Annotated in this window: 49 protein-coding genes and 3 pseudogenes; 23 read left to right on the top strand and 29 right to left on the bottom strand. The window is 65.8% G+C overall.

The window, feature by feature from the left end:
* Together DIE04_RS28215 and DIE04_RS28210 are read left to right on the top strand one after the other, a co-directional pair.
* Positions 1-816: pseudogene (locus DIE04_RS28215) on the top strand (hypothetical protein); the annotation flags it as partial.
* Positions 813-2,294 carry a virulence factor gene (locus tag DIE04_RS28210; protein WP_260426318.1) on the top strand — a complete coding sequence of 494 codons (1,482 nt, stop codon included), beginning with the start codon at positions 813-815 and terminating at the stop codon, positions 2,292-2,294. The pseudogene DIE04_RS28215 and the gene DIE04_RS28210, both read left to right, overlap by 4 nt.
* Before the next feature lie 148 nt (positions 2,295-2,442).
* On the opposite strand, the gene DIE04_RS28205 is transcribed toward DIE04_RS28210, so the two are convergent.
* From DIE04_RS28205 to DIE04_RS28170, 7 genes are all read right to left on the bottom strand, one after another.
* On the bottom strand, positions 2,443-2,982 hold the full coding sequence (locus tag DIE04_RS28205) for a cytochrome P460 family protein (protein WP_124523376.1): 540 nt from the start codon (positions 2,980-2,982) through the stop codon (positions 2,443-2,445).
* Positions 2,982-4,025, bottom strand: coding sequence for an alpha/beta fold hydrolase (locus DIE04_RS28200; protein WP_124523374.1), 1,044 nt, complete (start codon positions 4,023-4,025; stop codon positions 2,982-2,984). Before DIE04_RS28200 ends, DIE04_RS28205 begins: the two co-directional genes overlap by 1 nt.
* A 287-nt stretch (positions 4,026-4,312) precedes the next feature.
* Positions 4,313-5,593, bottom strand: coding sequence for an epoxide hydrolase family protein (locus DIE04_RS28190; RefSeq protein ID WP_124523370.1), 1,281 nt, complete (start codon positions 5,591-5,593; stop codon positions 4,313-4,315).
* A 174-nt stretch (positions 5,594-5,767) separates the two neighbouring features.
* Positions 5,768-6,376, bottom strand: a complete 609-nt coding sequence (locus DIE04_RS28185; protein WP_124523368.1) for a pyridoxamine 5'-phosphate oxidase family protein — start codon at positions 6,374-6,376, stop codon at positions 5,768-5,770.
* A gap of 87 nt (positions 6,377-6,463) precedes the next feature.
* Positions 6,464-6,652, bottom strand: coding sequence for a hypothetical protein (locus DIE04_RS28180; RefSeq protein WP_124523366.1), 189 nt, complete (start codon positions 6,650-6,652; stop codon positions 6,464-6,466).
* Between the two features lie 10 nt (positions 6,653-6,662).
* Entirely contained in the window at positions 6,663-7,862 is a 1,200-nt protein-coding gene (locus DIE04_RS28175; RefSeq protein WP_124523365.1) for a PLP-dependent aminotransferase family protein, read from the bottom strand.
* Between the two features lie 697 nt (positions 7,863-8,559).
* The gene (locus DIE04_RS28170; protein ID WP_059819600.1) at positions 8,560-8,748 is read right to left on the bottom strand and encodes a hypothetical protein; all 189 of its coding nucleotides are present in this window, start codon (positions 8,746-8,748) and stop codon (positions 8,560-8,562) included.
* Positions 8,749-8,946: 198 nt separating this feature from the next.
* Between DIE04_RS28170 and DIE04_RS28165 the strand changes: the two genes are divergently transcribed.
* From DIE04_RS28165 to DIE04_RS28150, 4 genes and pseudogenes are all read left to right on the top strand, one after another.
* Positions 8,947-10,293 (top strand): MFS transporter, encoded by a 1,347-nt coding sequence (locus tag DIE04_RS28165; RefSeq protein WP_124524183.1) that lies wholly within the window; start codon positions 8,947-8,949, stop codon positions 10,291-10,293.
* 56 nt (positions 10,294-10,349) lie between these two features.
* A complete protein-coding gene (locus DIE04_RS28160) occupies positions 10,350-11,321 on the top strand; it encodes a dipeptidase (RefSeq protein WP_124524184.1) in 972 nt (323 codons plus the stop codon).
* Between the two features lie 39 nt (positions 11,322-11,360).
* A pseudogene (locus DIE04_RS30430) lies at positions 11,361-11,585 on the top strand (DUF5943 domain-containing protein); the annotation flags it as partial.
* 388 nt (positions 11,586-11,973) lie between these two features.
* A complete protein-coding gene (locus tag DIE04_RS28150) occupies positions 11,974-12,546 on the top strand; it encodes a PAS and helix-turn-helix domain-containing protein (RefSeq protein WP_124489280.1) in 573 nt (190 codons plus the stop codon).
* Between the two features lie 125 nt (positions 12,547-12,671).
* On the opposite strand, the gene DIE04_RS28145 is transcribed toward DIE04_RS28150, so the two are convergent.
* The 4 genes from DIE04_RS28145 to DIE04_RS28125 form a co-directional block, all read right to left on the bottom strand.
* Positions 12,672-13,844 carry an FAD-binding oxidoreductase gene (locus DIE04_RS28145; protein ID WP_124524185.1) on the bottom strand — a complete coding sequence of 391 codons (1,173 nt, stop codon included), beginning with the start codon at positions 13,842-13,844 and terminating at the stop codon, positions 12,672-12,674.
* Positions 13,845-14,052: 208 nt separating this feature from the next.
* On the bottom strand, positions 14,053-15,204 hold the full coding sequence (locus DIE04_RS28140; protein ID WP_124524186.1) for a branched-chain amino acid ABC transporter substrate-binding protein: 1,152 nt from the start codon (positions 15,202-15,204) through the stop codon (positions 14,053-14,055).
* Positions 15,205-15,632: 428 nt separating this feature from the next.
* Positions 15,633-15,824: a CsbD family protein gene (locus DIE04_RS28130; RefSeq protein WP_124524188.1), complete on the bottom strand. Its 192-nt coding sequence runs from the start codon at positions 15,822-15,824 to the stop codon at positions 15,633-15,635.
* Positions 15,825-15,979: 155 nt separating this feature from the next.
* On the bottom strand, positions 15,980-17,515 hold the full coding sequence (locus DIE04_RS28125; RefSeq protein ID WP_124524189.1) for a helix-turn-helix transcriptional regulator: 1,536 nt from the start codon (positions 17,513-17,515) through the stop codon (positions 15,980-15,982).
* Between the two features lie 394 nt (positions 17,516-17,909).
* Between DIE04_RS28125 and DIE04_RS29915 the strand changes: the two genes are divergently transcribed.
* The 3 genes from DIE04_RS29915 to DIE04_RS28115 are packed head-to-tail and all read left to right on the top strand — an operon-like array spanning position 17,910 to position 18,731.
* Positions 17,910-18,074 carry a hypothetical protein gene (locus tag DIE04_RS29915; protein ID WP_167357956.1) on the top strand — a complete coding sequence of 55 codons (165 nt, stop codon included), beginning with the start codon at positions 17,910-17,912 and terminating at the stop codon, positions 18,072-18,074.
* A gap of 59 nt (positions 18,075-18,133) precedes the next feature.
* Entirely contained in the window at positions 18,134-18,478 is a 345-nt protein-coding gene (locus DIE04_RS28120; protein WP_044849024.1) for a BON domain-containing protein, read from the top strand.
* A 55-nt stretch (positions 18,479-18,533) separates the two neighbouring features.
* Positions 18,534-18,731 carry a CsbD family protein gene (locus DIE04_RS28115; protein ID WP_044849025.1) on the top strand — a complete coding sequence of 66 codons (198 nt, stop codon included), beginning with the start codon at positions 18,534-18,536 and terminating at the stop codon, positions 18,729-18,731.
* A 227-nt stretch (positions 18,732-18,958) separates the two neighbouring features.
* On the opposite strand, the gene DIE04_RS28110 is transcribed toward DIE04_RS28115, so the two are convergent.
* Positions 18,959-19,987 (bottom strand): DUF1338 domain-containing protein, encoded by a 1,029-nt coding sequence (locus DIE04_RS28110; protein WP_124489273.1) that lies wholly within the window; start codon positions 19,985-19,987, stop codon positions 18,959-18,961.
* A 227-nt stretch (positions 19,988-20,214) separates the two neighbouring features.
* Between DIE04_RS28110 and DIE04_RS28105 the strand changes: the two genes are divergently transcribed.
* From DIE04_RS28105 to DIE04_RS28095, 3 genes are all read left to right on the top strand, one after another.
* On the top strand, positions 20,215-21,168 hold the full coding sequence (locus DIE04_RS28105; protein WP_124524190.1) for a LysR family transcriptional regulator: 954 nt from the start codon (positions 20,215-20,217) through the stop codon (positions 21,166-21,168).
* A 463-nt stretch (positions 21,169-21,631) separates the two neighbouring features.
* Entirely contained in the window at positions 21,632-23,260 is a 1,629-nt protein-coding gene (locus DIE04_RS28100) for an NADP-dependent glyceraldehyde-3-phosphate dehydrogenase (protein ID WP_124489272.1), read from the top strand.
* Positions 23,261-23,784: 524 nt separating this feature from the next.
* Positions 23,785-24,108, top strand: a complete 324-nt coding sequence (locus DIE04_RS28095) for a DNA-binding protein (protein WP_124489271.1) — start codon at positions 23,785-23,787, stop codon at positions 24,106-24,108.
* Between the two features lie 36 nt (positions 24,109-24,144).
* Here the strand turns inward: DIE04_RS28095 and DIE04_RS28090 are convergent, their stop codons facing one another.
* On the bottom strand, positions 24,145-25,380 hold the full coding sequence (locus tag DIE04_RS28090) for an NADH:flavin oxidoreductase/NADH oxidase family protein (RefSeq protein WP_124524191.1): 1,236 nt from the start codon (positions 25,378-25,380) through the stop codon (positions 24,145-24,147).
* 78 nt (positions 25,381-25,458) lie between these two features.
* On the opposite strand from DIE04_RS28090, the gene DIE04_RS28085 reads away from it, so the two are divergent.
* Entirely contained in the window at positions 25,459-25,926 is a 468-nt protein-coding gene (locus DIE04_RS28085; protein ID WP_124489269.1) for a MerR family transcriptional regulator, read from the top strand.
* Positions 25,927-26,116: 190 nt separating this feature from the next.
* Positions 26,117-26,437, top strand: a complete 321-nt coding sequence (locus DIE04_RS28080) for a DUF1330 domain-containing protein (protein WP_124489268.1) — start codon at positions 26,117-26,119, stop codon at positions 26,435-26,437.
* Positions 26,438-26,461: 24 nt separating this feature from the next.
* Here DIE04_RS28080 and DIE04_RS28075 read toward each other — a convergent pair whose 3' ends face one another.
* The gene (locus DIE04_RS28075) at positions 26,462-27,298 is read right to left on the bottom strand and encodes an NAD(P)-dependent oxidoreductase (RefSeq protein ID WP_124524192.1); all 837 of its coding nucleotides are present in this window, start codon (positions 27,296-27,298) and stop codon (positions 26,462-26,464) included.
* Between the two features lie 113 nt (positions 27,299-27,411).
* On the opposite strand from DIE04_RS28075, the gene DIE04_RS28070 reads away from it, so the two are divergent.
* A complete protein-coding gene (locus DIE04_RS28070) occupies positions 27,412-28,515 on the top strand; it encodes a LacI family DNA-binding transcriptional regulator (protein ID WP_124489267.1) in 1,104 nt (367 codons plus the stop codon).
* Positions 28,516-28,686: 171 nt separating this feature from the next.
* Here the strand turns inward: DIE04_RS28070 and DIE04_RS28065 are convergent, their stop codons facing one another.
* Positions 28,687-29,979, bottom strand: coding sequence for an MFS transporter (locus DIE04_RS28065; protein WP_044848352.1), 1,293 nt, complete (start codon positions 29,977-29,979; stop codon positions 28,687-28,689).
* Positions 29,980-30,320: 341 nt separating this feature from the next.
* Here DIE04_RS28065 and DIE04_RS28060 point away from each other — a divergent pair, with 341 nt between their 5' ends.
* On the top strand, positions 30,321-31,793 hold the full coding sequence (locus tag DIE04_RS28060) for a DNA-3-methyladenine glycosylase 2 family protein (RefSeq protein ID WP_124524193.1): 1,473 nt from the start codon (positions 30,321-30,323) through the stop codon (positions 31,791-31,793).
* On the top strand, positions 31,790-32,323 hold the full coding sequence (locus DIE04_RS28055) for a methylated-DNA--[protein]-cysteine S-methyltransferase (RefSeq protein ID WP_124524194.1): 534 nt from the start codon (positions 31,790-31,792) through the stop codon (positions 32,321-32,323). The genes DIE04_RS28060 and DIE04_RS28055 overlap by 4 nt, the downstream gene beginning before the upstream one ends.
* Before the next feature lie 28 nt (positions 32,324-32,351).
* Here the strand turns inward: DIE04_RS28055 and DIE04_RS28050 are convergent, their stop codons facing one another.
* Entirely contained in the window at positions 32,352-33,170 is an 819-nt protein-coding gene (locus tag DIE04_RS28050) for a helix-turn-helix domain-containing protein (RefSeq protein WP_124524195.1), read from the bottom strand.
* 77 nt (positions 33,171-33,247) lie between these two features.
* Between DIE04_RS28050 and panB the strand changes: the two genes are divergently transcribed.
* The gene (gene panB / locus DIE04_RS28045; protein ID WP_044848348.1) at positions 33,248-34,099 is read left to right on the top strand and encodes a 3-methyl-2-oxobutanoate hydroxymethyltransferase; all 852 of its coding nucleotides are present in this window, start codon (positions 33,248-33,250) and stop codon (positions 34,097-34,099) included.
* 19 nt (positions 34,100-34,118) lie between these two features.
* Here the strand turns inward: panB and DIE04_RS28040 are convergent, their stop codons facing one another.
* Entirely contained in the window at positions 34,119-34,610 is a 492-nt protein-coding gene (locus DIE04_RS28040; protein ID WP_124524196.1) for an Lrp/AsnC family transcriptional regulator, read from the bottom strand.
* A 156-nt stretch (positions 34,611-34,766) separates the two neighbouring features.
* Here DIE04_RS28040 and glmS point away from each other — a divergent pair, with 156 nt between their 5' ends.
* Positions 34,767-36,596, top strand: coding sequence for a glutamine--fructose-6-phosphate transaminase (isomerizing) (gene glmS / locus DIE04_RS28035; protein ID WP_124524197.1), 1,830 nt, complete (start codon positions 34,767-34,769; stop codon positions 36,594-36,596).
* 147 nt (positions 36,597-36,743) lie between these two features.
* Here the strand turns inward: glmS and DIE04_RS28030 are convergent, their stop codons facing one another.
* Together DIE04_RS28030 and DIE04_RS28025 are read right to left on the bottom strand one after the other, a co-directional pair.
* Positions 36,744-37,556 (bottom strand): hypothetical protein, encoded by an 813-nt coding sequence (locus DIE04_RS28030; RefSeq protein WP_124524198.1) that lies wholly within the window; start codon positions 37,554-37,556, stop codon positions 36,744-36,746.
* A 158-nt stretch (positions 37,557-37,714) separates the two neighbouring features.
* Positions 37,715-38,530: a helix-turn-helix domain-containing protein gene (locus DIE04_RS28025; RefSeq protein WP_044848345.1), complete on the bottom strand. Its 816-nt coding sequence runs from the start codon at positions 38,528-38,530 to the stop codon at positions 37,715-37,717.
* A 120-nt stretch (positions 38,531-38,650) separates the two neighbouring features.
* Here DIE04_RS28025 and DIE04_RS28020 point away from each other — a divergent pair, with 120 nt between their 5' ends.
* On the top strand, positions 38,651-39,310 hold the full coding sequence (locus DIE04_RS28020) for a glutathione S-transferase family protein (RefSeq protein ID WP_124524199.1): 660 nt from the start codon (positions 38,651-38,653) through the stop codon (positions 39,308-39,310).
* A 45-nt stretch (positions 39,311-39,355) separates the two neighbouring features.
* Here the strand turns inward: DIE04_RS28020 and DIE04_RS28015 are convergent, their stop codons facing one another.
* From DIE04_RS28015 to DIE04_RS27970, 10 genes are all read right to left on the bottom strand, one after another.
* Entirely contained in the window at positions 39,356-40,444 is a 1,089-nt protein-coding gene (locus DIE04_RS28015; RefSeq protein ID WP_124524200.1) for a porin, read from the bottom strand.
* A 213-nt stretch (positions 40,445-40,657) separates the two neighbouring features.
* Positions 40,658-40,993 carry a Rieske 2Fe-2S domain-containing protein gene (locus DIE04_RS28010; protein WP_124489255.1) on the bottom strand — a complete coding sequence of 112 codons (336 nt, stop codon included), beginning with the start codon at positions 40,991-40,993 and terminating at the stop codon, positions 40,658-40,660.
* A gap of 3 nt (positions 40,994-40,996) precedes the next feature.
* Positions 40,997-41,308, bottom strand: coding sequence for a YciI family protein (locus DIE04_RS28005; protein WP_044848341.1), 312 nt, complete (start codon positions 41,306-41,308; stop codon positions 40,997-40,999).
* A gap of 5 nt (positions 41,309-41,313) precedes the next feature.
* Entirely contained in the window at positions 41,314-42,189 is an 876-nt protein-coding gene (locus DIE04_RS28000; protein WP_124524201.1) for an intradiol ring-cleavage dioxygenase, read from the bottom strand.
* A 29-nt stretch (positions 42,190-42,218) separates the two neighbouring features.
* Positions 42,219-43,286 (bottom strand): maleylacetate reductase, encoded by a 1,068-nt coding sequence (locus DIE04_RS27995; protein WP_124524202.1) that lies wholly within the window; start codon positions 43,284-43,286, stop codon positions 42,219-42,221.
* Between the two features lie 7 nt (positions 43,287-43,293).
* Positions 43,294-44,760 carry an aldehyde dehydrogenase family protein gene (locus DIE04_RS27990; protein ID WP_124523323.1) on the bottom strand — a complete coding sequence of 489 codons (1,467 nt, stop codon included), beginning with the start codon at positions 44,758-44,760 and terminating at the stop codon, positions 43,294-43,296.
* A 40-nt stretch (positions 44,761-44,800) separates the two neighbouring features.
* The gene (locus tag DIE04_RS27985) at positions 44,801-45,820 is read right to left on the bottom strand and encodes a hydroxyquinol 1,2-dioxygenase (protein WP_124524203.1); all 1,020 of its coding nucleotides are present in this window, start codon (positions 45,818-45,820) and stop codon (positions 44,801-44,803) included.
* A 42-nt stretch (positions 45,821-45,862) separates the two neighbouring features.
* Positions 45,863-46,357 (bottom strand): hydroxyquinol 1,2-dioxygenase, encoded by a 495-nt coding sequence (locus tag DIE04_RS27980; protein WP_124523322.1) that lies wholly within the window; start codon positions 46,355-46,357, stop codon positions 45,863-45,865.
* Positions 46,358-46,471: 114 nt separating this feature from the next.
* Positions 46,472-47,401: a LysR family transcriptional regulator gene (locus tag DIE04_RS27975; protein ID WP_044848336.1), complete on the bottom strand. Its 930-nt coding sequence runs from the start codon at positions 47,399-47,401 to the stop codon at positions 46,472-46,474.
* Between the two features lie 131 nt (positions 47,402-47,532).
* Positions 47,533-48,783, bottom strand: a complete 1,251-nt coding sequence (locus DIE04_RS27970; RefSeq protein WP_124489249.1) for an MFS transporter — start codon at positions 48,781-48,783, stop codon at positions 47,533-47,535.
* A gap of 273 nt (positions 48,784-49,056) precedes the next feature.
* Between DIE04_RS27970 and DIE04_RS27965 the strand changes: the two genes are divergently transcribed.
* The 3 genes and pseudogenes from DIE04_RS27965 to DIE04_RS27955 all read left to right on the top strand — a co-directional run.
* Positions 49,057-49,611, top strand: coding sequence for a hypothetical protein (locus DIE04_RS27965; protein ID WP_124524204.1), 555 nt, complete (start codon positions 49,057-49,059; stop codon positions 49,609-49,611).
* Positions 49,612-49,632: 21 nt separating this feature from the next.
* Entirely contained in the window at positions 49,633-52,401 is a 2,769-nt protein-coding gene (locus DIE04_RS27960) for a type VI secretion system Vgr family protein (protein WP_124524205.1), read from the top strand.
* Positions 52,402-52,419: 18 nt separating this feature from the next.
* Positions 52,420-53,153 (top strand): annotated as a pseudogene (locus DIE04_RS27955) (hypothetical protein); the annotation flags it as partial.

The raw sequence follows: 53,153 nt of genomic DNA, 5'->3' as shown, positions 1-53,153 counted from the left end.
ATGTTCGTCGTGACCGGCATCAGTTCGGCATTGAACATGCTCCGCGTGAACGCCGATCCGCCGAAGGGCTGGACGGTCGTTGCGGATGCCCCGGCGCTTGACGAACCTTTCCCGCCGAAGGCATTGCGATTCGGCAAGTCAGTCGCGACCAGGGACGGTGACGCGATCAGCGACTTCAACGAAGGCAACGATCCGCCGGCTGCTTGGCGCGACGCGAGCAAGACCGATGCCGAAAAGCGAGCCGACGACCCCTACGACCAGTACAAGGCGAAGAACCAGGACAGTGTCGCCCGAGGTACCGCCGCAACCGAAGCCGGGCAGCGTTACGAGGACCGCGCATTGATGCGAATAGAGGCACGTAGGACATTGAACACGGAGTGGCTAGACCGAGACGGCCACGTGATCGGCGAGGATGGCAAGAGCGCGATGCCCGAAGGCTACAAGGATTGGCGCGACAAGCAGATCGTCGATTGGCTCGATCGCGGCGCGACCAACAGCCCGACGAATCACTCAACGACGATGACCAACCCCGAGCATGCTGAAAAGGCGCTTGCGTATGACGTCGCGGTGGGCTTGTGCTACGTAACGGAGAAGCAACTCAAAGCGTTGCGTATAGAGGCGGATTGGAGGATAGGGGATGGAATCCCCTTGGAAAATCCGAACAAGAAGTACGCCGACTATTTTGCGTCTGGAACTCTCGATAGAACACCTCTCCCCGAATGGGTACACACCGAGAAAAGCGAAGGCAAGATGCCGCTCGCGATCGTGGATGAGCGGGAAGGTCAGCTTTATTTGAAGGTCGGAGGTGCCGTATGAGGGCACTGATTACTACGCGACCACGACGTATCGCCGTTGCCATTTCGGTTTGGTTAATCACCACTGTTCTCATGGCCTCGCTGATGGCTCATGTAGAACAACCCGACCCGGCACATTTGGAAGTAGGGGATTGGATGAAACGATACTTTGTCGTACCTGGACTGGCTGCGCTCACGGTGTTTCTCTTCACTACGGCCACGATGCGCTCCGCACACGCCGCCCCTGTTAGAGAGCCTGCGGCGAATTCAACACCAGCAGCCGAAGATCCGGCGATGCCATTCACCGCTCAGGTTGTCGGGCTGATGTGGTTGAATCCGTTGCAACGGATGGACTACCCCACCGAATGGCAATTGTTGTGGGCGCAAGGGCTTACCAAACCGAACAAGAATGACGACATGGTGCGCACGAAGCCCGAAAAATTTTCGTCACTTCGCTCCATCGGAGCATTGGTTTACGGCAACGAGGGCGAGGAAACGTTCAAGGGCTTCTACGCGAAGTACATTGATAAGTTCATTCTCCTCCTGCGCTCGCGCTACTTTAGCAACTCAGGTTACTTCTACACGGTAAAGCCAGAAAACCAAGGCCATTGGCGCGAACTCGCCGGCATACGCGTCGAAGCCGCCGTTCCGCCCCGACTCGATCCGGCCTTTGCCAAGTCGCGCATGGTCGACCGGATGATGAACTTCTTCGAAATTGGCCCGCCGTCACCCAAGACGCTTTGGAGCCGCGACACGCCTCCCGACTTGCAAATCACCCAAGGCGGCGCAAACGCCGGCTTCACGTCGCTGAACAACGCGCTGGGCTACTTGCAGAAAAACCCCGACAAGACCGTATGGGTGATGAACTGGGACGCCCCGAACTTCCCGCCCACGGATGCGCAGATCAACGAGAACCTCGTCGTGCTGTTCCTCGCGGGCCCGAACTTCAACACCGAGCGCGAACCGCTCGCCTGGATCGGCAAGGCCGCAACCGGCAACACGCACGATTTTTCGCCGAAGGTCGGCACGACGCGAACGGTGCAGGCATGGAAAGCCACGATCGACGAAGCAGCACGCAATGCCGGTGTCGCGGTCACGGACCTGAATTACATCGTCCACGACGCAGGTGTACCCAGCGACGCAGCGTCGTTACGCGTTGTCTCGCTCGCGCGGACGTTGACGGAAACCCTTCCGGAATACGACCACACGAATCAGACGTTCAACACGGCAGCCCTGCTCGGCGACATGGGAACCGGCAGCGCATTGACCGACGTCGCACTCGCGATCGGCCGGATCAACCACTTCGGCGGTAACGCCTTGGTCGCAGGCACGACCGATCCTGAGCACCCCGTCGCCGTCGTCGTCAGACCACCGTCAAAGCTCACGCCGATCGATCCGGACCAAGACTGGTTCCGCGCACGCGGCGGCAATAACGCGTACCTCCCCTGGTGGGGTCGTCGACACGACACCGACTACGGCATGCAAGGCTATTCGTGGTGACGCAATCTACGCGGCGGCGCAATCGTTGGCGACCGGGTTCGCACCGCCGCTCCACCCGCAATTCAGCACCGGCGATCAGAACGATGGTGAACGGCGAACGGCGTACCCCACACGACACGCATTCGCCGGTTCCGCCACGCTCGCCCCCTCAAGGCGCAAACCGCGTGAACACATAGTCGTGATTCTTCACGCGCGCCTGATGACACGCGAAGCAGGTCTGGTGCTGACCGATATCGGCCGGCACGCCGTTGATGAAGCGCCCGAAGCCCCAGCCGCCCGTCGATGCATAGCGACGCGAATCCTTCACCATCACCTGCACGGTCGTCGCCTGGCCGGGCACCGTCGCCGGCGCGAACTCGTCGGACTGCTTGCGCTTGTACGCGAGCTTCACGAGGATCGCGCCGTCCGGAAACGGCAGCGTCGCCTGTTCGAGCGCGCGGATCGCGACCGGGTTGCCGAGCACCACGCGCAATTCGTCGAGCGGTGCCGCTTCCTCGGCCGGCGCGACCATTTCCCACTTCCGATAGCCGGGCGGAATCGTCACGCCGTAGATCGGCGACGCGGCCGGCTTCGGCTGCTCCCCGAAAGCGGCCGGGCCGCTCGCGGACAACGCACCGGCCAGCAGCGCACCCGCGACGAGCGCACGGCGCGCGCCGCGATGCACGACACCAGAGGTACCTGCCTGCATCACAGATGCTCCACTTGCAGGATCGCATCCGCGAACGCCTGCGGCGCTTCCTGCGGCAGGTTGTGGCCGATGCCACCGGTGATCGTCCGGTGCTGGTACTTGCCGGTGAACTTCTTCGCATACGCGGCCGGCTGCGGATGCGGCGCGCCGTTCGCATCACCTTCCATCGTGATCGTCGGCACGGTGATCGCCGGGCCGGCCGCGAGCCTCCGCTCGATGTCGTCGTATTGCGCTTCGCCCTGCGCGAGCCCGAGGCGCCAGCGATAGTTGTGGATCACGACGGCCACGTGGTCGGGGTTCTGGAACGACGCGGCGCTGCGCGCGAAGGTCTCGTCGGAGAACTGCCACTTCGGCGACGCGAGCTGCCAGATCAGCTTGTTGAACGCATCACGATTCTCCGCGTAGCCGAGCGCGCCGCGCTCGGTCGTGAAGTAGAACTGATACCACCACTGGAGTTCCGCTTGCGGCGGCAGCGGCTTGCGGTTCGCCTCCTGGCTGCCGATCAGGTAGCCGCTCACCGACACCAGCGCCTTCACGCGCTGCGGCCACAGTGCCGCGATGATGTCGGCCGTGCGCGCACCCCAGTCGTAGCCGCCGAACACCGCGCGGTCGATCTTGAGCGCATCCATCAGCGCGACGATGTCGACGGCCGTCACCGCCTGCTGGCCGTTGCGCACCGTGTCGGCCGAGCGGAACGTCGTCGATCCGTAGCCGCGCAGGTACGGCACGATCACGCGAAAGCCGGCCGCCGTGAGCAGCGGTGCAACGTCCGCGTAGCTGTAGATATCGTACGGCCAGCCGTGCAGCAGAAACACGACCGGGCCGTTCTTCGGCCCGAGATCCGCATACCCGACGTTCAGCACGCCCGCGTCGATCTGATGGATCTTGCCGAGCGACGCCGCGCCGGCCGCGCGCTTCGGCGTCGACGCATCGGGCGCCGACTGCGCGCGCGCCAGCGAGCCGAACCCGAGGTCGGCCAGGCTCAGGCTGGCGAGTGTCGTGCCCAGAATCAGGCGGCGGCGGGTGTTGACGGTATCAGGCATGACGCGTTCTCCATTGTCGATCGGTAAGAAAGGGGCCCGCGGCACGTGCGGGCGATGCGGTATCGCCATTCACGGCGGCGGCGCATCGCACCGCACCGCCGTGTGAATCGCTTCACCGGTTTTATATCCGAACCGCCCGGACGCTTTGTATCCCAACGTATCTGTGTTCGGGTACGACATACAGCGATTCAAAATCGTGGCGGAAACGGGCGTTCGCGGTCGGCCGCGCGCGACGCGCGACACGAGCCGGCATCGCTACCGGCCCGCGTTTTCCCGTCAAGCCACGCTTACGCGCGACGCAACGGCCGGAACCCGGCACGCACTTCGCGGGCGAACAGTTCCGGCTCCTCCCAAGCCGCGAAATGCCCGCCCTTGTCGACTTCGTTGAAGTAGATCAGGTTGTGATAGCTGCGCTCGGCCCAGCTGCGCGGCGCCTGGTAGATCTCGCCGGGGAACACCGTGATCGCCGCCGGCAGCGAGATGTCCACCGCGTTGAAGTTGTTCGAGTGATCCTCCCAGTAGATCTGCGCGGCCGACGTCGCCGTGTTGGTCAGCCAGTACAACGAAATGTCGTCGAGAATCTCGTCGCGCGGGATCGACCGTTCGGGCACGCCGCCGCTGTAGGTCCACTGCGAGATCTTGTCGTACATCCACGCGGCCTGCCCCGACGGCGAATCGGCCAGCGCGTAGCCGACCGTCTGCGGACGCGTGACCATCATCGCCGAGTAGCCGCAGTTGTCGCGATAGAACGTCGCGAGCTTCTCGTACGCGGCCTTCTCCTTCGGCGCCAGCGACGCCGGTGCCGGCGCGTCGGTCTGGAGCAGCGTCGCGATGTCCGGCGGCACCGTCGCCGGCATGTTCACGTGAATCCCGGCCAGGCCCTGCACGCGCTGCATCGCCATCCGGTGCGAGATCACCGAGCCGCAGTCGCCGCCCTGCGACACGAAGCGCGTATAGCCAAGCCGCGCCATCAGCTCGCCCCAGGCACGCGCAATGTGGTCGGAGCCCCAGCCCGTCTTCGCCGGACGCCCCGAGAAACCGAAGCCCGGCAGCGACGGCACGACGACGTGGAACGCATCGTCGGCACTCGCACCGTGCGCGGTCGGGTCGGTCAGCGGGCCGATCGCCTTCAGCAGCTCGAAGATCGAACCGGGCCAGCCGTGCGTCATGATCATCGGCATCGCGTTCGCGTGCCGCGAGCGCACGTGGATGAAGTGAATGTCGAGCCCGTCGATCTCGGTGATGAACATCGGAAAGCCGTTCAGGCGCGCCTCGCCCTTGCGCCAGTCGTATTCGGTACCCCAGTAACGCAGCAGCGCCTGCATGCGCGCGAGCCGCACGCCCTGCGATTCGTCGGCGACGGTCTCGCGGCCCGGCCAGCGCGTCGCGGCAAGGCGGCGGCGCAGGTCGGCCAGTGCGTCGTCGGGGATATGGGCGGTGAACGGGCGTATGCCGTCGCCGCCGGTGGCCGCACGCAGCGCGGCGGTGGGCAGCATCGCGGAGACCCCAGCGGCCACGGAAGTGGCCAGCAGGTGGCGACGCGTCGGGGAAAACGGTGTGGAAGACATCGTTCGGCATCTCCTTTCGTGAAGTGGAAAGTGAACATGCCGCGCGTCCGAGCGCGCCTTCGCTTTCATTCGGGCACACGCCGGTCACGCGGCGTTGCCCATTCGAAAGGTCTGATGTATCGGGGATTTGTCTGACTTGTACGCGTTTGTAGCAAAAAAACGCGGACGTCGCCGTCAGGGCGCGACCCAACGGCCTTCGTAGCCGTCGTCGTTCACGTCGAACACCGCGCGGCGATGGCCGCTGCGCGCGAGTTCGAGCCAGTCGATGCGCGTCACCGTGACGTGGAGCAGGCAGAAGTTCCGGTAGCCGTCGTCGGTGGCCGATGTGCCTGTGGTTGCGCCTGCCGCGACGTGCGCCTCTTCGGGCGACCCGATCGGCGTGCCCGGGCGCAGCGGTGCGCGATACAGCAGCAGCGTATGCGGACGGCTCGATTGCCAGACCGCGCGACGTTGCGCTTCGTCGTCGCAGATCGATGCCACGCCTTCCGCGCGAATCTGCACGAGTGAATCGAGATCGTTCGCGACGATGGCGATACGCGCGTCACGGCGCAATTCCGCGACCTTCTCCGAACGCACATCGGTATGGAACGACAGCAGGCGATCGGCGCGGCTCACTTGCCGCAACACGATGGTGCGCACCTTCGGCGCACCATCGAGGCCGAGCGTCGCGGCCTGCAGCATCGTGAACGGCGAGCGCTGCGTGCCGACGCCGGACTCGAGGCAGGACCAAAGGCGGTCGTACGTCTCCGTCAGCGATTCGGAAGGGGAGTCGGTGTCCGACATGATGGCGTGGCGATCCTGCGCGATTCGATCGCGACAGCTTAACCGTTTCGGCGACGAGCTTTCCTTGCGAGCCCGCCGCCGCGGGGTTCAGTTGTAGCCGAGGACGGCCGGTGCGGCGTCACGCGTGTCGGTCGACTCCGCGCCGAAGCGGCCGAGTACGTCGGCCACGTACTGCGGCCCCGCGCTGATCTGCGACGACTTGTGCTCGACGGGACGGATATCGGCCATGCCCGGCGCTTCGTCCATCCATGCGGTGTGGTTGATGATCATGTTCATGTGTGTCTCCTCACGCGGCCAGCGCCGCACCATACGCGCGCACGAGGCGCGCCACGCCTTCCCGGATCGCGTCGACATCGGGCGCGGCGAACGACAGCCGCAGCGATGCCGCGTCGACGTTGTCCGCGAAGAACGCCTTGCCCGGCACGAAGACGACCTTGTTCGCGATCGCCTGTTGCAGCAGCACGTCCGACGACACCGCGCCGATGCGCGCCCACACGAACATCCCGCCTTCGGGACGATGGAACGTGATCGCGTCGCCGAGACCGTCGCGCAGCGCGTCGCACATCGCGTCGCACTTGCGCTGGTAGGCCGCCGTGATGCGCGGCAGATGGCGTTCGAGTGCGCAGTCGGCGAGATACTCGGCGGCGGTGGCTTGCGTCCACGGCGTGCTGCACAGGTCGACCGTCTGCTTCGCGATCACGCAGCGCCGCGCGATTTCGGCCGGCGCGATCGTCCAGCCCACGCGCAGCCCCGGCGCGACGATTTTCGACAGGCTCGCGAAATGCACGATCCAGTCGCGCGCGCCTTCGACGTCGTTCGCGAGTGCAAGCATCGACGGCACCGGTTCGCCCGCGAAACGCAGGTCGCCGTAGGGATCGTCCTCGACGATCAGGAAACGGTATTGCACCGCGAGGCGCAGCAACTTCAGCCGGCGTTCGCGCGTGAGCGTCGCGCCGGTCGGGTTCGCGAAGGTCGGGACCGTGTAGAGCAGCTTCGGCTGCGCGATCGCGCCGGATGCGAGTTGCGACGCGAGGCGGTCGACGTCGAGCCCTTCGCCGTCGACGGGGATCGTGACGATGCGCGCCTGTTGCAGACGCATCGCCGACAGCGTCGCCGGGTACGCCGGCTGTTCGGTCAGCACGACGTCGCCGGGGCCGACCATCACGCGCAATAGCAGATCGAGGCCCTGCTGCGAGCCGGTCGTGACGAGCAGTTCGGCGGGCGTGCACGTCACGTTGCGGCGCGCCATCAACGCGATCAGTTGCTGCTTCAGTTCGGCGAGGCCGTCGGTCGGGCCGTATTGCAGGCAGCGGACCGGCTGCGCGTATGCGCGTTCGGCGGCGGCGTTCAGGCCGTCGACGTCGAACAGGTCGCTGGCCGGGTAACCGCCGGCGAACGAAATCATCCCCGGCTCGGAGAGGTATTTGAACAGCTCGCGGATCGGCGAACCGGCAGGATTCTGGAATGAGGGCGTGAACGCGTACATGTCGTCGTGAGCTGGATGGCAGCGACGGCCGGGATAGCCGACAGGTGCCGCCCGCCAAGGCACTTCTGGCGCCAACGGCGGGAATTCGAGCCACGATTGTCGATAGTCATTAACGCTGCGGCAAACGATATCTATGCACTAGGTCTTGCGGTTTGGTCATCAAATGGGCGGCGCTCGCCGTGTTGCTCGGTGGCCCGCATCAACTCCCTTTCCCGCGCTCTCCAGGCAATTCCGAGCGCCCGATCACTTCTCTTCCATTGTCGGCCGTGCCCGTATCCGAGAAGCCGGCGGCTTCAATCACCGATCCCCGAGGCACAAATTGCCATCCGCGATTTTGTATCCCCTGGGATACAAAAATTGATGAAACAGGCACCGATGTAGCCCAATGGCTACAAGATTGCTCAAAGCGATCGATATCGACAAACGATACCCATATGCATCATGTCTTGCGGTTTGATCATCGATTGTGGGACGTGATGCGGCCGTGCCGCGCGGATAAATAGAGTACGTTCGACGGTTTTCGACGGGTACGTGTTGGCGCTTCACGGCGGCTCGCGGCCGTGGCAGTTGTCACAGGTGACTACAGGTGTGCCGCTACATGCGTTGATGGCCGCACGGAAGCGACGCCGCACCTAGCCCAAGATGCGCGCAACCCGAGGCATCTTCCGTCATCGAGCCCTCGCCGCGAAACTCCCCATCAGCGGCACACAATATCGACCGCCAGAATCTCGTACCCCGGATCGGCGTTCTCGCTCGCCACCTTTTTCGCTTCTTCATACGAAAGAAAGGACATCGCTTCCTCGATCTCCGGTGCCATGCCGATGTCGCCGTCCTCGCCGGTACAGAGGAACTGAAGTCCGGTCTTCACGACATAGATGGTCGTCATGTCTCCCTCCATGGTGTGCATGGGGAACTTCCAGTCTAGCCTCCACGCTCCCTTATTCAACTCCGGCAACGTCGCCCGGCAGCCGCCCCCCGCCCCGCCCCGATTACCTAGGTAATTGACACGTATGGACCTAGGTAATTGGCGTCCCTACGATGTTTTCGACGCGAACCGAACCACACCTACGAAGAGGATACGACCATGACCACCCAGGACGTCGATACCAGCACGCTACGACGCGTGATCGCCGCAGCCTCGATCGGCAATTTCGTCGAGTGGTTCGATTTCGCCGCGTACGGCTTTCTCGCCACCATCCTGACGCGCGAATTCTTTCCGAGCGGCGATCCCACGGTCGGTCTCCTGAAGACCTTCGCCGTCTTCGCGGTGGCCTTCGCATTCCGCCCGCTGGGCGGCCTGGTCTTCGGCGTCATCGGCGACCGGATCGGCCGCAAGCGCACGCTTGCGCTGACGATCCTGATGATGGCCGGCTCGACCACATTGATCGGCCTGCTCCCGACCTACGCGAGCATCGGTTATTGGGCGCCGTTGCTGCTCACGATCATCCGCTGCGTCCAGGGGTTTTCGGCAGGCGGCGAATACGCCGGCGCATGCGCGTACGTGATGGAACACGCACCGCGCCGCCGCCGCGCGTTCTTCGGCAGCTTCGTGCCGGTGTCGACCTTCTCGTCGTTCGCCTGCGCGGCCGTGGTCGCCTATCTGCTCGAATCGTCGCTGTCGTCGCAGGCAATGGTCGAATGGGGCTGGCGCGTGCCGTTCCTGATCGCGGCACCGGTCGGCCTCATCGGCGTGTACCTGCGCGTCAACCTGAATGAAACGCCCGCGTTCCAGGCACTCGAAGGCAAGCACGACATCGCGCATGCGCCGCTGATGGAAACGCTGCGTTCGCAGTCGCTGAATATCCTGAAGCTCGGCGCGTTCGTGTCCGTGACGGCGCTGTCGTTCTACACGTTCACCACGTATTTCGCGACCTACCTCCAAGTGGCCGGGCACCTGTCTCGCGGCACGTCGCTCCTGGTGACGGTGCTCGCCCTCTTCTTCGCCGCGGCCCTGTGCCCGGTCGCCGGCTTCTTCTCCGACCTCGTCGGCCGCCGCGCGACGATCGCCACGACCGGCCTCTTCATCATCGTGTCGGTGTATCCGGCGTTCTCGCTGGGCGGCTCGGGCGTGCTGTCGCAATCGCTGGCCGGCGTCGCGCTGCTTGCGATCGGCGCGGTGTTCTCGGGCGTCGTGACGGCACCGCTGATGTCGGAAGTGTTCGCGACGAAAACGCGCTATACCGCATCGGCGATCACGTACAACCTCGCGTACACGATCTTCGGCGGCACGGCGCCGCTCGTCGCCACGTGGCTGATCTCGGCGACGGGGACCAACCTGTCGCCCGCTTATTACCTGATCGCCGTGTCGATCCTGGCGATGATCGGCGGCCTGTCCCTGCCGGAAACGTCGAAGACGGCGCTCGAAGACGCAGGTCCGGCAACCGCGAGAACCGGCCGGCCCGCCAAGCGCGGCGTCGAAGGCGCGGTTTGAGTACACGCCCCGCTCGTGCAAACGGGGCCGACTGAACCAACGCATGGAGAAACACCATGACGAGCCTTCACGACGCCAGCATCATCATTGACGGCCTGAACATCTCCCGCTTCGAGCGATCGGTGTTCGAAGACATGCGCAAGGGCGGCGTCACGGCCGTCAACTGCACGGTCTCCGTGTGGGAAGACTTCCAGAAGACGATCGACAACATCGCGGAGATGAAGCGGCAGATCCGCGAATACAGTGAAATCCTCACGCTGGTGCGCACGACGGACGACATCCTGCGCGCGAAGAAGGAGAACAAGACCGGCATCATCCTCGGCTTCCAGAACTCATATGCGTTCGAGGACAACCTCGGCTATATCGAAGTGTTCAAGGAACTCGGCGTGAATGTGGTGCAGCTCTGCTACAACACGCAGAACCTCGTCGGCACGGGTTCCTACGAACCGGACGGCGGGTTGTCCGGCTACGGCCGCGAAGTGATCCAGGAGATGAACCGCGTCGGCATCATGGTGGATCTCTCGCACGTCGGCGCGAAAACCTCGTCCGACGCGATCGCCTGTTCGAAGAAACCGGTCACCTACTCGCACTGCTGCCCGTCCGCGCTGAAGGAACATCCGCGCAACAAGACGGACGAGCAACTGCGCGAGATCGCGGAGGCGAACGGCTTCGTGGGCGTCACGATGTTCATGCCGTTCCTGCGACGCGGCGCCGACGCGACCATCGACGATTATCTCGAAGCGATCGAATACGTGATCGACGTGATCGGCGAGGACAAGGTCGGAATCGGCACGGACTTCACGCAGGGCTACAGCACCGAGTTCTTCGACTGGATCACGCACGACAAGGGCCGCTATCGCCGCCTGACCGACTTCGGCAAGGTCGTCAATCCGGAAGGCATCCGCACGATCGGCGAATTCCCGAACCTGACGGCCGCGATGCAACGCGCCGGCTGGAGCGAGTCGCGCATCAGGAAGGTGATGGGCGAGAACTGGCTGCGGGTGTTCGGCGAAGTCTGGAACGGTTGAATCACACGACACGAACGCACCACGCACCACGCACCCGCCATGCAGCCACAATTGCCGATCGACGTCGATCCGGACACCGGTGTCTGGACCACCGACGCGCTGCCGATGCTGTACGTGCCGCGCCATTTCTTCACGAACAATCATGTCGCCGTGGAAGAGGCGCTCGGCCGCGAAGCCTACGCGTCGATTCTCTACAAGGCCGGCTACAAGTCAGCCTATCACTGGTGCGACAAGGAGGCGAAGCAGCACGGCATCGCCGGCATGGCCGTGTTCGAACATTATCTGAAGCGGCTGTCGCAGCGCGGCTGGGGCGTGTTCAGCATTGCCGAAGCCGATCCGGCGACGTCGCACGCGCGCATCCATCTGCATCACTCGTCCTTCGTGCTGGCCCAGCCCGACAAGCACGGCAAGCTCTGCTACATGTTCGCGGGCTGGTTCGCCGGCGCAATGGACTGGGTCAACGACACCGCGCCCGACACGGCGAGCAGGGGCCCGCGTGCGCATTCGGCCGAACTCCGGTGCGCGGGCGAAGGGCACGACTGCTGCGTCTTTCACGTCGGTTGAATGTGCTGCAAGCGCTACGGCTACAATCCGACAGGAGCGAACCTGCCCGATAGCCTGGGTCCGACCACGGTTCGGACCCGCCGACCCGATGCCGAACATGACCGACACGATGCCAAGCCTCGACTACGAAGATCTCTTCAGGCATCTGCCCGTCGCCGCGATCGTGGCGAAAGAACGCATCATGATCGACTGCAACGAGAAGGCGCTGCAACTGTTCAGGGCGACCCGCGACGACATCATCGACCAATCGTTCGCGAAGCTGTATCCGCAGCAGAAGGACTTCGCGACGACCGGCCGTCGCCTCGCGCCGCTGCTCGCGAAGCGTGCGGGGTTCAGCGACGATCGCATCATGCGCCGCATCGACGGCAGCCATTTCTGGGTCACCGTGTGCGGCTTCGGCTACAACCCGAAGCGGCCTTTCGAGCTGGCCATCTGGACCTTCACCGACCTGTCGGGCGACGCGAAGCATCCCGACGTCGCCAGCACGTTGACCGATCGCGAGCGCGACGTCGCGGCATTCCTGGTTCACGGGCTCACCAGCAAGGAAATCGGCAAGGAGCTGAACATCAGCCCGCGCACGGTCGATATTCATCGCGCGAGCTTGTTGAGGAAGTACGAGGTGCGCACGACGCACGATCTGATCGCCTGCTTGCTGGCCTGAGCCGCTCGCGCCGGAACCACGCCTCCGGCCTCCCGCTCCGATAAAAAAAGCCCGGCAAAGCCGGGCCAATCAGTTTGAGACACAAGGAGAATCCCGCCCACCACACACCGGGCGGTCACGCCGCGCTACACGACGTTCTTTTCGACAATCGGCCGGTTTTCGAGCACACGCTCCCAGCCGAGCGACGACAGGTCGAGCGATTCATATCGCCCGCCCAGGATCAGTTCGCTCACCCCACGCCCGGTCGCGGGCCCTTGCTGCAGCCCGTGCCCGCTATACCCGTTCGCGAACACGACGTTGTCGAGCTCGGGGTGATACCCGATGATCGCGTTGTGATCGAACACGTTGTACTCGTAGTACCCGGACCAGCAGTTCTCCACGCGCAGCGCTTCGAACTCCGGCACGCGGTTCGCGAGCGTCGGCCAGATCACCTCGTCGAACAGGTCGTGATCGACCTCGTCGAGCGGCAGGTCGTCGGGGTCGCGATCGGGGCTCGGCGACGTCCCGCAGATGTACGTGCGGCCTTCCGGCCGGAAATACACACCGGTCGGATCGATCAGCAGCGGGCAATCGGTGAGCTTCGCCGGCGACGACACGTTGAAGATGCTGCGACGCCGTGCATACACGGGAATGTCGATGCCCATCATCGACGACAGCGTGCGCGTCCACGCACCGGCCGCGTTGACGAGCGTGTCGCATGCGTAGCGCTCGCCATCGTTCGTCACCACGTGCGTGATCCTGCGACCATCGCGCACGACGCCGGTCACATCGGCCGGCACATACCGCGCGCCGAGCGCCTGCGCCTTCTTGCGCAGCGCCTGCACGAGCCCGTAACCGTCGAACCACCCTTCGCCGCTCGCGCCATAGGCGCCCGACACGAGATCGTCGACGTTCAGCCAGGGAAACTTCGCACGCAGCGCGTCGCGATCCATCAACCGGATATCGGCGCCGAGCTTCGTCTGCAGCGCATGGTTCTCGCGCAGCGTTGCGTCACCAGCCGGCGTCGCGAGAAACAGGTAGCCGCCTTCATGCAGATCGATCGACGGGCGCGTGCCGTCGACTTCGAGCCGCTCGCCGATCGTGCGCAGGAAGTCGATCCCGAACAGCGACATCTCGATCGACAGCGGCGTCGAGAACTGCTGGCGAATCGACGCGGCCGACAGCGCCGACGACGATTTCGCATAGGTGGGATCGCGTTCGATGACGGTGACGGACACCGTCGGATCGGTAGCACGCAGGAAATAGGCGATCGAGCTGCCGATCACACCACCGCCGACGATGACGACTTGAGAACTCACGACTGACTCCAGTTGCACGTGAAAGGCGCGGCCGGCCGGCCGCGCCCGAAGGTTGTTCGTGCCGCGTCGCGCGCGGCGCCGTGCGCGGCAGACCGTGCCCCCGGCGAATCGCCCCGACATGCGCCGCGATCGGATCCGATCGCTGGGGCTATTTCAGCACGTCCGGGCTCGCCGCGAAAGTCCGCGCGCGTTCGGGTAATTCGGGTATTCAGTCCGCCGTTTGCGTGGTGACGGGCTGCCACGCGGCGTTCTTCACTTCATACAGCGTCGAGCTCGGGTTCTTCAGGTCGCCCGTGTTCGTGAACGCGATCGTGCCGGTGATGCCGTCGTAGCGCGTGCCCTTCAGCGCGCCGTTGAAATCGGCCGGCTTCGTCGAGTTCGCCTTCTGCATCGCGTTGATCGCGATCCACGTCGCGTCGTACGCGAACGGCGCATACGCGAGCATGTCGACGCCGTACTTCTGCTTGAATTTCGTTTCGAACTGCTTGCCCTTCGCGAGACGCGACAGCGGCTGTCCGTATTCCCACACCGACGCGCCTTCGGCCGCATTGCCGGCGAGCCTGATGAAGTTCGCGTTCATCACGCCGCCGCCGGCCAGGAACTGCGCGCGGATGCCGAGCTGGCGCATGCGCTTGACCAGCATCGCGGACTGCGCGTCGAGGCCGCCGAAGAACACCAGGTCGGCATTCGTGCTCTTGATCTTCGTGAGCTGCGCGCTGAAGTCGACGGCCTTGTCGTTCGTGAATTCGCGCGCGACGATCGTGCCGCCGTTCGCCTTCGCGGCCTTCTCGAATTCGTCGGCTTCGCCCTGGCCGAACGCGGTGCGGTCGTCGATGATCGCGATGCGCTTCGCCTTGGTCACGCTCGCCGCATACGCACCGGCATTGCCGGCGTTCTGCGCGTCGGTCGCGATCACGCGGTACACGGTGCCGAGCCCGGCGCGCGTGATGTCGGGATTGGTCGCCGACGGCGTGATCATCGGAATGCCGGCCTTCGCGTAGATCTTCGACGCGGGCAGCGTCGTGCCCGAATTGAAGTGGCCGACCACGACGGCCACCTGCGCGTCGGTCAGCTGCTGCGCGGCCTGCACGCCGATGCGAGGATCGCTCTGGTCGTCCTGCGACGCGACGACGAATTTCACCGGCTTGCCGCCGATCGTCGGGTGCGCGGCGTTCGCCTCGTCGACGGCCATGCGCACGCCGTTCTCGATGTCCTTGCCGTACGCGGCGCCGCCGCCGGTCAGCGGCACGGCGACGCCGACCTTGACGACGGTTTCCTGCGCATGGGCCGCGCCCGTCTGGAACGCGAGAATCGCAGCGGTCAATGCAATGCCGGAAAGCGAACGAATGCGGAACGTCATCGGCCAATCCTTCTTCTGTGGGTCGGGATGCGACGCGCGACCATCGCGCGCCGGCGACCTCCCGCGTGCCGGTGATTTTTTCTGTCGCCGGGGCATCGCTCATGGCGCATCGCCTGCCGGTCGATCACCGCGGTTCCGTCTCCGGGGAACCTGTCAGCGCGAAAGAGGTGAACCGATTGTGGGTAGCCAATACGCGTGCAGCAAACGAAATATCGGAACTATGTTGTGAGGAATTGTCATCAAGTGCCCGTGCCACCGATCCGCGGCCCGCGCGACGGCGGCCTGGAAGCGAACGCATCGAGCGGGATGCGCGCACGTACCGTTGCCCCAAGGCCGCGCCGGGTCATGCCGATGGAGAATCATCGCCGTGCCACACGGCGGCAACGCAGCGCACCTCGCGCGATTCGATCAATGGCGCCCGGTGCCGCTCAATGCCGGTCGGTGCCGGTCTGCTTGCGCTCCGCATCGGCCGCCTCGCCGGCCTGCTCCTGACGCCTGCCGGCCTGCTGCTCCGCCACGCCTTCCGCTTCCGTCTCGCGGTCGCCCGTCACCTTGCCGAGCGCTTCCTTGACCGAACCCTTCACCTGTTTGAGCTTGCCTTCGATGCGATTCCTGTCCATGGTCGTCTCCTGCGATGAGTTGGGGAGAGAGACGACGGCACGGCAGCCCGCGCCGCACCGCCGAGTGGACAGGATCGCAGCCGCGCGCGGCGCGCGGCAGATGCGGATGCACCAGCCTGCATGGTGCATTCGCACCGATGGCCCGACGGCCGGCGTCAGTTCTTGCCGTCCTTGTCGGCAGCTTTCTCGCCTCGCGCACCGTTCGCGTCGGACGTGCCGACAATCCCGCGCTCGCGCGCCCACACGATCGCCTCGCCGCGGCTATGCACGTCGAGCTTCGCGTAGATCGTCGCGACGTGATTGCGGACCGTGTTCGGCGCGAGCCCGAGACGGCCGGCGATCTCCTTGTCGGCGAGGCCGTGACACAGCAGGTCGAACACGTCGCGCTCGCGCGCGGTGAGGTCCGACAGCTGCGCGCCCGCGTCCGGCGCATTCGCGCGCCGCACGTTCGCCAGTTTTTCGATCAGCGTGCGGCTGAACCACGACGCATCCTGCATCGCGGTCTCGATCGCATAGACGAGTTCCATTTCGGTGCGCTTGCGATCGCTGATGTCGAGCAGCGCGATCAGCAGGCAATCCTGCCCGTGAATCGCGACCGGCTCGGCCGACACGACGCAATCGCGCACGTCGCCGTCGCGCGTCCGGATCTGCACATCTGCGTTGCGCACGTTGCCGTCGCGCGCGAGTTGCGTGTCGATGCACTGCCGTGCGCCGCGTTCGGCCCACAGGCCGATCTCGTCCGCGGACTTGCCGAGCAGGTCGTCGCGCGCATGGCCGGCCATCCCGACGAACGCATCGTTCACGTCGAGCAGCACGAAACCGTCGGCCGTGACGATCGCGGTCGCGACCGGCGCCATCCGGAACGCCTTCGCGAAGCGCTCCTCGCTCTGCCGCAGCGCGAGCTCGGCCTGCTTGCGCGGCTCGAGATCCATGAACGTGAACAGCATGCACGGCTCGCCGTTCATGTCGATCGGCTGCCCGGCGACCACCACCGCCTTCGTGCCGCCGTCCGCGCGCTTGAGCACGGCCTCCATCTGCGGGATCGTCGCGCCCTCGCCCAGCCGCTCGATCGCGAGTTCGCGCCGCTCGGCCTGTTCGAGCACGTCGAGTTCGTAGACGGAGCGGCCGAGCACGTCGTCGCGCGCATGGCCCGTCATCTCGAGGAAGCCTTGATTGACCTTCACGTAGCGCAGGTCGTCGAGCCGGCAGATCACGGCCGGCGCCGGGTTCGCGTTGAACGTGCGCTCGAAGCGGTCCTCGGCGCTCGCCCATTCGGTCGCATCGTGCAGCACGAGCGCGAGACAGTCGGGCTCGCCGGCCGCGTTCGTCAGCACGAGGCTGCGGATCCGGTGAACCCAGCTCACGTTCTCGTCGGCCGCCGATTCGACTTCGACCGTCACGTCGCTGAACTCCTCGCCCGCGATCACGCGGTCCATCGGATAGTGGCCGTCGCGCACCGGACGGTTGTTCCGGTAGCGCAGCCGGAAGCGCTCGCGATACTCGGTGACGTCCGCGCCGAGCGCGTCGAGCTCGGTCACGCCGTGCATCGCGAGCGCGGCCTCGTTCGCCCATACGATGCGCTGGTCGGGCTCGATGAGGATCACGCCCTCGGTGAGCCCCGCGATGATCTGATGCAGCTGGCGCCGGTCGGTATGCGACTTGAGCACCTGTTCGTTGACTCGTTCGTCCATTGATCGGTGGTCCACGTGGTCGATATTGTTGCCGGGCGGGTCGCCGCCGCGCCGATAAGCCCCGACATGTGCGGCCGGCGCGCGCCGCGATGATCGCGTGCGGTCGACGCGGTCGAGAGGCACGGATGCACCCTGCGCAATAGTACATTCGCATGCCGCGCCGCCTGCGTGCGCCGTCCCGCCAAGCGGCGCGCGGCGCGCCTCCCGCGTCTGTCGTCCCGCATCGCGCGTGTCACGACGCATTTCCCGTTCCCGCTTCCCCGTTCCGTCCCCGTGCAAACGCACTAGCCGATCCGGTGAATTTGCGCGATGCCCGCATGCGTTCGCGCCGGTACGCTGGTACTGCATCGGCGCTCACGCGCTGCCCTTCCATACCGCAGAGGAGGACCAACTGATGAAGCTGCATCAGACACCCGATCCGACGCGGCCCGAGCCGGCTCCGGACAATCCGCCCGAACCGTCGCCCGGCACCGATCCGCCGGTGCCGCTGCCGCCCGACGTGCCGCGTCCGGACATGCCGCCGCGCGAGCCCGGCTACGACACGCCGATCGCGCGATGACGCGCGGCGCGCCTGCACCGACTCGCCCATCCATCACGTCAATCGAAGGAGCACATCCCATGAACAAGACCTCGAACCTGTCGGCGTTGCTCGCCGTCAGCGCGGCGTTCCTGCTTTGCGCCGCCCCGCTCACGAACGCACAGGCGTCGTCGTCCGACGAAGGCATGAAGACGGAATCGAACCAGCCCGTGACCGACACGTGGATCACGACCAAGGTGAAGAGCGAACTCGCGACCACCGAGGGCGTGAAGAGTACGCACATCAGCGTGAAGACGGTCGACGGCGTCGTCACGCTGACGGGCGTGCTGCCGTCGAGGATCGCGGTGAAGAAGGCCGTCGCCGCGACGCGCTCGATCAAGGGCGTGAAGCACGTCGACGCAGCCGGCCTGAAGGCGAAGGCCTGAGCTATCACGCGGCCGCGTGCCGCACTTTTTTCTCCCCTTATGACAGGAGCGCATCATGAACGAGGACAAGATCAAGGGTCAATGGAAGCAGCTGACCGGCAAGATGAAGGCGAAGTGGGGCAAGCTGACCGACGATGACCTGAAGGTCGCCGAAGGCAACCGCGACTACCTCTCCGGCAGGATCCAGGAGCGTTACGGGATTGCGCGCGACGAAGCCGAGAAGCAGTTGAAGGAATTCGATCGCGAGCTGTAACGCGCCGGTCGTCTCACCCCGCCGCGGCGCATCCCGCGTCGCGGCCATGAAGAGGACAACGACATGGGCAAGTATCTGATCGCCTGGCTGCTCGGCGTACCGATCGGCGTGCTGCTGCTGTTCTATCTGGTGACGCACCTGTTCTGACGATCGCGGCGCCCATTCAACGCAAACGGGCCGGTGGCTATGCTCAGCCACCGGCCCGTTTTTTTCGTGCGGCGTCGCGCTTACTTCGCCGCGTTCGCCGTCATCTTGAAGATGCCCTGGGCGTTGCCCGCATCGAAACGCAGGTCCGTCACCCAGCGGCGCGCCGCCTGGTCGAACGTGCGACGGCGCGTGATGAACTCGTAGAACGAGCCCGGCACGTTGCGCTTCACCGTGCCGCCGTCGCGCGTGCGGAACTCGCGCTCGACGATGTCCGCGCGATACGCGGTCTGGAACACACGGCCCGAACGCGAGCGCTCGACTTCCGGCTTCATCGGCCGCCCCTTCGCCTTCTCGTCGTCGGACAGCTTGAACACGTCGGCCACGCGATCGGTCGCATGGTTGAACGCGTTGCCTTCGGTCGCGATCCACGCCATCTCGGCCGATTCGAGCAGCAGCGTTTCGTAGTCGAGTTCGTTCGGCAGGTCGTGCTGGCGCGCGAACGCACCGACGATCTCGGGCAGCAGCGCATGCGCAGCGTCGAGCGACAGCCAGCCTTCGCGCTCGATCTCCCACAGGAGCGCGACGGCCGCCGGCGACAGCGGATCGCGCGACGAACTCACGACGTTCGTCACGGCCTGCTGGAATTCCTTCGAGAAGCGCTCCGGATGCAGTTCGCTGACGAAGAACTGCGCGATCTCGTCCGGCGCGTCTTCGTGCGCATACGCGCGGCCGGTCATGCCGAGCTTGTCGAGCGGATAGCGGCCGTTCAGGCGGAAGCCGAGCGGACGCAGGATGCGCGTGAACGCGGCTTCGCCCGGCGGCAGCGCGCCCGTGTGCGGCCAGCGCACCGTGCGCAGCGCGCCGTGGTCGAAGTAGACCGAGCCGCCGTTTTCGATGGCATCGGCCGTATATGCGCGGCCGTTCGCCGAACGTTCGAGCAGCCCTTCGAACAGCGCCATGTTCATCGCCTGCGCGATTTCCGCGCGCGTGACGACGTCGGTTTCCCATTCGTCGAGGATGGCCGGCATGTTCAGGGTCGCGAACAGGGCGTCGGTCTTCGCCTGTCCCAGCAGCTTCGTCAGCAAGCTCTCGATATTCGGATTGCGCATCAGGATTCTCGTGTTCGGGGGACCGCCGGCAAACGTGCCGGCAACTCGATTGGCCGGCCGCCCAGCGGGCGCCTAGCCTTGCGTGGGATGCATTATTCAAAGGGTTGCAGCGGGGCGTAAAGCGAGATTAAATTGACACGTGATGAGTTTTTGGAATTATTCGCGGTCCCCACACGCGTCCGCCGGCCCGCCGCGGGCCGGTCCGTTCGTCAGACAAAACGAGCATCATGCGCAAATTCAAGATCCCCAACATGGGTGCGCTCGTGGCTTTCGAAGCCGCGGCGCGCCACGAGAGCTTCACGCACGCGGCCAAGGAGCTGTTCCTGACCGAAAGCGCGGTATCGCGGCAGATCGCGACGCTCGAGGCGAGCCTCGGCGTGCGACTGTTCGCGCGCGTGAAGCAGCGCGTCGTCCTGACGCGCGCCGGCAAGCTGTACGGCACGCAGGTGCGGCGCGCGCTGGAGGCGCTCGACCGCGACACGCTGTCGATCATCGCGCACGGCAGCGGCGGCGGCTACCTGGAACTCGCGGTGCTGCCGACCTTCGCGTCGCACTGGCTGATTCCGCGCATCAAGAGCTTCTACGACCGCACGCCGGACGTGCGCGTGAACATGGGCAGCCGCACCGACCTGTTCTCGTTCGAGGACACCCACTTCGAAGCCGCGATCCACTACGGCAAGCCGACCTGGCCCGGCACGTCGTCCGACTACCTGTTCGGCGAGGAAGTCGTGCCGATCTGCTCGCCGGCGCTGCTCGACGGGCCGGTCGAACGCGTCGAGGACCTGCTCGCGTATCCGCTGCTGCACTCCACCACGCGTCCCGGCGCGTGGGCGCAGTGGTTCGAGACGCACGGCGTCGAGGACATCCGCACGATGCAGGGCGTGCGCTATGAGCTGCACACGATGCTGATCAGCGCGGCCGCGGCCGGGCTCGGCGTCGCGCTGGTGCCGAAGTTCTTCGTCGAGGAACAGTTGCAGCAGCTCGGCCTCGTCGTGCCCTGCGACGCGGCGACGGTCGGCGATTCGGCGTACTACCTCGTGTATCCGACGGAGTTCAGCCACAGCAAGCCGCTGGAATCGTTTCGGGCGTGGCTGCTGGAACAGGCGAGCGCGTATGCGGCGCCGGGGCGGGACAGGGAGGACGATGACATGGATGCGAAGGACGACGAAGACGTCGAGTGATCGCGTCGCGTCACCGGAGGTCCGGTGCGCGCCGAGCCGGGCAACCCCGACCCGGCGCTCCGGGCAGCCGACCTCGCTTCGGCAGCGCGGCGGACCTTCTCTCTTTTCTTCACTGCGTCTGTTTTCTCTCAGGTTCCGGGCAATTTTTTCTTCGCCGCGCCGGGTCATTATCCGCTCAATGCGGCCGAAGTGAAACGTTTGCGTATGCACCGAGCGGCTTATACCAGCCATTCGGACACAATCCTTCAAATTGTTTACGCGTGGTGCGACAGCATTCGGCAAATCTTGCAATCGGCTCGGCGTTCCTTTTTAATGGAACTGGTTCCATTCCGCGTTTCGGCCATGCCGACGCGTGACGTCCCGTCGTCCGCGCGTCATCATGCCGATTCAGGATCGAGGATCGTTCAGCTCAGGATTCCGCATCGCCCGTCCTTACCGGACACCCCCGTCAAACGAGACCGTCATGCCCGATTCCGCTTCCCTGCAGCAGCTGTTTCCCGCCTATCAGGACATCCCCGCCGAGTTCCGGCTCGCAGCCCCCATCCACCAGCGCGTGTCGCTGGTCGACGGCGAGCTGCGTCCGTGGGACGGCACGACCAAGACCGTGCTGTCGCCCGTGTGCGTGCGCCAGCCGGACGGCAGCGTCGCGCAGATGGAGATCGGCAGCTATCCGGTGATGGGCGAGACGGAAAGCGACGCGGCGCTCGACGCCGCGGTGCGCGCGTACGACTCGGGCCGCGGCGAGTGGCCGACGATGAAGGTCGAGCAGCGCATCGCCTGCATGCAGGACTTCATCAAGCGGATGGTCGCGCAGCGCGAGCTGGTCGTGAACCTGATCATGTGGGAAATCGGCAAGAGCCTCGCCGATTCGCAGAAGGAGTTCGACCGCACCGTCACGTACATGACGCAGACGATCGACGCGCTGAAGGAGCTCGACAACGCGAACTCGCGCTTCGTGATCGCGGAAGGCACGATCGGCCAGATCCGCCGCACGCCGCTCGGCGTCGTGCTGTGCATGGGCCCGTACAACTATCCGCTGAACGAGACCTTCGCGACGCTGATCCCCGCGCTGCTGATGGGCAACACCGTGGTGTTCAAGCCGCCGCAGTACGGCACGCTGCTGTTCGAGCCGCTGCTCGAGGCGTTCCGCGACGCGTTCCCGAAAGGCGTGATCAACACGATCTACGCGCCGGGCGCGGTGGTCGTGCCGCACATGCTCGCGTCGGGCAAGATCAACGTGCTCGCGCTGATCGGTTCGAGCAAGGTCGCCGATCACCTGAAGAAGCAGCACCCGAAGTCGCACCGGCTGCGCGCGATCCTCGGCCTCGACGCGAAGAACGCGGCGATCGTGCTGCCCGACGCCGATCTCGACCTCACCGTGAAGGAGTGCCTGCTCGGCGCGCTGTCGTTCAACGGCCAGCGCTGTACCGCGCTGAAGATGCTGCTCGTGCACCGCTCGATCGTCGACGAATTCCTGAAACGCTTCACCGCCGCGCTCGAACAGCTGAAGATCGGCATGCCGTGGGAGAAAGGCGTGAGCATCACGCCGCTGCCGGGCATGCATCGCACCGCGTACATGACCGACGCGATCGACGACGCGAAGGCCAAGGGCGCGCAGGTCGTCAACCACTCGGGCGGCGAGTTCAGCAAGACGCTGTTCTACCCGGCCGTCGTGTATCCGGTGTCCGAAGGGATGAAGCTGTATCGCGAGGAGCAGTTCGGGCCGATCATTCCGGTCGCGACGTTCGACGACGTGGAAACCGCGCTCGATTACGTGACGACCTCGGAGCACGGCCAGCAGGTCAGCATCTTCGGTTCCGATCCGGCGCAGATCGGCGCGCTCGTCGATCCGCTCGTGAACCAGGTGTGCCGCGTGAACATCAACTGCCAGTGCCAGCGCGGGCCGGACGTGTTCCCGTTCGCCGGGCGCAAGGATTCGGCGGAAGGCACGCTGTCGGTGAGCGACGCGCTGCGCGCGTTCTCGATCCGCTCGATGGTCGCGGCGAAGCAGACCGACGGCAGCAAGCAGCTGCTCGATTCGATCGTGTCGGATCACTACTCGAAGTTCATCAACACCGGCTTCATCTTCTGAAGCGCTGAAGCCGGGACGGCGCGTCCGGCGGGCCGCGAAAAAAACGTCTCGGATATGAAACATCCGGCGCATGCGGCGCGCGCCTTCAACGCGCGGCGGGTGGCGGCGGGTGGCGTCGCGGCTCCCCGCACGAGACCGTCCCGAGGCCGCGGGGACGCCGCCGACGCCCATGCTCCGCGACCTTGCAGCGCTTCGTCGATCGACACACTCGACCGTTTTCAGCCCGGCGTTACGTTACATCGCTGAAGCATTTCGTCCGTCCGGCCCCTGTCGCGCGGCCGACCGCGATCGCGCGCGGCGGATGGGCGCCCTGCCCGCTTTTCCGTGCAAGCCAGTCCCGGCGGGACGCGATGACCGCTGCCGCGCCCCGCGTCAACAGTGCTCAACAATCGGATCGAGGGCTGGTACGGAACCTGCATTCGCATTGCAGTGACAGCCGCGCCGACGATCGGCGCGAACACGAACCCGGATCGGGACGTCCCCCGGATACGCCCGAACGATCCACGCAAGCTGCGAGGCACATCATGGATGCGCTGCCCAATTCGTCCGATACGTCGTTCCAGATCTTCCTCGCGAAACTGCTCGAACAGCCGCAGCCCGAATGGACGGAAAAGCAGCAGATGGAACTCGAGATGGCGCGCACGCTGTCGACCCGGATGGTCAGCTACGCGGAAGCCATGCGCGGCGGCAGCGCGGATCTCGCGCACTGCCTCGTACTGCTGCGCTACGCGAAGGTCCTCGACTTCATGCTGACGTCGCTCGCCGCGCACCGCGACATTCATCCGCAGACGCTGCGCACGCTGTTCCGGCTCGCGAACCTGAAGGTCGACGACGCGTATCCGGTGTGAGCGGGCCTCGGGCAGCCCGACGCGCCGCGTGCGCGGCTAGCGCACCGCCCGCCCCGCCATCCACTTGCGGTACCGCCGCGTCTGACACTGCGCGGCGAGTTGCTGCGACACCAGCGCGCGCAGCGGCGACACGCCCGGATGCGTGCGCCGCCCGACGCTCAACCGGGCGAGCTGGAACTTCACGACGGCCATGTTCGCCAGCGCGCCCAGCGCCTTGTTCTTCCATCGGATCGGCTGCAGCGCCGGCGCGCTGTCCTTGCCGGCCTGCCAGTCGCGCGGCAGGTTCGGCTCGATCGACAGCGCGGTCGCGATGCCGACCATCGCCACGCCGCTCGCGACCACCTGCTCGGCCACCGCGCGACGCCGGATCCCGCCCGTGACCATGAGCGGCATCGCCGCGACGGCCGTGATGTCCCGTGCGAATTCGAGGAAATACGCTTCGCGGGCCAGCGTGCGTCCGTCGCGCGCCTCGCCCTGCATCGCCGGCACTTCGTAGCTGCCGCCCGACAGTTCGACGAGATCGACGCCCAGCGGATTCAGCAGTTCGACGACGCGCTTCGCGTCGTCCGCACTGAAGCCGCCGCGCTGGAAATCTGCCGAATTCAGCTTGACCGACACGACGAACGCCGGCGATACCGTCGCACGCACCGCGCGCACGATGTCGAGCAGCAACCGCGCGCGGTGCTCGATGCTGCCGCCCCACGCGTCCTGCCGGCGGTTCGTCAGCGGCGACAGGAACTGGCTCAGCAGGTAACCGTGCGCCGCGTGGATCTGCACGCCGGTGAAGCCGCTTTGCTCGGCGAGCTGCGCGGCGCGCACGAAGCGCTGCTGCACGTCGGCGATGTCGGCTTCCGTCATCTCCTTCGGCACCGGAAACTGCTTCGACAGCGCGCCGAGCGCGAGCGGCACGGCCGACGGCGCGATCGTCGTCTGGCCGAGCGCCGCCTGCATCTGGCGCCCCGGATGGTTGATCTGCATCCACACGTGCGCGCCGCCGGAGCGCGCGACCTGCGCCCATCGCCGGAAGCGGTCGAGATGCGCGTCGCTGTCGAGCACGACGCCGTTCGGCCCCGTCATCGCGCGGCCGTCCACCATCACGTTGCCGGTCAGGATCAGGCCCGCCCGGCCGTCGGCCCACGCCTGGTACAGGCGCAGCAACGCGTCGGACGGCGCGTGATCCGCATCGGCCATGTTCTCTTCCATCGCGGCCTTCGCGAGCCGGTTCGGGATCACCGCGCCATTGGGCAGCGTGAGGGGCGCAAACAGGTTCATGGTGGACTTCCTCGATTGACGATGCCCAACCATAACTTTAAAGTCAGCTTCAAGGTCAAGCCCCTCTGGAGCACGAGCATGAAAATCGGCGAGCTGGCGCGCACCAGCGGCATCGCGGCGTCGCGCATCCGGTTCTACGAAGCGAGCGGCCTGCTCGAACCGGCGCGCCGGCAGGCGAACGGCTATCGCGAATACGGGCCGGAAGCGCTGACGCGGCTCGCGATCATCGACCGCGCGCAGCGCGCGGGCTTTGCGCTCGACGAGATCCGCGCGGTGCTGCCGCCCGATCTCGGCGCATGGCCGCGCGACGAACTGCTGGAGGCGTTGCGGCACAAGGTCGACGAAATCGCGCTGCTCGAGCAGCGGCTCGCGCAGAACCGGCGCAACCTGCAGACGCTGATCGACGAGATCGCGAACAAGCCCGCCGGCGAGGATTGCGCGGGCGCCGCGCAACGCATGCTCGACAAGCTGTGCAAGGAGGAAGCCGAGTCGGTGCCGGCGCCTGCGCCGGTGGCGCACCCTCGGCCGATGCGCAAGCGCGCGTAGGCGCGGCGAGCGCACGCGTGCGCCGGGTCTTGCGGTGTGATTCACGCACGGCGGCCCGTGCGCACGGCTGCGCGGATTTGCTTACGTCGGAGGTAATCGACGCGCGCCGCGTGCGCATGGATCATGGCTTCACCGATCAACGACGAACGATCGACGATCGACGCATCGCATCGACACCCCGGAGCCTGCCATGACCGCCTACGCCATCGCCCACCTGCACGACGTTCACATGTGCGACGACATCGTCGAATACCTCGAACGCATCGACGGCACGCTCGCGCCGTTCGACGGCCGTTTCGTCATTCACGGCGCGCGGCCCGACGTGCGCGAAGGCGAGTGGCGCGGCGACCTGATCGCGATCGCGTTTCCCGATCTCGATACGGCGCGCGCGTGGTACGAATCGGACGCGTACCGGCAGATCCAGCCGCTGCGCGCGCGGCACGCGAGCGGCCCGTTGATCCTGATCGACGGCGTGGACGAGCGGCACAAGGCGACCGACATCCTGCGCTGATCGACGTGCGCGAGCCCGCCTCGCTTACTTCGCGTTGCGCTCCATCGGCTCGCCGACGACGAACCCGCCGCCCTGGAAGCGTTGCGCGGGATCGTCGTACTCGGCGCTCGGCGCCGTCACCGGGAACAGCCCGGCGAACTGCTCGGAACTGTCCTGCGGCCGGAAGCCGAGGAAGCCGGCCTTCGTGTTGTCCCACCACTTCACCGGGTTGTCCGACACGCCGTAGACGATCGCGTGCCCGACGCGGTTCGTCAGCAGCGAGCAGCGCACGAGCTCGATGAAGTCGCGATAGCTGAGGAACGTCACGAGCATGCGCGGGTTCTTCGGCACTTCGAACGACGAGCCGATCCGCAGGCACACCGTCTCGATCCCGAAGCGGTCGAAGTAGTAGCGCGACAGCGACTCGCCGAAGCACTTCGTCACGCCATACAGGCTGTCCGGACGCTGCGGCGAATCGGCATCGAGCACTTCCGTGACCGGATGGAACCCGATCGCATGGTTCGAGCTCGCGAACACGACGCGCTTCACGCCGTGCTTGCGCGCGGCTTCGTACAGGTTGTACGTGCCGGTGATGTTTGCATCGACGAGATCGTCGAACGGCGCGTCGACCGAAATGCCGCCGAGGTGGACGATCGCATCGACACCGTCGACGAGTGCCATCACCGCCGGCCGGTCGGCCAGGTCGACGACCCGGGTTTCTTCGTGCGGGGCGGCGTCGCCCAGCGCGGCGATGTCGCTCACGCGCACGACGTCGGCCCAGTTCGCCAGCGCGCCGCGCACCTGACGGCCGAGATTGCCGGCCGCGCCGGTCAGCAGCAGGCGCCCGAACGGCTTGCGTGCGCCGGTGGATGTGGCGTTCATCGAATCTCCTTGAATCTGTTCTGAGGTGTCCTGGACGTTGCCCGAAACCGGCGGAGCCGGCAAACGATCGGAAAACGTTTTCCAACTATACGCGGGGAAAAAGCCGAACGTCAATGGTTGAACCTGTTCGCACCCATCCGCACTTTCCCGATATCGTCCGGCGGCCGGACGCCGGCTTTTTCTGCCACAATCCGGTGCAATCGAACGAAAACGTTACCCTTCCGATGAAAAAAGTTTCCCCGACGATCCGCGACGTGGCCGCGGAAGCCGGCGTGTCGGTCGCGACGGTCTCCAAGTACGTGAACGGCACGCAGCGCTTTTCGCCGACCGTCGAAGCGCGGCTCAAGGAAGCGATCGAACGACTCGGCTACCGTTCGAACCCGCTCGCGCGCTCGATGATCACCGGGCGCACGCGCACCATCGGCCTCGTGATCCTCGACATCAGCAATCCGCACTTCACGAACGTCGTCAAGGGCGCGAACCGCGTCGCGCTCCAGCACGACTACACGCTGCTGCTCGTCGATACCGAGGAGAACCAGGCGCGCGAACGCTCGCTGATCGAGGCGCTCGCGCAGCGCGTCGACGGGCTGATCGTCAGCACGCGGATGCCCGACGACCAGGCCGGCTGGATGCTCGACCTGCACAAGCCGCTCGTGCTGCTGCGGCGCAGCCCCGGCCTGCCGATTCCGAGCGTCGGCATCGACAACCGGCTCGCCACCTACATGCTCGCGCGTCACCTGCTCAATCTCGGCCATACGCGCATCGCGTACCTCGGCTTCGGGCCCGCGCGCGTGAACGACGAACGGATCCAGGGCGCGCGCGACTGTCTCGCGGAAGCGGGGCTCACGCTCGACGTGCACGACGCGCACGCGCCGACCGCCGAAGCCGGCGAGCGCGCATGCTCGCGCGTGATGCTCGGGCCGCAGCGTCCGCAGGCCGTGATCTGCTACAACGACCTGATCGCGCTCGGCTTCATGAAGGAAGCGGCGTCGCTCGGGTTCCGGCTGCCGCAGGACGTGTCGGTTGCCGGCGTCGACAACGTGCCGTACGGCGCATACGCGGCGCCCGCGCTGACCACCATCGACATCCAGAGCGAAAACATGGGCGAGCTCGCGATGCAGAAGCTGATCGACGCGCTCGCCGGGCGTACCGAGGCAAGCTATTCGACGTTCGAGCCGCGGCTGATCATGCGCGCGTCGACGGCCGCGGTGGGTTGAAGCGCGCATCGCGTTCGATATCCGCTGTATCGCTGCTTCGGCGTATCGTTGATTCGTTGATTCGTTGATTCGTTGATTCGTTGATTCGTTGATTCGTCGCTTCGTCGCTTCGTCGCTTCGCAAACAAAAACGCGCCGCCTCCGGGCGGCGCGTTCGTTTGCCGTCACGCGATCACGCGTCGAGCTTCGCGGGCTTCATCTTCGGCGTGAGCATGTGCATGATCGCCAGCGCGAGCAGGTAGGCCAGCGCGCCGATCGCGAACAGCACCCAGTAGTGGCCCGTGCGTTGCAGCACCTGGCCGATCACTTCCGAGAACAGCACGCCGCCGATCGAGCCGGCCATCCCGCCGATGCCGACCACCGACGCGACCGCGCGGCGCGGGAACAGGTCGGACGCCGTCGTGAACAGGTTCGCCGACCAGCCCTGGTGCGCGGCGGCCGCGAGACCGACGATCAGCACCGCGATCCACAGGCTCTGCACCTGCGACACGAACGCGATCGGCAGCACGCAGCACGCGCAGAACAGCATCGCCGTCTTGCGCGCGCCGTTCACGCTCCAGCCCGCGCGCAGCAACGCCGACGACAGCCAGCCGCCGCCGATGCTGCCGACCGTCGTCAGCGCATAGATGCACACGAGCGGCAGGCCGATATGCTGCATGTCCATCCCGCGCGACTCGTTGAGCCACTTCGGCAGCCAGAACAGATAGAACCACCACACCGGGTCGGTCAGGAACTTGCCGATCAGGAACGCCCACGTCTCGCGCTTGCGGATCAGTTCGCCCCAGCGCGGCGCGCCGGCATCCGCGTTCGCCGCGTCGAGCGCTTCGGCTTCATCGCGCGGCTCGTCGTATTCCGCGGCGAGCGCGCGCGTGTCGGCCGTGCGATACATCACCAGCCACACCGCGAGCCACACGATGCCGATCGCGCCGATGATCACGAACGCCGCGCGCCACCCGTAGGCCACCGCGATCGCGGGGATGATCGCCGGCGCGAACACCGCGCCGATGTTCGCGCCCGAGTTGAAGATGCCGGTGGCGAGCGCGCGTTCGCGGCGCGGAAACCATTCGGCCGTCGTCTTGATCGCGGCCGGGAAGTTGCCGCCCTCGCCGATCCCGAGCAGCGCGCGCACTGCCGCGAAGCCCGTCACGGAGCCGACCGCCGCATGCAGCATCGCCGCGATGCTCCACACCAGCATCGCGACCGCATACGAGATGCGCGTGCCGAGCCAGTCGACGATGCGCCCGAAGCCGAGCAGCCCGATCGCATAGAACGCGGAAAACGCCATCACGATGCGACCGTACTGCACCTGGCTCCAGCCGATGTCGTGCTGCAGCATCGGCGCGAGCAGGCCGAGGATCTGTCGATCCATGTAGTTGATGACGGTCGCGAAGAACAGCAGCGCACAAACGGTCCAGCGGTAGCGGCTGGCCGCGGTGCGCACGGCACCGACGACGGCGGATTGCATGAATGTCTCCGATACGCGGTCGCGCCCGTCGCGCCGCGGGATTGTGCTGTCCGTGACCGGCGACGGGCGCCGGGGCGGGCGGCGGCCACACCCCTTGCGTGGCACGGCCGCTCGTCCGTCGAGTTCTGGAAAACGTTTTTCAAAGGATAGGGCGTGGCCCGGTGCCGTGTCAGTCGGGGATTTCGATGAGTCATCTCAAAATTGGCCGCCCAAAAGAGATGACTGTTTCGCAGAGTGGCATTAACCGTTTTTCCGGGATTCTCCCGCGTGCGAAACGGGGCCACGACGCGGGATGGCGCGTCGATACACATGTCCGATTCCAGCCAGAATCGGCGGCGCGGATGGTTTACAGTCGTCGCATGCGCCTCGATCCCGACACCTGCTACGACGCCCTGCTTGCGCGGAACCGCCGCTTCGACGGCTGGTTCTTCGTCGGCGTGTCGACGACTGGCGTGTATTGCCGCCCCGTTTGCCCGGTGAAACCGCCGAAGGCGCGGAACTGCAGTTATTACCCGACCGCCGCGGCCGCCGAGAAAGCCGGCTTTCGCCCGTGCATGCGCTGCCGGCCCGAGCTCGCGCCCGGCCACGGGCTGCTCGACCTGTCCGGCAATCTCGCCGACGCGGCCGCCACGCTGATCGAGGACGGTTTCCTGAACGAGCATTCCGTCGACGCGCTCGCGCGGCGGGTCGGCGTGACCGAGCGCCACCTGCGCCGGATCTTCGCCGCGCAGTTCGGCGTGTCGCCGGTCGAGTTCGCGCAGACGCACCGGCTCTTGATGGCCAAGCGTCTCCTGACCGATACCGCGCTGCCGGTGGCGGTCGTTGCCTCGACCGCCGGATTCGGCAGCGTGCGACGCTTCAACGATTTGTTCCGCCAACGCTACGGCCTCAATCCGCTGCGTTTGCGCAAGGGCGCCGGCCCATCCGCCGGTGGCGACATGACCTTTCCGCTGCCGTACCGGCCGCCGTTCGCGTGGCCCGAGTTGATGCAATTTCTCGCGCAGCGGCGGATCGGCGGCGTCGAGCGGATCGACGCGCACGGCTATGCGCGCGTCGTCGCGCTGCCGAACGGCAACGGCGACGCGCATCTGACGGGCTGGCTGTCCGTCACGCACGTGCCGCAGCGGTTTGCGCTCGCGGTGACCGTATCGCCCGCGCTGACGCCCGTCGTACCGGCCGTGCTCGCGCGCGTGCGGCGGCTGTTCGATCTCGACAGCCGCCCCGACGTGATCGACGCGCATCTCGGCGCACTCGCGAGCGGCTCGCCCGGCTTGCGCGTGCCCGGCGCGTTCGACGGACTCGAGATCGCGATCCGTGCAATCGCGGGCGAACGACTGGCGGCGACGCAGGCTGGTGAGGTGCTGGCGCGTGTGGCCGAACGCTTCGGCACGCGGGTCGACCACGCGCCGCCGGGGCTCACGCATGTATTGCCTTCGGCAGTAACGCTGGCGAGTGTGCCGCCGGCGGCGCTCGAAGCAACCGGCGTGACGCGTGATGCGGCGCAGGCGATCGTGTCGCTGGCACGTGCGGTCGCCGACGGCACGCTCGCGCTCGAACCGATGGCGCCGCTCGATGCGACGCTCCGCGCGTTGCGCGCGCTGCCCGGCTTCGACGAATGCGCGGTGCAGTACGTCGCGATGCGTGCGATGGCCTGGCCGAACGCGTTTCCCGCCGACGACGCGTGGCTTGCTCCGCGCGCCGCCGCCGAGCGTTTGCACATCGCATCATCCGCGCCACACGCGGCGCACTGGGCGCCGTGGCGCGCGTATGCCGCACTGCATGTGTGGCGCCTTCATGGAGAAGCTTCGCGATGACGCATGCTCATCTGATTCCGAGCCCGCTGGGCGACATCGCCATCCGTATCGAGGACGATGCGCTCACAGGCCTTTTTTTCGTCGGCCAGAAATACTATCCGTCGCTGGCGATCGCGCCGGACGCGGACGTACGCGGCGCGTCGCCGCTCGCGCGCAAGGTGGCCGACGAAGTCGCCGAATATTTCACCGGCACGCGCGAAACCTTCTCGGTGCCGATTCATCTGCGCGGCACCGCGTTTCAGCGCAGCGTGTGGAAGGAACTGCTCGCGATTCCGTTCGGCGAACTCGTGTCGTACGGCGACATCACCGAACGCGTCGGGCTGCCGATGAGCGCGGCGCGTGCCGTCGGCGGCGCGGTTGGCCGCAACCCTGTGTCGATCATGGTGCCGTGCCATCGCGTGATCGGCGCGTCGGGCAGCCTGACCGGTTACGCAGGCGGCATCGAACGCAAACGCGCGTTGTTGTCGCTCGAAGGCGCCGGGTTCGCGCGCGGGGAACGTCATCCGATGCAGCAGTCGCTGGCGTTCTGAATGAAGATCCGCGGCGCGCGTTGCCGCGTCACGCGCTCAGCGCCGGCCGACGCGCCTCACGCTTCGCATACGCGCCGGGCGTCACGTTGAACTTCGCCTGAAACAGCGCGATGAACGCCGACGTCGAGTCGTAGCCCAGTTGTGCGGCCACCGCGCCGATCGGCTCGCCCGCATCGAGCAGCGGCAGCGCCGCGAGCAGCCGCACGGCCTGCCGCCACTCGGTGAACGACAGCCCCGTGTCCTGCCGGAACAGACGCGACAGCGTGCGCCGTGTCGCACCGACCTGACGGCCCCATTCGTCCAGACTGCGCGTGTCGCCCGGATGCGCATGCAAGGCACGCGCGATTTTGAGCAGACGCGAATCGTGCGGCAGCGGCACCGTCAGCGGCGCGGGCCGCATCCGCGCGATCCGGTCGGCGATCAGGCACACGAGCGCACCGTCCGGCCCCGACTCGTCGTAGTTCACCGGCAACTCGCCGGTCGCGATCACCAGCTCGCGCAACAGCGGCGTCATGCAGAGGATCATGCAATCGTCGGCGGCATCGTCGCGCGCGATCGCATCGTCGAGATACAGGCTGTGGAACGCGACGCAATCGCGCGTCGACACCGCGTGCGGCACGTGCGGCGGAATCCACATCGCATAGTGCGGCGGCAGCAGGTGCCGGCCCGACGGCGTCGATACCTCCAGCACGCCGCTCGTCGCATACATCAGCTGGGCCCACGGGTGACTATGCGCGTCGACGCTCGCGTTGCCGGGAATCCCGAACGCGCGCACGAACAGCGGCCTCGGCAGGCGCGCCATCGGCGGCACCGCGTACGGATCACCCGATTGTCCCGCCAGCGACATAAGACGTCCTCCGAAGGTCATTGCATGCACGATCGCGATGCTACCGTAACGACTCTTCTTTCTCACGGCTTCCGTTCATGAGCGCGCATACCCGCACCACCCGCAAGACCGTCACCGCGATCCGCGCGACGAAAGGCATCGGCAGCCTCGTCTCGCTCACCGCCTATTCCGCACCGATGGCGAAGCTCGTCGACGAAGTGGCCGACGTGATCATCGTCGGCGACTCCGTCGGCATGGTGCTGTACGGCATGCCCGATACGCTGCGCGTCACGCTCGACATGATGAGCGCGCACGGCGCGGCAGTCGTGCGTGGCACCGCGCAGGCGTGCGTCGTCGTCGATCTGCCGTTTTCGACGTATCAGGAATCGCCCGCGCAAGCGTATCGCTCCGCCGCGCGGCTGCTCGCAGAAACCGGCGCGCAAGGCGTCAAGCTCGAAGGCGGCAGCGAGATGGCCGACACGATCCGCTTCCTGACGGAGCGCGGCATTCCGGTGATGGCGCACGTCGGCCTCATGCCGCAGCAGGCCAATGCGACCGGCGGCTTCCGCGCGCAGGGGATGGACCCGCGCTCGGCCGCGCAGGTGTTCGACGCCGCGTGCGCGGCCGAGCGGGCCGGCGCGTTCAGCGTCGTCGTCGAGGGCACCGCGGAAGCGCTCGCGCGCCATCTGACCGAAACACTGTCGATCCCGACCATCGGCATCGGCGCATCGCCCGCATGCGACGGGCAGGTGCTCGTGACCGAGGACATGATCGGCGCATTCGATGCGTACACGCCGCGCTTCGTGAAGCGCTACGCCGATGCGAACGCGGTGATGCGCGACGCGATCCGCCAGTACGCGCACGACGTGCGGCAGCGCGTGTTTCCCGAGCCGGCGCACTGCTTCGGGTACGGCAAGCCGCTGCAACTCGCGGCAGCCGCCGCGGCGTGACAGCTGCGCTTACGCAGGACTACGCACGCTTGCGCATCGCATGCGCGACCCGCGCGTTCGCCTCGAACTTCGCACGATGCGTCGAGAAGAACGTCCGCACGTTGCGCACGTTCGATGCGCCGGTGAACAGCCGCCGCGCGAACGCGTCGTATTCGGCGACGTCGGCCAGGTCGGCCACCACCACGAAATCCGGCCCCGGCGACACGCGGTAGCACTGCGTGACCGCCGGCTCCGCGCACACGTAGGTTTCGAACGCGTCGTAGTCTTCGGCCGTCTGCCGGTCGAGGCTGATCTCGATCAACGCCGTGACCGGCGTGCCGATCGCGACCGGATCGAGCACCGCGAACTGGCGGCGGATCACGCCCGCTTCCGTCAGCCGCCGCACGCGACGCATGCAGGTCGGCGGCGACGACAGCGCGCGCTCGGCGAGTTGCAGGTTCGACACCGATGCGTCGTCCTGCAGGATCGCGAGAATGCGCAGGTCGAGATCGTCGAGCGTGATGCCGGCCATGGACGGCTCCTTCCGGTCAGGGTGTGAAATTTAATTTCAACATGATAGACGATCGCCTGTCTGTTTCATCTATTGATGTATTTTGAAATTTAATTCCATTCATGCGCCTCTACCATCGCTGTCACGGGTCCAGACAGGACATTTACGGAGCGCGCTATGTGTGGAATTGTCGGGGCGGTTGCCCAGCGGGACATCCTGCCGAACCTCGTCGACGGGCTGAAGCGGCTCGAATACCGCGGCTACGACTCGTGCGGCGTCGTGGTCTATCGCGATCGTGCGCTGGCCCGCGCGCGCAGCGTCGACCGCGTCGCCAACCTGCAGCGCGAGATCGCCGGGCATGCGCTGTCGGGCTACACCGGTATTGCGCATACGCGCTGGGCGACGCACGGCGCGCCCGTCACGCTCAATGCGCATCCGCACTTCTCGCCGAGCGACGACAACGCGCGCATCGCGCTGTCGCACAACGGGATCATCGAGAACTGCGATCAGCTGCGCGCGGAACTGCAGGCGCATGGTTATGTGTTCGCGAGCCAGACCGACAGCGAGGCAATCGCGCACCTGATCGATCACCTGTACGACGGCGACCTGTTCGACGCGGTGCGCCGCGCGGTCGCGCGACTGCGCGGCAGCTACGCGATCGCGGTGATGTGCCGCGACGAGCCGCACCGGATCGTCGGTGCGCGCGACGGGATGCCGCTCGTCGTCGGTGTCGGGGATGGCGAGAATTTCCTGGCGTCGGATGCGATCGCGTTGTCGGGCATCACCGATCGGATCGCTTACCTCGAGAACGGTGACGTTGCCGATATCCAGCTGCATCGCTACTGGATCGTCGATGCGGCCGGCCAGCGCGTCGAGCGTGCGGTGCAGCGGGTGGCCGCGCATAGCGGCGCGGCCGACCTCGGATCGTATCGCTATTACATGCAGAAGGAGATCTTCGAGCAGCCGCAGGCGGTGGCCGATACGCTGCTCGATGTCGGGTCGATCATGCCGGAGCTGTTCGGCGACGGCGCGTGGCGCGCGTTCAACGACGTCGATTCGGTGTTGCTGCTCGCGTGCGGCGGCAGCTATCACGCAGCGCTGACCGCGAAGTACTGGATCGAGAGCATCGCGAAGCTGCCGGCGAGTGTCGAGATCGCGAGCGAGTTCCGGTATCGCGACAGCGTGCCGAATCCGCGCACGCTGGTCGTCGCGGTGTCGCAGAGCGGCGAGACGGCTGACGTGCTCGGGGCCGTGCACGTCGCGAAGCAGCGCGGAATGCTGCACACGCTCGCGATCTGCAACGTCGCGACGAGTGCGCTGATGCGCGAATGCGCGCTGCAGTTCGTCACACGTGCGGGGATCGAGATCGGGGTGGCGTCGACGAAGGCTTTTACGACGCAGCTCGTGGCGTTGTTCTTGCTGACGTTGTCACTGGCGCAGGTGCGCGGGCGGTTGAGCGACGACGAGGAGAAGGCGCATCTGCGCGCGCTGCGGCATCTGCCCGATGCGATGTCGAAGGTGCTCGCGCTGGAGCCGCAGATCATGGGCTGGTCGGAGCTGCTCGCGCGACGCGACAACATGCTGTTTCTCGGACGCGGAATGCATTATCCGATCGCGCTCGAAGGCGCGCTGAAGATGAAGGAGATTTCGTATATCCACGCGGAGGCTTATCCCGCCGGGGAGTTGAAGCATGGGCCGCTGGCGTTGGTCAGTAACGAAATGCCCGTGATTGCGGTGGCGCCGAATGACGTGCTGCTCGAAAAGCTCAGGTCGAACATGCATGAAGTCAGCGCGCGGAACGGCAGGCTTTTCGTGTTCGCGGATGTGGACTGCGGGTTGGTGCCGAGTGAGGGGATCGAGGTGATTCGACTCAATGAGTACTACGGGCCGCTGTCGCCGATCCTGCATACGGTGCCGATGCAGTTGCTCGCCTATCACGCGGCGTTGGCACGGGGGACGGATATTGATAAGCCGAGGAATCTGGCCAAGTCGGTGACGGTGGAGTGAGGGGATATCGCGGAGGGCCGGGCTTTGCCGACCGGAAACCGACCGCACCACAATCGCACGCAATCGCGCAGACGACCGGCGCCGAAGCACGCGACATGCGTGCCCCCGCAAGCCGGTCGGCATCACCGCCCTGCACAGGAAAAAACCCTACTTCGACAACTTCAGCTTTTTCGCCAACACAACCCCGCTCGACGGACTCACCAGCGAGATCGCATTGATATCCATATGCACCCTGGAGATCCGGGTCGTAATGTCCGTCGGCTCGTCGATACTCGGATCGGCATGCTCGACTTGCTCGGTCAGATAAGGCCGAACCAGGCGCCCGGTAAAGACGAGCGCGAAGTCGCCATGCGCTTGAGCGTACACGGCAGGCGAAATCCGCATCCGGCTGCGAACCGTGGTCTTTTTCCCATGCCCGGAATCGAGTTCGATGATGTCGATCTGCTGGATGTACCCTTTCGCTTTCGCTTCGGGGGCGATCACGAGCCCTCGCCCTCGCGGCCCCTTCGTGACCTTCCGGAGCAGGACGCCCGTCCGGTCGCCGTGCTCCGCGTCGAACAGGTCGACGTCCAGCGTCAACAGGTGCCGCTGCGACCGGTACCTCAGCCCGTACTGCACCGGCACCACGAACGTCACGTCGCGATCCAGGCCGACGGCCGCCAGGTCGGGATTCGGGGCATACCGGTCGGTTGCGTCGGAGACCAGGCCGCGAACCCGGTCGCTCAAGGAAGGCGGCGCGGGGCTGACGTGCAGCTTCTTCAGGGCATTCCGAATGGCAGCCGGGTCGTCGCCGACGATCGGTCGTGCGGGCGACGCGTCGTGATCGGCAGCAGGCACGACGTGCGTCGTGCCGTCGACGGCCTCCGCCTCTGCATGCGCCGCGACGGGCGCCAGGATCATCGTCAAAGCGACGACGCACGCGAAGCTCGAACGCCCCAACTTGGATTTCCGATGAAACACGAAGGCTCCTGATTTTCTTGCGGATCGGTCAACGACGAGCACTATAGGGTGGAATGATAGGCAACGCATCCATTGTTTGAAATTCACCGATGCCCTGAGCGCCCCTTCGCCGGTTCATTGCCAGCCGAAAGCAGGCCAACGCCCGCTCATCCGCAACCTCACCCCTGCCGATCCTCCCGCCGATACTCCGCCGGCGCCTTCCCGACCAGCTTGCGAAAATCGCGCGTGAAATGCGCCTGGTCGAAATACCCCAACGCCTGCGCCAGTTCCGCGAGATCGACCGGCTCGCCGCCGGCGAGTTTGTCGGCCGCCTCATGCAGGCGATAACGACAGATCACCCACTTCGGCGTCACGCCCACATAGTCGGAAAAGAGTTGCTGCAGCGTGCGCTCGCTCAACCCCGCGCGCTCGGCCAGATCGCGCACCTGCGTGAGCCCGATATCCTGCTGCAGCATCTGCAAGATGCCATGAATACGTTCGACCTGCGGATCGGCCGGCGGCAGCACCCGCAACAGCAGCGCCTCCGCGGCCGCCACCATCCCGGCATCATCCTCGGCACCGAGCACGGCGTCTTCGGCTTGCGCGTCGCCGCAATCGAGCAGCGTCGACACCGGCAGCACCTTGTCGGTCGACAAATGCACCGGCTTGCCGAAGAACGCCCGAAACGCGCCCGGCCGGAACCGCAAGCCAATCACCCGCCCGGCCCCGGCCAACGTCGTCTCGAACGCCCCCGACACCACGCCGAAGATCCCCGTCCGCCGCCGGTCGAACACCAGATTCACGCACGGATACGGCAGCGTGCGCTGCACATACGGCGGCTGGTCGCGCAGATCCCATTCGACGATCCAGTGGTGATCCAGCACCCCGGCCAGGTCGGCACACGGGTAATAGCGATTCAGGCGGAAGCGCTGATTGAAGGCTTTCGGGCCGACGACGCCTTTGGGCGTCTCGGTCACGTTACGCAAGTCGGCCATGGTGACGAACCGTTGAGGTGACTGCGTGATGATGCACCGCCGCAGCGGATTTTTCCAAGACGAAGCCGCGCGGCCGTCCTATATTGGTCGACCTGTCCCGAATGCACACCGGAGCCCGCGATGCCGCAAGACCGTCACCTGACCCTGTTCCACTCCCCGCGCAGCCGCTCGGCCGGCGCGCGGATGCTGCTGGAAGAACTGAGCGCCGACTATGAACTGCACGCGTTCGACCTCTCCACCGGAAAACATCACGAAGCCGACTACCTCGGCATCAACCCGCTGGGCAAGGTTCCCGCGCTGCGTCATGGCGACGTGATCGTCACCGAGCAGGCCGCCGTCTACATGTACGCGGCCGAGTTGTATCCGGAAGCCGGCCTGTCGCCGGCGCCGGGCGATTCGCTGCGCGGGCCGTATCTGACCTGGATGACGTTCTATGGCTCGTGCCTCGAGCCGGCCATCGTCGACCGCTCGATGAATCGCCCGCCCGCGGCCTACTCGACGTCGCCGTACGGCGACTTCGATACCGTGATGATGCGGATCGATGCGCAACTGGCGAAAGGGCCCTACCTGCTGGGCGAGCGCTTTACGGCGGTCGACGTGCTGTGGGGCTCGGCATTGAACTGGACGACGATGTTCAAGCTGGTGCCCGAAACGCCGCGCATTCGCGCGTACATCGATCGCGTGCTGGCGCGCCCGGCGATCCAGCGCGCGCAGGCGGCGGATGCGGCGCTGGCGGCGGAACAGGACAAGGCCAAGGAGGCGGCCGCAGCGGCGCGGTAGTCGGTTGGCGGGCGGACCGCGACGCCGGTCCCGCCCGCCGCGCCATCAGAACATCGTATGCAGGCCGACCCGCGCCACCGCCTGACTCGCTGAACTCGACGCCCCGTTCGGATCGAGCACGCCGTTGATCTGCGCGTTCGCGCCGCTGTTCGCGCGTTGATAATCGGCGGACACGTAGACCATCGTCCGCTTCGTGAACAGGTATTGAAGCGCGACGCTGACCTGATGCGCATGGTTGTCGTTCACGGCTTCGTTGCCCTTCATGTACATGTACTTCGCGCCGAGAAACACGTCCGGCCTGATGCGCCACACGCCGCCGGCCTCGGCCATCCACACGCCGGCGTCGTTGAACGAATTGTGCACGGTGGTCAGGAGTGCCTTCGCGCTCACCGCACCGAAGTCGTAGTGCATCCCGACACCCCAGTTGCGCACGCTGGTCGACGGCGTGCCGGGCGCCGGGCCGTACTTCTCGTTCGTATATGCGGCACCGATGCCGAGCGTGCCGACTTCGTAGTTCAAGCCCGCGCTCACGGCATTGTCCGCGCCGATGGAACCGGCCACGCCGCCGAACGCATACATCACGCCGCCCGACAACCCTGCAATCGTCGGCGAACTGTATTTGACCGAGTTCGCGACTGGCTTGCTGCCTGCCGTGCGATCCCAGTCGAACGCGCCGGTCGGGTTACCGGGTAGCGCGAGACGCTGGAACGGGCCATTCCTGAATCCGTACAGCCCCGAGATGTCCATCGAGATCGCATTCCCCTTCGCAAACAGCGAATCGACCATGAAGTCGTACTGATTCCCGAGCCTGATGCTGCCGAACCGGTCGCTCTCGATGCCCACGTATGCATTACGTCCGAAAATCCCGGTCCCGATGATGCTGCCGTTCGCCATCGAGAACTGGTTCACGAGCGCGAACGTCGCGTGATATCCACCGCCGAGATCTTCCGTGCCGCGAAAGCCGAACAGGTTCGGCGTGAAGATGCCGTCGTCGAACTTGACGTTCTTCCCGCCGCCCTCGTTGCTGACGTACGAGATACCGCTGTCGATCAGACCGAACATGGTCACGCTGCTTTGTGCATACGCACCCTGCGCGATGGCCAGCATCGCGAATACTCCAAACCTGAGCTTCATTGCGTCTCCGTCTTTTTTTGAAATTCGAGCCTGTCGCCCGCCAGTCGCGAACGATCCGCCCATGCTTCGTGAAACAACACCTTCCCGCCGGATCAGGCTTGCATCCGGTCCGGCATAATGAGATTTACTTAGCTTTACTTATTGACTGGAACGAATGAAATCCCGCGCATTTCCGATTTCATCCAGCCTGGTGCAATCGACCCTTCCGCCGATTCAGGCGCTCCGGCAAATCACCCACGCCGCCGCATCCACCTCGACGGCCACGGCTTCCAGCCCGGCACCCGAACACGGCCCGTCGATACACACCCCGTCGTCGAACCGGAACAGCGCACTGTGATGCGCGCACATCAGCACCTGGGATCGATAACAGGAAACGCTGCCCGGCACGAAATCGAGCGGAACCGAGAAATGCGGGCAACGATTCACGTAAGCCCACACCTGCTCCCCGCGCCGCACGACGATGACGGGACGTCCGATGCGCGTCTCATCGACGACCCGCGCGCCACCATCCGGCACATCGGCGAAGCGACAGAGTTGCGTGGCACCCATGACTCACGCTCTCCGCTCGGGATTGCCGAGGCTCCAGTCCCACGGTCGCACCTCGACCCGCGAGAACAGCCCTTCCTTCACATACGGATCGTTGCCGACGAACTGCATCACCGCATCGATGTCGTCCGCCTCGACGACGAGCAGCGTGCCGTTCATCGCATCGCCCTGCGGATCGAGCGTCGGCCCGCCGAGCCGCACATACACGCCGTGCTGCGCGGCGGAACGCAGGTAGGTCCGATGCGTCGCCCGCACGCGGTCGCGCACCTCGCGCATGCCGGGCTGGTCCGTCGCGAACACCGCAAAGAATCGCGCCATGTCGGTCAGCTCCGGTCGAGCACGAAGTCGTACGTCGCCTCGCGATACGGGCCGCTCAAGCCGACCCGGCGCGCGAGCGCGCCACCCGCCGCACGCGGCCGATAGGCGACCATCAGCGACGGCTTCACGCCGAAGACGGCATCCGACTGCAGATACGCGTCGTTCTCGTCGAACAGATGCGTGACGAGCTTTCGGTAGCCCGGTGCATCGATCATGAAATGCAGGTGCGCCGGCCGCCACGGATGGCGGCCGGTCGCATCGAGCATCTTCCCGACCGGGCCGTCGGTCGGAATCGGATAGCTGACCGGCAGGATCGTCGTGATCGCGTAACGACCTTCGGCATCGGTCCGGTAGCGGCCGCGCAGGTTGCCGTGCGGCTGCGCCGTATCCTGCCCGGAATACATGCCGTTCTCGGCGGTCTGCCAGACGTCGAGCACGGCGCCCTGAACCGGCGCGCCGTCGGTAGTGAGCACGCGGCCATGCACGACGACCGGCGTGCCGGGCGTGAACGCCATGTTCTCGCCATACGCGCGCTCGGGCATGCCCTCGATGTAGAACGGGCCGAACACGGTCGTTTCCGTCGCACCGGTGGCGAAGCGATGGTTGATCGCATCGACCAGCATCGACACGCCGAGCGTGTCCGACAGCAGGATGAATTCCTGGCGCACCACGTCGTCGCACATCTGCCCGGTTTCGGTCAGGAAGCGAATCGCGGCCATCCACTCGGCCTCGGTCAGCTCCGTTTCGCGGACGAACGCATGCAGGTGCCGCACGAGGCTCTGCATCAGCACGCGCAAGCGCGGGTTCGGCGTACCGTCGAAGCTGGCGACGACCTGCTCGGTCAACCGCGTGTCGCCGTCATCATGATGATCATTCGTCACGTTCGTCTCCTTTGTATGCAGCCGGCCGCTCACTGCGGCTCGCGCCCTTCCCACGCATGCTGAAGCAACTCGCGGATCGGCGCGCGCTCGATCGGCCGCGGATTCGCGTACGGGTTCCGGCACGCGAGGTCGGCGGCTTCGTCGAGGCCCGCTTCCGGCATTCCGATGTCGGCCAGCGCCGCCGACAAGCCCAGTTGCCGGTTCAACCGGAACAGCAGCGGGCCGGCGTCGGCCGCGTCGGTGCCGCCCAGCGCCCGCGCGACGCGGCGCAGCGCGTCGGGCGCCGCCGCATGGTTGTAGTGCGCGGTATGCGGCAGCATCGCGGCGTGCGTCTGTGCGTGCGGCAGGTTGAAGGTGCCGCCGAGCGTATGACAGAGCTTGTGATGCAGCGCCATGCCGACCGCACCCAGGCACGTGCCCGCGAGCCATGCGCCATACAACGCGCGGCTGCGCATCTCGCGGTCGTCGGGCGCGCGCACGATCGCGGGCAGCGCTTCGCCGAGCGCACGAATCGACTCCTCGGCCATCAGGCTGATCACCGGGTTCGCATCTTCCGCATAGAGCGCCTCGACCGCATGCGCCATCGCATTGACGCCCGACGCCGCGGAAATCCGCCGCGGCAGCGACAGCGTCAGGGACGGGTCATACAGCACCGTACGCGGCAGCACGCGCGCGTCGCGTCCGGTGCGCTTGAGCCGGCCTTCCGTGAGCCCGAAGATCGGCGTCATCTCCGAGCCCGCGTAAGTCGTCGGCACGGCGAGGATCGGCAGCGACGACTCGAGCGCAATCGCCTTGCCGAGCCCGATCGTCGAGCCGCCGCCGATCGCGATGCAGCAGTCCGCGCCCAGCTCGGCGGCCATCTCGCGCGCGGCCCGCGCCACCTCGACCGGCACGTGCATCACGGCCTGCGCACACACGCCGGCCGCACGCTCGCCGAGCACGTCCCGGACGCGTTCGGCGAGCGGCTGCTGCTCGGGCGTCGACAGAATCAGCGCCCGCTGCGCGCCGAGCGCGGACAACTCGTCCGGCAGCCGTTCGAGCGCGCCCCATTCGAACACGACGCGGGACGGCGTTCCCTGATAGACGAAGCGCTCCATCTCGGCCTCAGCGCTTGAAGTGCGGCGGCACCTTGCCGTCGACGTTGACCCACACCGAGCGCGCTTCCGTGTAGTCGTGCATCGCCTCGAAACCCATCTCGCGGCCGTAGCCCGACTTGCCGATGCCGCCGAACGGGCTGCCCGGATTGACGCGCTTGTAGCAGTTGATCCAGCACATGCCCGCGTCGATGCGCGACGCCATCCTGTGCGCGCGGGAGAGATCGTTGGTCCAGAGGCCGCTGCCGAGCCCGTATTCGGTCGCGTTGGCGATCGCCAGCGCTTCCTCGTCGCTGCCGAAGCGCAGCACCGTGACGAACGGGCCGAACACTTCCTCCTGCGCGACGCGGTCGGCGGCGCTCTTCGCCTCGATGACGGTCGGGCGCACGTAGTAGCCGTTCGCGAGTGCCGCGTCCTGCGGCACGCTGCCGCCTGCGAGCACGCGGCCGCCCTGCTCGCGCGCGACGTCGACGAACGACAGCACGCGGTCGAGATGCTGCTTCGACGTCAGCGGACCCATCTCGGTGTCGGGGTCCAGCGGGTTGCCGACGCGGATCGACGACGCCAGCGACACGAAGCGCTCGAGGAATTCGTCGGCGATGCGTTCATGCAGTACGAGCCGCGACCCCGCGATGCACGCCTGCCCCTGGTTGTGGAAGATCGCCCACGCGGCGCCGTTGATGGCGGCGTCGAGGTTCGCGTCGTCGAACACGATGTTCGCGCCCTTGCCGCCGAGTTCCAGCTGCACGCGCTTCAGGTTGCCCTGCGAGGCCTCGACGATCCGGCGGCCCGTCGCCGTCGAACCGGTGAACGCGATCTTCCCGACACCGGGGTGTTCGGCGAGACGCTGGCCGGCCGTATGACCGTAGCCGGGAACGATATTGACGACGCCTTCGGGAAACCCGACTTCGGCCATCAGTTCGACGATGCGCAGCGTCGACAGCGGTGTGATCTCCGACGGCTTGAGCACGACGGTGTTGCCGGCCGCCAGCGCCGGGCCCATCTTCCAGCTCGTGAACATCAGCGGGAAATTCCACGGCACGATCTGGCCGACGACGCCGATCGGCGCGCGCTGCACATAGTTCAGGAAGCCGGTTTCGACCGGAATCACTGAGCCCTGCAGCTTGTCGGCCATGCCGCCGAAGTAGCGGAAGCAGCCGGCCGTGCGCGGCACGTCGAGCGCGCGCGAATCGCGGATCGGGTGGCCGGTGTCCAGCGATTCGAGCTGCGCGAGTTCCTCCGCGTTGGCTTCGATCGCGTCGGCGAGGCGCAGCAGCAGCCGGCCGCGCTCGGCCGCCGGCATCGCCGACCACTTCGGGAATGCGCGGGTCGCGGCTTCGACCGCGAGGTCCACGTCCGCCGCGGTGGCGGCGGCGATCTTCGTGATCAGCGAGCCGTCGTGCGGATTGAGCACGTCGATCGTGCCGCGCTCGACGGCGTCGACGAAACGGCCGTCGATGAAGAGTTGGGTTTGCATGAATCGTCCTCGATGGTGTGCTTGTGCGAGCCGGCGCGGCTCAGAACTCGATCGGATACGGCGCCAGCTCGCCGCTCTCGTATCGCTGCGGAAGGTTCGGCGTCGCGTTTTCCCAGACCAGCAGCATCGAACGCTTCGTCGAGTAGCCCTGGTGCCGGATGTCGGCGGGCATCGCGCAGATGTCGCCGGCCCGCATCGTGACGCGCGCGCGCGGTGCGCCGGTGTTCTTGTCGCCGATGTCCCATACGATTTCGTCGGACAGTTGCAGGAACCATTCGACGCGGTCGTTGCCGTGGAATACCGGCAGGATGAATTCCTCGGTGGTCGGGCAGAACAGGCTGCGCCCGCACACGGAGGTCACCGACGGATTCCACGTCACGTCCGAACGCGACAGATACTTGAACAGGTTGAACGCGTGCAGCTCGCCTTCGAAGCCCGGTTTCACGTGCACTTCCGGCTCGTCCTGAGCGACGTCGAGAAACGCGCGGTTGACCGGCAGATCGTCGCGCAGCGGCGAGTCGCCTTCGAGGCCCGGCATGCGGCGCGTCGCGATGCGCGTGCGTTCGATCGCGGAGCCGTTCTCGCCGTGCTTGCGCCCGAACGCCGTGCCGGTTTCCTCCGGCGCCGCGAACGGATCGAAGCCTTCGTTGGTCCAGTCGTGCAGCATCGCCTTGAAGGTCGCCATGATCGTCGGCGTTTCGAACGTCTCGGTGTAGTCGACGCCGGCTTCCTTCAGGATTCCGTTGAACGTGCCCGCATAGACGTCGACCTTGCCGTAGTGATTGCGCGTGCCGAACACGTGATCGAAATTCACCCAGCCGTAGAAGAAGCCCCACGCGACGTCGCGCATCATCGCGCGCAGGAATGCGTCCGCGGGGATCGCGTGCGTGCGGCTCTGGCCTTTCGCCGGCCAGCTGATTTTCACGAAATACTCGTCGCGCTGGAACGCGAATTCACCGAGGTGGAAGCGGCGGTAACCGGTGACGGCATCGGCTTGCGTGGCCTGCACCAGATCGGCGCCGAAGCCTGCGGAAAGATCGAGGGTCTCGAGGGTGGCCATAACGTGTCTCCTGGAATAGTTGAATCTTCGCGATCGAATCGATCAGTGCAGGCAGATGTCGGCCCACTTCTCGACGGACAGCTCGCCGAGCACGGTCTGCACGAGCGCGACGCCCGGCTTGCTGGCGGTGAAGCGATACGCGCAGCCGGCCGGCAGCAGTGCCTGGTGGCCCTTGCGCAGCACGACGTAGCCCATCTCGCGGCCCGCCGGCTGCGTGCCGGCGTTCACGGTGCCGCGGCCGGTGGCGGGCGGGTTGTCGAGCTTGATGAAGTCGATGCGGACTTCGCCGTCCATCTGGATCGCGAACTCGTCGTGCGCGCACGCGAACCACGGCGACTGGCCTTCGGTGCGCAGCACTTCGATCACGTATTCGAGGTTCTTGCCGGCGACGACCTTTTCGTAGGGGGCCGACTTCGATGCGATCTCGAAGACGTTCGAGAACGCGTAGTGTTTTGCGCTGCCGCTGGTGATTTCGATCTCGCCCTTCGTGTAGCCGTCGAGCGAGCCAAAGACGGTGTGGAATGCCGTGTCGGTCATTGCTGTCTCCTGAGTTGAACCTCTTGTTGGATTCAACTTTAGGGGCGACGACGCCCGTCAACAAGGCAACGAAGCGCGACTACGGCATTTGCGTTTCGCGAATAATCGCTTCGCTCAACGAACCCAGCCGCGCTCCAGCAGCGGGCGATCCCACGGCGACTCGTCGCCGATGTATTCGACGAGGAATTCGACCAGCGCCTTCACCTTCAACGCCTGTCGCTGCGTTGCGGGATAAACGGCGGCGAAGCTCAGCGGCGCGATCTGGAAGTCGGTGAGGATGGGCACCAGCCGGCCCGCGACAAGCGCGTCGCTCGCGACCAGCGTGGGCAGGCACACGACGCCGCCGCCCGTCAGCGCGTACTCGCGCAGCAGGTGCACGGAGTTCGAGCGGATCATGCCCGGCAGCTCCATTTCGACGACCTCGTCGCCGCGTGTCAGCGTCCAGCGGTTACGTGACGGATAACCCGAATACAGCGCCGTGGTGTGCTGCAGCAATTCGCGCGGATGTTGTGGCGCACCATGCGCGTCGAGGTAGGCCGGCGACGCGCAGAACAGGCGTCGGACCACGAACAGGCGCCGCTCGATCAGCGACTCGGATATCGGCGGAAAGATCTGGAACGCGATGTCGAACCCTTCTTCGACAGGGTCCACGACACGGTCATTGACGATGATGTCGAGCTGGATGCCCGGATAGCGGCGATTGAATTCGGCGAGCGGCACGCCGAAGTGATCGAGCGCGAAGCCGGGCAGCATCTGGATGCGCAGCCGCCCGGTCGGCGTCGCGCGCAGCTCGCGCATCTGGTCGGTCAGCTCGTTGACGCGCCCCACGACTTCCGCGCATTCGCGGTAGAAGGTCTCGCCCACTTCGGACAGCCGCACGTGGCGCGTGCTGCGATGGAACAGCGGCGCGTTGACGAACTTCTCCAGCTGCTGGATGCGGTTCGTCACGACCGAACTGGTGACCCCAAGCTGCCGCGCCGCTTCCGCGAAGCTGCTCGCCTCCGCGACCCTGACGAACGCCTCGATGCTCAGAAACCGGTCCATGCCGCACCTTTCCCGAAAGCCAAACCGGCAGTCTAACCGCACCTGCCGGCCGGGTGGGTCACGCCGAACGCGTCACACTGTCACCTGACGGGTGTCAATCCCGCCGGCTGCGCGCATGACCGCGCCGCACGTTACGGCTGCTTGCCCGCCGACAGCTCCGGCTGCACGCCTACGCGGCGCTGCAACACGGCCGGGGCCGTCTCCCGCAGCAGCATGCTGACCACGATGCCGAGCAGCACCGCCCCCATCGGCAGCCACAGAATGTTCTGGATCCCGAAGTGCGCGGCGACGTAGCCGCCCATCGCCGGCGCGATGCCGCCGCCGAAGATCTCGCCGCAACCGACCACCACGCCGATCGACGTCGACACGAGGCCGACGGGCGCGGCTTCGGTCGCGACGGGGCCCGACAGCAGCGACACCAGCCCGAGCGTGAAGAACGACGCGACGAACAGGACAACGAACAGCACGACCGGTTGCGGGCCGAGGCCGCGGAAGATGTAGAGCATCACCGCCGTGCCGGCGAAGCCCGCGATGCTCGCGAGGCGGCGGCCCACCACGTCGGACAGCCCCGGCAGCCCGAACTGCCCGAGAAAGCCGCCGAAGCCGATCGCCGACACCACGAGGCCCATCTTCTGCGTGCCGAGCGCAAGGTAATCCGTCAGGTACAGCGGCAGCAGCGCGCCGAGCACGAACACGCCGGTCATCGCGCAACACAGCGCGGCCATCGCGACGAGGATGTTGCGGCTCTTGAGCACATGGCCGAGCGACGCCGGCGCGTGCTCCGACACGACCTCCTTCGCGCGCTTCGGTTCGCGGATCACGAAGAACATGATCGCGCCGAGGATCAGCCCGGGAATGGCCACGAGCGCGAACACCCAGCGCCACGACACGACGTTGAGCAGTTGGGTCGCGATGATCGGCGACAGCGCCAGCCCGAACAGCGCGAAGCCGCTTTGCTGCAGCCCGAGGTTCAGGCCGCGCCGCCGCGGGTGCGACGCGTCGGCGGTGGCCGCGAAGCTGGTCGGGCAGAACGAGCCTTCGGCGACGCCCATCAGCCCGCGGATCGCGATCAGGCCGAGCAAGCCGCCCGCGAGGCCCGAGAAGCCGGACAGCAGCGAGAACGCGATGATGGCGGGTATCAGGACCTTGCGGCGGCCGACCTTGTCGGAGATGCCGCCCATCAGCGCCGCGAAGATGCCCCACGACAGGCCGAGCACGCCGATGCAGTTGCCGACGTCCTGCGCGCTCAGGTGCAGGTCCTTCATGATCGAAGGGAACAGCGGCGCGATGAGCCAGCGGTCGAGGCCGACCAGGCCGAAGCCGAGCGCCAGCAGCGTCACCGCCTTCCACTCATAGGAGGTATCCCACTCGTTTGCTTTCATGTCTGTCTCCGTGGATTGGTCCGCTTGCGCGCGCCGGGGCGTCCGCGCATCGGCCAGGTCCGTTGTCTTGGGTGTGCGACGCGACGTGAGTCGCGAGGAAGTGGCGGCCGCCTGTCCGGCTTCGTTCCGGTTGCAGGCGTCGAATTCAATCAGCCGACGCCCGAACGATAGGTGCGCGCACGCGGATCGGGTATGGAACAACCGGCGAACGCGCCATTCGCGAAACGCAAATAATCGGGCGCGGCAGGCGGGAAAGGTCGATGGAGAAGCGCTGTGCGAACGGCGGCAGCGTTGAAGCAGCGCTCCTTCCCCGGTTACGGGGGAATCCCTCATAGACATCAGCGAGGCCCGCACGCGACGCCGCTTGCGCGACCGATGAACGCGGTTCGGCGCGCCGCCCGGCCGCGCGCCGATCAGGATGCGGCGAATGACGAGACCGGCAACCGGCAGATGCGATCCGAGCAGGCACGAAGCAATCCGTCCACACGTTTTTCGTCAGCGCAATACGCCGCCATTTTCTTCGATATCAGACGGATCCTATCTTCGAAATCCATAAATCGATTTTATTTAAATAAAAAGACCTGCACGACAACCACGCAATCTGACAGAACCACCTTGCGCCCGCCCTTTTTACCGATTAATACGAGACCTTTCAAAATCATCCGAATCGCCGAAAAAGAAAAATACCGTTTCAAACCAATCATCCAGCCATACAAAAACAAAAATACATTTATCGAGACCGACAAGCTTGATATTCTCGACGCGAATTTTCGATCCGATTTCCTCAATTCAAACAGGACCACATTTCAAACAAATCCTAATCAATAAAAAAGCAATGAGATTATGACGATGTCGATAGCAAGAACATTTCGGGAATTTGCGTCCAGTCTGACCGACGGGAACTCGCGACCCGTCGATCTCCATTTCGGCCGGGCGCAGCGCGCGGTCGGCCACTTGCTTGCGCTCCATCACGCCGATATCCGCGAAGGCCTGATGTCCGGCATCGACGGCGAGCTGACCTGCGTGTCGAGCCACGATCATCTGTCGCCGACGCTGTTTCTCGGCCTGCCCGTATCGGTCCGGCTGACGACCGACCGCGGCAGTACGCGTGCGATCAATGCGATCGTGCGCGAAGTGCGAACCGGTCAATCCGACGGCGAACTGACCGTCTATCAATTGCACGTGTGTGACGCGCTGTCGTTGATGGACCGCCGCACCAACGCTCGCGTATTCCGTTCGCGCCGCGTGACGGAGATTCTCGCGACGCTGATGAACGAGTGGAAACTGCGCAGCCACGCACTCGCGCGCGCATTCGATTTCGACCTGTCCGGCTTGCAGGCCGATCGCTATCCGGTGCGCGAACTCACGCGGCAGGTCAACGAGTCGGACGCTCGTTTCATCCGGCGTCTGCTGCGTCGGGAAGGCATCACGGTCTTCGCGAAGGCCGAGCCGGCCGGAGGCGCGCGCGGCATGAACGACGCGTGGCCGATTCATACGCTCGTGTTCTGCGACGACCCGCATCGCCTGAAGGAAGCGCCGGCCGGTACGCTGCGGCTTCACCCGCGCGACGCCGGAACCGAACAACGCGACACGGTGACGCTTTTTGCGCACTGCCAGAGCGTGTCTCCCGGCCAGGTCCGCCGCGCGTCCTGGGACTACAAGCCAGCCCGTGCAGATGACTCCACCGCTGTCACGGACCTTGACCAGGGCGAAGCCGGGAACGACCTTGCGCGCCTGCTGACCGACGTCGCGATCGACATCCCGCACGTCGGCGACTCATGGCGCGATCACGATCGCATCACGCGCGACCGGATACTGGCGCATCAGTTCGAAGCCGAGCGTTACGACGGAATCAGCAGCGTACGCGACCTGCCCGTCGGCCACTGGTTCACGCTGACGGGCGACCCGGAGCTGGACATGCGGCCGGCCGATCGTCGCCAGTTCGTCGTCACGTCGGTTCGGCACGATATCTGGAACAACCTGCCGAAGCCGCTCGCGGGCCGCGCGCACACATTGTTCGCGGCGAGCCGGAACCTCGCGCAAACGGCTGCGCCGGCACCTGTCGATCTGCCGGAGCAAACCGACACGCGCTATGAAAACCGTTTCACGTGCGTGCGACGCGGCGTGCCGCTCAAGCCCGCCTATGATCCGAAGGTCGACGTACCGCCGGTGCACCTGCTGACCGGCACGATCGTCGGCGCGCAGGGCGAGGAAGTGTTTTGCGACGGGGCCGGCCGCGTGCGCGTGCTGATCCACGGGCACGATCCGGCCGATCACGCGCACGCGCAAGGCGCCGGAACGAACGGCCGGGCCGGCGACAGTGCGCCGATTCGCGTCGGTACAAGCCTCGCGGGCGGCAACTTCGGCGCGCTCTTCCTGCCGCGCGTCGGCATGGAAGTGCTGCTGGGATGTCTGTCCGGCGACCCGGACCGGCTCGTCATCATCGGCGTGCTGAGCAACGGCGCGAACCCGCCCGTGACGTTCACCCATACGGGCGCGCTCCCCGGCAACCGCTTCCTGTCGGGCATCAAGACCAAGGAAATCAACGGCCGGCGCTACAATCAGCTTCGTCTCGACGATACGCCGTCGCAAATCTCGGCGCAGCTGGCGAGCGAACATGCGCATACCCAACTGAATCTCGGCTATCTGACCCAGCCGCGCGAAAGCGGACACGGGAAGGATCGCGGCGAAGGTGCCGAGCTGCGCACCGACGCCGCCGCGGCTCTGCGCGCGGCGCAGGGCATCCTGTTGTCGACCTATGCGCGCACACGGGCCACCGGCGGTCAGCTCGATCGAGACGAACTGATTCGACTGCTCGACGAATGCACGGCGCTGTTCAAATCGCTCGGCGACTATGCCGGCGAGCATGGCGGACAGTCGGCCGATACCGCCGGTCAGGACAACGTCGCCGGTGCGTTCCGCAACTGGACGCCTGACGGTGCGCGGCCCGGTACGACCGGCGATGCGCCCGCGTTGATCGCGTTCGGCGCGCAGTCGGGGTCGCTCAACGTCACGCCCAGGACGCACGTCATGTATGCGGGCGAGAACATCGATCAGATCGCGCAGCAACACGTTCAGGTCAGCAGCGGCGAGCGCATCAAGCTGCATGCCGGTCGTGGCGTCGCGATGTTCGCGCACGGCGACGGCGTGTCGGCGATCGCGAATCGAGGGAAGGTCACGATTCAATCGCAGCACGACGATACGCAAGTCGATTCGGCGAAGAACCTTCAGTTGACGGCCAGTGGCGGAAACCTCGTCGGCACGGCGAGCGATGAAGTCGTGTTCGTCACGTCCGGCGGGGCGTATCTCAAGCTGCGCGGTGGGGATATCGAACTGGGATGTCCGGGGACATTCACGGTGAAGTCGGCAGGGCATGTGTGGGACGGGCCTGCAAGCATGAGTGCGGACATGCCGAAGTTTGGTCAGGACACGCTTGGTCGAGTACCGAAGCTGGTCCGATCCACCGACGGCAATGCGGCGGCGGGATTCGAGGGCGAGGTCAAAAGGCCGTCCGGACCGCTGTCGAACTTGTCGAGCGATGCGGCCGGCCAACTTCCGGCTGTCGATGCTGACCAGTTCGAGAGACTGGCGGTGCAGTTCATCAAAAACAATACATAGGATCGCGAAGGAATCCGCATGACTGATTCATTTCTTGAACCGCCGCTGATGGCGACTGCTCATCGCGACCAACCTGCGGCGAAAGTCGATGCTGACGACGTAGCTGTGTCGCGGCCGGCACCGCCGCCGATTGTCGTCGGCCGGGGCGAAGGCGTGACGATGTTCGCGAAGAACACGCCGCTCATCTGCATCAAGCAATTGCCCTTGCCCGGTATCGTGATCTTCGTGCATGGGGTGAATTCCGAAGGCGAATGGTTCGAGGCGTCGGAGGACGGGCTGTGCAAAGGCCTGAATCGCAGGCTCGGACGTCTGGACGATCAGATGATGTATCACGGCATCGATGCGGGGCAATTGACGCCCGCGAAGTACACGGAAAGCGTGACGCCGGATGGGTTTCTCAATCCGAAGCTGCTTCCCAATAACTACGTCAAGCCCGAGCCGTCGTTCTCGCCCGTCATTCATTTCCGCTGGGGCTATCGCGCGACTGCCGCGGAACTGAAGGAGTACGGCGACAAGATCTTCCTGAACGAGAAGGAGTATTGGGGCGGCGGCCCGTTCACGAACGGCTGCGCCAGTCTGCCCGATCTTTGGCACGGCGGGCTGGATGATCGAACGATGGGGTGGATGACCGTGCAAGGCATCAACCCGACCAACCGGCCGCTGTATCGCGCGCCCCCTCGAGCGTATGGCGTACTCGCCGCGCTGCGCTTGGCCAGACTGATCGAGTCGATCCGAAGCATGCAGGCCGATGT

Source organism: Burkholderia sp. Bp8994 (genome assembly GCF_003853805.1).
GTDB lineage: Bacteria > Pseudomonadota > Gammaproteobacteria > Burkholderiales > Burkholderiaceae > Burkholderia.
Note: the sequence above shows the minus strand (reverse complement) of the source record. Positions and strands in the feature narration are given on the sequence as shown.

Excerpts from the sequence above, each read along its gene's own strand:
- DIE04_RS28105 (WP_124524190.1), top strand. The coding sequence starts at position 20,215 with ATGCGCAAATTCAAGATCCCCAACATGGGTGCGCTCGTGGCTTTCGAA.
- DIE04_RS28210 (WP_260426318.1), top strand. The coding sequence starts at position 813 with ATGAGGGCACTGATTACTACGCGACCACGACGTATCGCCGTTGCCATT.
- DIE04_RS28100 (WP_124489272.1), top strand. The coding sequence starts at position 21,632 with ATGCCCGATTCCGCTTCCCTGCAGCAGCTGTTTCCCGCCTATCAGGAC.
- DIE04_RS28110 (WP_124489273.1), bottom strand. The coding sequence starts at position 19,987 with ATGCGCAATCCGAATATCGAGAGCTTGCTGACGAAGCTGCTGGGACAG.
- DIE04_RS28025 (WP_044848345.1), bottom strand. The coding sequence starts at position 38,530 with ATGGCCGACTTGCGTAACGTGACCGAGACGCCCAAAGGCGTCGTCGGC.
- DIE04_RS27995 (WP_124524202.1), bottom strand. The coding sequence starts at position 43,286 with ATGGAGCGCTTCGTCTATCAGGGAACGCCGTCCCGCGTCGTGTTCGAA.
- DIE04_RS28095 (WP_124489271.1), top strand. The coding sequence starts at position 23,785 with ATGGATGCGCTGCCCAATTCGTCCGATACGTCGTTCCAGATCTTCCTC.
- DIE04_RS28160 (WP_124524184.1), top strand. The coding sequence starts at position 10,350 with ATGACGAGCCTTCACGACGCCAGCATCATCATTGACGGCCTGAACATC.
- DIE04_RS28070 (WP_124489267.1), top strand. The coding sequence starts at position 27,412 with ATGGTTGAACCTGTTCGCACCCATCCGCACTTTCCCGATATCGTCCGG.
- DIE04_RS28120 (WP_044849024.1), top strand. The coding sequence starts at position 18,134 with ATGAACAAGACCTCGAACCTGTCGGCGTTGCTCGCCGTCAGCGCGGCG.
- DIE04_RS29915 (WP_167357956.1), top strand. The coding sequence starts at position 17,910 with ATGAAGCTGCATCAGACACCCGATCCGACGCGGCCCGAGCCGGCTCCG.
- DIE04_RS28185 (WP_124523368.1), bottom strand. The coding sequence starts at position 6,376 with ATGTCGGACACCGACTCCCCTTCCGAATCGCTGACGGAGACGTACGAC.
- DIE04_RS27975 (WP_044848336.1), bottom strand. The coding sequence starts at position 47,401 with ATGGACCGGTTTCTGAGCATCGAGGCGTTCGTCAGGGTCGCGGAGGCG.
- DIE04_RS28140 (WP_124524186.1), bottom strand. The coding sequence starts at position 15,204 with ATGACGTTCCGCATTCGTTCGCTTTCCGGCATTGCATTGACCGCTGCG.
- DIE04_RS28090 (WP_124524191.1), bottom strand. The coding sequence starts at position 25,380 with ATGAACCTGTTTGCGCCCCTCACGCTGCCCAATGGCGCGGTGATCCCG.
- DIE04_RS28065 (WP_044848352.1), bottom strand. The coding sequence starts at position 29,979 with ATGCAATCCGCCGTCGTCGGTGCCGTGCGCACCGCGGCCAGCCGCTAC.
- DIE04_RS28075 (WP_124524192.1), bottom strand. The coding sequence starts at position 27,298 with ATGAACGCCACATCCACCGGCGCACGCAAGCCGTTCGGGCGCCTGCTG.
- DIE04_RS28205 (WP_124523376.1), bottom strand. The coding sequence starts at position 2,982 with ATGCAGGCAGGTACCTCTGGTGTCGTGCATCGCGGCGCGCGCCGTGCG.
- DIE04_RS27960 (WP_124524205.1), top strand. The coding sequence starts at position 49,633 with ATGTCGATAGCAAGAACATTTCGGGAATTTGCGTCCAGTCTGACCGAC.
- DIE04_RS27985 (WP_124524203.1), bottom strand. The coding sequence starts at position 45,820 with ATGGCCACCCTCGAGACCCTCGATCTTTCCGCAGGCTTCGGCGCCGAT.
- DIE04_RS28055 (WP_124524194.1), top strand. The coding sequence starts at position 31,790 with ATGACGCATGCTCATCTGATTCCGAGCCCGCTGGGCGACATCGCCATC.
- DIE04_RS28130 (WP_124524188.1), bottom strand. The coding sequence starts at position 15,824 with ATGGACAGGAATCGCATCGAAGGCAAGCTCAAACAGGTGAAGGGTTCG.
- DIE04_RS28020 (WP_124524199.1), top strand. The coding sequence starts at position 38,651 with ATGCCGCAAGACCGTCACCTGACCCTGTTCCACTCCCCGCGCAGCCGC.
- glmS (WP_124524197.1), top strand. The coding sequence starts at position 34,767 with ATGTGTGGAATTGTCGGGGCGGTTGCCCAGCGGGACATCCTGCCGAAC.
- DIE04_RS28050 (WP_124524195.1), bottom strand. The coding sequence starts at position 33,170 with ATGTCGCTGGCGGGACAATCGGGTGATCCGTACGCGGTGCCGCCGATG.
- DIE04_RS28040 (WP_124524196.1), bottom strand. The coding sequence starts at position 34,610 with ATGGCCGGCATCACGCTCGACGATCTCGACCTGCGCATTCTCGCGATC.
- DIE04_RS28015 (WP_124524200.1), bottom strand. The coding sequence starts at position 40,444 with ATGAAGCTCAGGTTTGGAGTATTCGCGATGCTGGCCATCGCGCAGGGT.
- DIE04_RS28200 (WP_124523374.1), bottom strand. The coding sequence starts at position 4,025 with ATGCCTGATACCGTCAACACCCGCCGCCGCCTGATTCTGGGCACGACA.
- DIE04_RS28190 (WP_124523370.1), bottom strand. The coding sequence starts at position 5,593 with ATGTCTTCCACACCGTTTTCCCCGACGCGTCGCCACCTGCTGGCCACT.
- DIE04_RS28115 (WP_044849025.1), top strand. The coding sequence starts at position 18,534 with ATGAACGAGGACAAGATCAAGGGTCAATGGAAGCAGCTGACCGGCAAG.
- panB (WP_044848348.1), top strand. The coding sequence starts at position 33,248 with ATGAGCGCGCATACCCGCACCACCCGCAAGACCGTCACCGCGATCCGC.
- DIE04_RS28010 (WP_124489255.1), bottom strand. The coding sequence starts at position 40,993 with ATGGGTGCCACGCAACTCTGTCGCTTCGCCGATGTGCCGGATGGTGGC.
- DIE04_RS28085 (WP_124489269.1), top strand. The coding sequence starts at position 25,459 with ATGAAAATCGGCGAGCTGGCGCGCACCAGCGGCATCGCGGCGTCGCGC.
- DIE04_RS28125 (WP_124524189.1), bottom strand. The coding sequence starts at position 17,515 with ATGGACGAACGAGTCAACGAACAGGTGCTCAAGTCGCATACCGACCGG.
- DIE04_RS28180 (WP_124523366.1), bottom strand. The coding sequence starts at position 6,652 with ATGAACATGATCATCAACCACACCGCATGGATGGACGAAGCGCCGGGC.
- DIE04_RS28165 (WP_124524183.1), top strand. The coding sequence starts at position 8,947 with ATGACCACCCAGGACGTCGATACCAGCACGCTACGACGCGTGATCGCC.
- DIE04_RS28005 (WP_044848341.1), bottom strand. The coding sequence starts at position 41,308 with ATGGCGCGATTCTTTGCGGTGTTCGCGACGGACCAGCCCGGCATGCGC.
- DIE04_RS28175 (WP_124523365.1), bottom strand. The coding sequence starts at position 7,862 with ATGTACGCGTTCACGCCCTCATTCCAGAATCCTGCCGGTTCGCCGATC.
- DIE04_RS27970 (WP_124489249.1), bottom strand. The coding sequence starts at position 48,783 with ATGAAAGCAAACGAGTGGGATACCTCCTATGAGTGGAAGGCGGTGACG.
- DIE04_RS28080 (WP_124489268.1), top strand. The coding sequence starts at position 26,117 with ATGACCGCCTACGCCATCGCCCACCTGCACGACGTTCACATGTGCGAC.
- DIE04_RS28150 (WP_124489280.1), top strand. The coding sequence starts at position 11,974 with ATGCCGAACATGACCGACACGATGCCAAGCCTCGACTACGAAGATCTC.
- DIE04_RS28060 (WP_124524193.1), top strand. The coding sequence starts at position 30,321 with ATGGTTTACAGTCGTCGCATGCGCCTCGATCCCGACACCTGCTACGAC.
- DIE04_RS27980 (WP_124523322.1), bottom strand. The coding sequence starts at position 46,357 with ATGACCGACACGGCATTCCACACCGTCTTTGGCTCGCTCGACGGCTAC.
- DIE04_RS28170 (WP_059819600.1), bottom strand. The coding sequence starts at position 8,748 with ATGACGACCATCTATGTCGTGAAGACCGGACTTCAGTTCCTCTGTACC.
- DIE04_RS27990 (WP_124523323.1), bottom strand. The coding sequence starts at position 44,760 with ATGCAAACCCAACTCTTCATCGACGGCCGTTTCGTCGACGCCGTCGAG.